Consider the following 55,904-nt stretch of genomic DNA (forward strand, 5'->3'; position numbering starts at 1 on the left):
ATCCAAACGCGAGCAACAGCCCGTTCCCGCCCTGCGTATTCCGTGCCGTGACCGGTTGCTACTGCCCCGGTTGCGGCATGACCCGCGCGCTGTATGCGCTGGTGCACTTCGATCTGCCCGGCGCCTTCGCCATGAACCCGGCCGCCGTGCTCGGCCTGTTCACCTTGCCCGGCCTGATCGCCTGGAAAGCCGGCTGGCGCGCACGCTGGTTTGCACCGGTGGTGGCGGTGATGTCCGAACCCAAGTTCTGGTTGTGGGCGTTGCCTACGTATTGGATCGCCAGGAACTTGCCGTGGTACCCATTTACCTTGCTGGCGCCGGGTTAGCCGCGAACAGCCGCTTGCCGCGGTGCTATTCCTACGCGCGGCGACGCACCACGCATCGTGGTGTTACCGCACCCACCCGGCAATCACCAGCAACGCCAGCACCACCATCCACAGCAGCAGCACGCGCCAGACCAGACTCATCGCATCGCGCACCTCCGGCAGGCGGCGCCACACCGGCACCAGCCCCGAATCGGTGTAGTCGTGGGCTTCCTCGCGCAGCTCGGCGCTGACGCTGGCACGCGCCACCGCACCGAGAAAATGCGGCTCCAGCGACCAGCGGTTGCCATGCGCCTGCCGCCAGGCGCGGAACACCGTGTCGAAATTGCCCACCAGCGCCATCGACACCGTGATCAACTGCGCCACCGGCCATTCCAGCGCGGCCAGCAACCAGCGCGCGCCGGCCAGGTTGCGCGGCGGCTGCAGTACCGACAGCGGGCTCTCCACCGCCAATGCCGTGAGCCGATACAGCACCGCGCCGAACGGCCCCAGCAGCAAAAACCACCACAGCACCGCGAACCAGCGCCGCAGGCCGTTGACCACCACCGCTTCCACCAGCGACGGCGCATCCTCGTGCACGCTGCCGCCGGCCGCCTGCAATTGCGCGATCGCATCGCGGCGCGCGCCCGGTTCGTCGGCGTCGATCACCGCTTCCACATCGCGGTCCAGATCGCGCGGCCCCCAGGTCCAGGCCAGCACCGCCACGCCGAACAGCAAGGCCAAGAAGCCGCGCCAGACATCGTCCAGCAGCCATTGCAGCAGCAATACCACCAGCAAGGCCGGCAACAGCGCCAGCGCGACGCCATAGCGCCCCTGCCACGCACCGCGCCCGGCGGCATGGCCGTCCAGCCGGCGCAGCCACTGGCCGAACCATTCGAAACGCCGCAGCCGCGCCACCTGGGCGGGCGCCAGGTGGCCCAGCGCAAGTGCGACGACGACAGCAACCAGGGTGGTGAACATGGGTGGGCCTCCTCAGCCGAGTCTAGCCGAGCCGATGCATGCGCACCTGGTCTGCCCGCGCTGCAGCGCTCGCCCCGGCTCAGCCATGGACGCGATGCCAATGCTCGATCAGCGCCCGCGCGATGGAAATGCGCGGCGGCAGCCCGATCTCGCCTTCGCCGGCCAGTGCTGCAGTGACTTCGGCATGGCTGAACCAGCGTGCGTCTTCCAGCTCACCGGTGACCTGCGGCACTTCGCTTGCCGCAGCGCGCGCGGTGAAGCCCAGCATCAACGCGCCCGGAAACGGCCACGGTTGCGCGCCCAGATAGCGGCAGTCCCGTACCCGCACGCGGGTTTCCTCGAACACCTCGCGCGCCACGGTCTGCTCCAGCGACTCGCCGGGTTCGACGAAGCCGGCAATCACCGAGTAACGCCCCGGCGCCCAGCTTGCCTGCCGCCCCAGCAGCAAGCGCGCGCCATCGCTGACCGCCACGATGATCGCCGGGTCCACGCGTGGGTAATGCTCGGTCTGGCAGTGCGTGCAATGGGCGATGAAGCCGGCCCGGCCGAACGCGATCGCCCCGCCGCAGACGCCGCAGAAACGCGTGCGCGACTGCCAGTGCAGCATCGCGCGCGCGTAGGCGAACGCGGTGGATATGTCTGCCGGCCAGTCGGCGGCGGCCTGACGCAGGTCGATGCGCTGTGGCGCTTCCACACCCAGCACATCGGCTGGCAGGCAGAACCAGCCCACGTCATCGCGCAGCCCAAGAAAGATCGCCCCGTCCGGCCCGTCGCCAAGCGCGGCACCGTCCATCAGCAGCGGTTGGCCATCCGCGTCGGCCAGCGCAGTGCCCTTGGCATCGAGCAGCAGCACGCGGCCTTGCGACCACAGGCGCGCCAGCGCATCGGGATCGTCACGCAACAGATCGCCACGATCCAGCGGCGCATGGGTGAAGGCAAAACCGGAGGTTGAAAAAGAAGACTCTGACATCGGCGCAAGCCTGCCGATAATCGGCATTGCCCGCAAGCAGCGCACCGCGGATGCGGGCGTGGCTGGCGGCACGCGTTCAGACGTCGGCACAGCCCTGCCCTCGCCGGCACGCAGGGGCCGGCTCGCCATCGACGCCGATGATTGCAAAGGTGACTCCGCTACGCGCGCTGCATCTGGCTGCCCGGCCTGCAGCTCGGAGATGAGCAATGCGGCCATCGCATCCCGGCGGCTACTGGTCAGAAAATGGCTGCCGAGCAAACTGCCGCGTGCAGGCGAGGCCTGTGCGCTGGCGCAAGCACTGCGCTGGCGATGCCAAGCAAGGCTGGCAGACCCGACACCGGTCCGGATCTGGTCTGCGACATGATGAGACGTTCTCTCGTGGATGACTGCAGTGGGCGCGGCGACTCGCGTGAGGACGGGGCGAGATCTTTTGCGCGGCAGAAGGCAGCAGTTCGCCCGCGACTCAACTGCACCATCAGACACGAACACCCAGGCGCCAGCAAACGCACCGATTCAGACGCTGAAGCTGCTACCGCACCCACAGGTGGTCTTGGCGTTCGGATTGCGGATCACGAACTGCGCGCCGGTCAGGCTTTCGGTGTAGTCCACTTCTGCGCCCATCAGGTACTGCAGGCTCAGCGGGTCGACCAGCAGCGTCACCCCGTCGGTGGCCACGGCCAGGTCGTCCTCGGCACGGTTCTCGTCGAACTCGAAGCCGTACTGGAAGCCGGAACAGCCTCCCCCCTGGATGTACACACGCAAGGCCAGCTCGGCATTGCCTTCTTCCTGGATCAGCTCGCGCACCTTGCTGGCGGCAGCCACGGAAAAGTTCAGCGGCCGGTCGATGGACTGATAGTCCGGAGCCGGGGCGGCGGTAGGGAGCGAAACGAGCGTACTCATGGCCTCAGCATGGGGGCCAGGCGACCCCACTTCAAGCGCTGCTTGCCAAATCCGGCGCCCCGCTTTAGCCGGGGCCACGCCCTAGGCGTCGGCAGTTTCGGCCCGCAAGGCCTTGACCGGCTCGGCACAGCCGGCCTCCGGCGCCGGCAATGCGGCGGTCGCGCCAGCGGTGGCGGCATGGATCAGGCGGCCGGTGAGCTGCGCGCCGGCGCTCATCTCCACCACCTGGTAATGCACATTGCCCTGCACCCGCGCGTTGGCGGCCAGTTCGACCCGCTCGGCAGCATGCACATCGCCGGTCAGCTGACCGTTGATGATCACCACCGGCGCGCGCACCTCGCCCTCGATGCTGCCCTGCTCGGCCACCGTCAAGGTGGCGCTGGCGCCGTCTTCGGCAATCACCTTGCCCATCACGCGGCCTTCCACATACAGCCCGCCGCTGAACATCAGGTCGCCGCGGATGACCACCTGCGGCCCGATCAAGGTGTCGACCACGGTCTGCGCACCACGGTTGGATTTGTTTCCGAACATGAGCTACTCCCCCGCGCCATTCCCGGCGACTTTCCAGTCGAATGTCTGAGTGACCGGCGCCCCATCGCCGCTCAGGAGGATTTTGACACGTTGCGGAGTGAATTCCTTCGGCAGGATCACACTGCCGTCCAATTGCTGGAAATAGCGGAACGAGTACGGCTGCCCGGCCGCGTCAGGCCTCTGGTGCAGCTCGTTCCAGCTCACCGTGACCAGTTTGCCGGCACGCACGCCCTCCACCACAAAGCGCAGCTGGCCCTGGCTGATCGCACCGCGGTTGAGGTTCTGGGTCAGCACCACGCTGTAATTCCAGGTGCCGCCGGCCTCGGCGGTGAATTGCACCGAGTGCGCGTTGAGTCCCTTGCGTTGCGCGGTGGAGCCCACTAGGCGCTCGTAAAACGCCACATCCGCGCGCAGCGCGGCGATCTGCTCGTCGCGCTCGGCCAGCGAAGCCTGCACCTCGGTATTGGCGGCGCGGCTGATCTTGTCGGACATCGCCAGGTTGACCTGGCGCTGCTGCAACTGCGCGATCTGCCGACGCTGCTGGGCCTGGCTGCGCTGCGCCCGCTGCAGCGCAGCCTCGGCCTCGACCAGACGCGGCGCCGCAGTGCGGCTGGCCATCCACCACGCCCCGCCCAACGATGCCAGCCACGCCAGCGCGATCACCAGCCACAGCCAGCGGCCGCTGAAACGGCCCCCCCCGGCGTCACGTTGGACGATCTGAACGCGTGCTGCTGGTCGCATGGGCATCGGGTCCGGACGGGCCGGCGCAGTCATGGGCGGCGTAGTGTGCCAGAGCGTCGGCAACCGTCGCGCTGGCGCTGGACCGGCGGTTATCCGATAGTTCCGTATTGTTCGCAGGAAGCAACGCCATGAGCGAAGCACATCTGTTCGTGATCGGCATCCTGCTGGCTTGGCTGGCCGGCATCCGTGTCTATCTGACCGTGTTCGGTGTCGGCCTGGCCGGCCTGCTCGGCTGGATCGAGCTGCCCCCCGCCTTGCACCCGGCACAGTCGTGGTGGGTGCTGGGCACGTCCGGTGCACTGGCGGTGGCCGAATTCTTCGCCGACAAGATCCCCGGCGTGGATTCGGGCTGGGATCTGCTGCAGACCCTGGCACGCGTCCCGGCCGGCGCCTTCCTGGCCGCGGCCACGCTGTCGCCGGACGGTGACCTAAGCACGGGCGTGCTGGCCGCCGGCGCCGGTGTGGCGCTGACCAGCCATACCCTCAAAGCCGGCACCCGCGCCTTGCTCAACACCTCGCCGGAACCGGCCAGCAACTGGGTCGCCTCGTTGGCAGAAGACACCATCGCCACCGCCGCGCTGGCGCTGGCATTGGCGCACCCGTGGCTGGCACTCGGTGTTGCGGTGGGTTCCAGCGTGCTGGCCACGCTGGTGGTGTGGTGGGTGTGGCGATGGCTATGGCGGGGCATGCGCCGGCTGGTCGCACCGATGCGCTCTACCACCACGCCGGCTGCACGTCGCTCCCCGCTATCGTGAAGTTCATCGCATAATCATCGCGACTGCAGGGAGTATCGATGGCCGCCCGAGATCCGGTTCCTTTCACCCGTGACGACACTGCCACGCGTAATCGTCCATTGCGCGCCGAGACGCCGCCGGCGGACTACTGGCGCCGCTGGGCCGACGAGGCCGCGGTGACGTCCAACGATGCCGAGCCGGTGAGCGCGGCCATCATTCCGGCACCTGCGTTGGCTGTCGCCCACGCATCGATCGTTCCGCTGGCAGCGCAGGCCGTCGCAACAGGCAGCACCGCCCACTCGACTGGCGCGGCGGCGCGCGACGGCGGTGACAACGTCGCCGCCGATGCGCCGTACCGCGTGCTGATCGTCGAGGACGATCGCTCGCAGGCGCTGTTTGCGCAGAGCGTGCTGCACGGCGCCGGCATGCATGCGCAGGTGGAAATGACCGCCGCCAGCGTGCCGCAGGCGATCCAGGACTACCACCCGGATCTGATCCTGATGGACCTGCATATGCCCGAGCTGGACGGCATCCGCCTGACCACCCTGATCCGCCAGCAACCGGGCCAGCAGTTGCTGCCGATCGTGTTCTTGACCGGCGACCCGGATCCGGAACGTCAATTCGAAGTGCTCGACAGCGGCGCCGACGATTTCCTGACCAAGCCGATCCGCCCACGTCACCTGATCGCCGCGGTGTCCAACCGCATCCGTCGCGCACGCCAACAGGCGCTGCAGCAGGCCGGCGAACAGGTCAGCGTGCGCAGCAATCCGGAGACCGGCTTGCCGACGCGCGGTCATGTGATGGAACTGCTGGCCGATGCGCTGGCGCGCAAGCAGGCCGGTGGCCTGTTCTTCATCGAAATCGCCAGCGCGCTCGGCCTGCGGGAGCGCTACGGCTATGCCGCCTACGAGCGCCTGATGACCCAGGCCGGGCATCGCCTGGCCAGTGCCGGGCACCCGTATCCGCTGGCGCGCCTGAACGACAACAGCTTCCTGCTGCTGGGCGCGGACATGCCCGAATCCAGCCTGGAACAGCACGCGCTGGAAATCCGCCAGCGGCTGTCAGCCAACGCCTTCCCGGTGCGCGAAGAAGAATCGGTCCACGTGCGCTGCGCCATCGGCGTGGCACCGTTGAGCCTCGGCTTCGACGACACCGGCAGCGCGCTGGAAGCGGTCGAGCGCACCGCGCTGCAGGCCCGCCTGCGCAGCGACGGTGTGCAGGCCTATCTGGCCCCCAGCCAGGCCGAACAACAGGAGCAACTGCGCCTGGTCGAAGGCCAGCTGGAACTGGCGTATCAACCGATCGTGGCGGTGGCCGGCGGCGACACTGCGCAGTACCAGGTGCTGCTGCGGTTGCGCCAGGCCGACGGCACGCTGCTGTCGGCCGGCCAGGTGATTCCTGCCGCCGAAGCGGCCGGACGCATCGCCGATCTCGACCAGCAGGTCATGGACCACGCGCTCGGCCTGCTGCATCTGTACCAGCATGCCCATCCGCCGCTGCGCCTGTTCGTGTCGCAGTCGCCGCGCACGCTGGCGCGCGATGCCTTCGCCGACTGGTTGCTCAAGGCGCTGGTCGAACGCGGCGTGGCCGGACAATCGCTGATCGTCGACCTGCGCCTGGACGATGCCCTGATCCACGCAGTCACCGTGCAGCAGTTCTGCGCCAAATTGATGCCGGCCGGCGTGCAGTTCTGCCTGAGCCAGTTCGAGCCCGGCGACGAGGCCAATGCGCTGCTGAGCCAGTTGCCGCTGAGCTTCGTGCGCATGGCCAACCGTTTCGCCGATGCCCATGGCAACGCTGCAGTCCGCGATGAACTGCGCGGCGTGATCGATATCGCCCATCAGCGCGGCCTGTTGATCATTGGCCAACGCATCGAAGATCCGCAGGCGGCCGCGGCGATGTGGATGAGCGGCGTGGACTTCATCCAGGGCAACCTGGTGCAGACGGTGGGCAAGGAGCTGGACTTCGACTTCACAAACGCGGTGCTCTGAGTGACAGCGCAGGCAGGAGGCCTTCGCGCCTGCAGCAGTCTGGCCACGCTGACCGCGCTGGTTGCAGCGCTGGGAGCGGGCCTGCAGTGGTGGGCCATCGACGGACCGTGGCGCGCAGTGACGGCGGTCTCTGCAGCGCTGGCAGTGGTGTTCGGTCTATGCACCGCGGCTGGGGCCTACCGCAGTGCGCGCGCGCAGCACGCCCTGTCGCGACGTCTGGAGGACGCCGACGTCGCCTGTGAGCGCCTGCAGCAGGAACTGCAGCGCCACGGCGAGCTCGAGCAGGAACTGGTGCGCGCCAAGCAGGCCGCGGAGGCCGCCACGCTGGCCAAGGGTGAATTCCTGGCTACCATGAGCCACGAGATCCGCACCCCGCTCAACGGCATCATTCCGATGCTGGACCTGATCTCGCGCGGTCAGCTCAGCCTGGACCAGCGCGACATGCTGCAGACCGCCACCGGTAGCTCACTGCAGCTGCTGCGTATCGTCGACGACATCCTCGACTACTCCAAACTCGAAGCCAACAAGCTCGAACTGGAGATCACCACCTTCAATCTGCGCGAGTTGCTCGGCGGCGTCGTGCAGCTGTTGCAGCGCACCGCCGAAGGCAAGCAACTGCGCCTGGGGCTGGATATCGAGCCGTCGGTGCGCCTGCTGGTGCGCGGCGACCCGATCCGCCTGCGCCAGGTGCTGGGCAACCTGATCGGCAATGCGATCAAGTTCACCGAACGCGGCAGCGTCGACATCCAGCTGCGTCGCCTGGGCGAGACCCGCGCCCAGCATCTGCTGCGCTTCCAGGTGCGCGACACCGGCATCGGCATCGCCCCGGATCAGCAGGCGCGCCTGTTCCGCTCCTTCGCACAGGCCGACGCCTCCACCACGCGCCTGTACGGCGGCACCGGGCTGGGACTGGCGATCTGCAAACGCATCATCGATCTGATGGGCGGCCGCATCGGCGTGGAGTCCGAGCCCGGGCGCGGCGCCACGTTCTGGTTCGAGATTCCGCTGCTCAAGGTCATCGGCGACCTGCAGCACAACACCGGCGCAGATACCGCCCGGGTGCTGGTGATCAGTTCCGACATACGCCTGTCGCAACGCCTCAAGCGCCTGCTCGACAGCTGGGGCGTGTCGCACGTGCTGATGGAAACCACCCAGGAAGCGCTGGAGCGGGTGCGTCGCCACAGCGACAGCGAAGGCTTCCGCTGCGTCATCGCCGACCACGACACGCTGCGCTACAGCGCGCGCGCCGTGCATCGCGCGCTTGCCCGCCCGGACGACCTCAGCGGCTCGCACCTGATCTGGCTGTATGGCGACGAGCCGGTGCCTGCCGAGCTGCAGGACAACGCCACCCTGGTATCACGCCAGAGCCCGGATGAAACCCTGCGCTCGCTGGTGCTGCCACCCGATCCCAAGCCGGCCCACGCGGCCACGCTGGCTGCGGCGATGATTCCCGAGCCGATGGCGCCGGCGCAGGCCAATCCGCGCGAAGTGCGCATCCTGCTGGTGGAAGACAACCCGGTGAACCTGCTGGTCGCGCAGAAGCTGTTGGCCGTGCTCGGCTTCGACGCCGACACTGCCACCGATGGCGAATTCGCGCTGAGCAGCATGGAGTCCACCCGCTACGACATGGTCTTCATGGATTGCCAGATGCCGGTGCTGGACGGCTATGCCGCCACCCGCCGCTGGCGCGCGATGGAAACCGAAAGCGGCGGCCGCCCGATCCCGATCGTTGCGATGACCGCCAACGCCATGGCCGGCGATCGCGAACGCTGCCTGGCCGCCGGCATGGACGACTACCTGTCCAAACCGGTCGCCCGCGAGCAGCTCGACGCCTGCTTGCAACGCTGGCTGCCGCGCCAGCCGCTGCTGCCTGGTCCGACCACTGGCAGCCCAGCCGCAGTCGACCCCGAAAGCACCAGCAGCACCGCGCATGCGCGCGCCCTGCCGATCCTGGACAACAGCGTGCTCGATGAGCTGTACGAGGTGGCGGGCACGGACACCATCACCATCCTGCAGCTGTTCCTGGAAGATGCGCCAGGCATCATCGAACAACTGGAAACCGCTGCCGCCAACCGCGACAGCATGCAGCTGCGCGATCTGGCGCATACGCTCAAATCCTCTAGCGCCAACGTCGGCGCCCAGGCGCTGGCCAATGCCGCGCGCCGGATCGAACTGGCCGCGCGTACCGGCACCATCGAACGCCCCTCGGTGATGGTGGCGTTGGTCATCGCCGAATACGCACGCGCCCGCCTGGCACTGCTCGGCCAGGTCGCGCGCCTGCAGACCAAGACCCGCGCCGCCCGCTAGGAGCAGCTGACAAGACGTAGCGAGCGGCCGTCAGGCGGGTGCGGACGACACGCAAGCGCCGAAGCGTGCGAGTGGTACATGCCGATTCCAGCACCGAACGCGCCCGCCTGACGGCTGCGCAGCAGTTCGATCGGCGGCCCTCAATCGTCCAGCTTGGTCAACAGGTAATTCGGCTCGCCGATGCGCGCTACCAGATCCAGCTGCGTTTCCAGCCAGTCGATGTGCTCTTCTTCCGACTCCAGGATGTCCACCAGCAGCTGACGGCTCACGTAGTCGTTGACGGTCTCCGCATAGGCCACGGCCTCGCGCAGCACGGCAACCGCCTCGCGCTCCAGCGCCAGATCGCAGCGGAACATCTCGGTGGGGTTCTCGCCGATACGCAGCTTGCCCAGCGCCTGAAAATTCGGCAGTCCTTCGAGAAACAGGATGCGGTCGGACAGCTTGTCCGCATGCTTCATCTCGTCGATGGATTCCTTGTACTCATGCTCGGCCAGTTCTTTCAGGCCCCAGTTCTTCAGCATCTTGGCGTGCAGAAAGTACTGGTTGATCGCAGTGAGTTCGTTGTAGAGCACCTTGTTGAGGTACTCGATGACCTTGGTATCGCCCTTCATGCGATGTCTCCGAGACAGTGAGCCGGCCGCACTGTAACGCGTTGCCGCGGCGCATGAAGGAACGCGAATCGTGATCAGTTGCGCGACGCCTGCCCGATCCCCGACCGCCGTCATGCGGCCTGCCGCAAGAGCGGAGCGTGCCTCGATCGTTCGCCGAGCACCCGCTGCAGACTGCCGATCGCACTGCATTCGGTCCCGAACCGACTGCGTGGCCGGCAGCCACGAAGACGACCTGTCGACAGCGCTTCGGTAGCGCGAGGAAGGGAAAGCTTCAGCAGGAGCCAGCAGCCCTGGCAATCCGCCATGACAGCGCGCCGGAGGACGCTCAGGCAGCGCTGGCAAGTCCCAGCATGGGCAGCGGCAGGGCGCGGCTTGCATGGGCCTGGCTCAGCACGTCGCCCGCCATTTCCAGGCACGAGCCACAGTTCGAACCACAGCCGGTGCGCATGGTCAGCTCGGCCAGGCTGGCGCAGCCATTCTCGGCCGCTTCGCGGATCTGGTGGTCGGTGACCCCATTGCAGATGCAGACGTACACGGTATCGGTCGGGTGCTGACGATCCGGAAAGGACCGGCACTGATTGCACCGCAAACGAGAATAGGTGTCAATTCCAAACGTTAATCATTATTAATCCGCACCACACGAGCCCCGCCCCGCTTGCGTGGACGCTTGCGTGGGCTGTCGTGCCCGGCCGCACTGCTGCCCGGCAACCAGGCCTCCAGCGCACGCTCGGGCATCACCCCGACCGCCGCCGAGCCAGCGATGGTCTGTGCCAGTGGAGCCAGATGACGCAGCGCGCGCGCATAGACCCCGCGCTTGAACATCACCACATGCTCGACCGGATACCAGAAATCCACCCAGCGCCAATGATCGAACTCCGGCGTGTCGGTGTGGTCGAGCTTGAGATGGGATTCGTGGCCGGTGAACTGCAGCAGGAACCACACTTGCTTCTGGCCAATGCAGACCTGACGCTCGTTGCGCCGTACAGCCCGGCTGGGCAGGCGATAGCGCAGCCATCCGGGAGTGGCACCGAGCAATTCGACATGCTCGGGCAACAACCCGGTTTCTTCGCGCAACTCGCGGTACATGGCTTCTACGGGTGTCTCATCGGTATTCATGCCACCTTGCGGGAACTGCCAGCCGTCCCTGCGCACACGTCGTGCCCAGAACACCTGACCATCCTCTCGCATCAGCACGATGCCGACGTTTGGCCGGAAACCGTCCGGATCGATCACGATGCGGACTCCTGAAAATCTACTGTCACCGACTCTGCCACGGCGAGGGCCGGCTCACAAGCTGAAAACGAAATGCTTGACAACACGCGGGCGCTTGGTAAGAATTACCGGCTCCCTAGGCTATGTAGCTCAGCCGGTTAGAGCACAGCACTCATAATGCTGGGGTCGGTGGTTCGAGTCCACCCATAGCCACCAAGGTGTTCATGCGCGTGCAGGCATGCAATAATCTTGGCCCAATACGTTTTATTGCCCCGTCGCCAAGCGGTAAGGCACCTGACTCTGACTCAGGCATCGGTGGTTCGAATCCATCCGGGGCAGCCATACACAAAAGGTCCGATCTGACGATCGGGCCTTTTTTGTTGCCCGATCACGCCCATTGGGATTCGCGTAGCCCTCGCCACACAGCACGTCGCAGACCGCCGCTTGCAGGCTCCCGATGCACCGACCCTAAAAACGACAAAAGCCCGGCATGGCCGGGCTTTTGAAGCAGGCGCCCCGGCGAACCGGAACGCAGCAAACGCGATGGATCAGCGCTTGGAGAACTGGGTCGCGCGACGGGCCTTGTGCAGACCGACCTTCTTACGCTCGACTTCGCGGGCGTCACGGGTCATGAAGCCAGCCTTGCGCAGCTCGGACTTCAGGGTTTCGTCGTACTCGACCAGCGCACGGGCGATGCCCAGACGGATCGCACCGGCCTGACCGGTGGTGCCGCCGCCGGAGGCGGTGACCAGGATGTCGAAGCTTTCGGTGTTCTTGGTGAGTTCCAGCGGCTGACGCACGATCATGCGCGCAGTCTCACGGCCAAAGAACTCGTCCAGCGGACGGTCGTTGACGGTGATGTTGCCGGTACCCTTGCGCAGGAACACGCGAGCGGTGGAGGACTTGCGGCGGCCAGTGCCGTAGTTTTGCGTGATAGCCATGATTAGATATCCAGAACTTGCGGCTGCTGGGCGGCGTGCGGATGCTCGGCACCCGAATAGACCTTGAGCTTGCGGTACATGGTGCGGCCCAGGGGGCCCTTCGGCAGCATGCCCTTGACGGCGATTTCGATCACGCGCTCCGGATGGCGCTGCAGCGCCTGCTCCAGGCTCTCGGTCTTCAGGTTACCGATGTAGCCGGTGAAGCGGTGATACTTCTTGTCTTTCAGCTTGTTGCCCGTGACCACGATCTTTTCGGCATTGATCACCACGAGGTAATCGCCGGTATCGACGTGCGGGGTATAAACCGGCTTGTGCTTGCCGCGCAGACGGCGAGCCAGTTCGGTGGACAGACGGCCGAGCGTCTTGCCGGCGGCGTCAACGAGATACCAGTCGCGCTGGACGGTCTCGGACTTGGCGGTGAACGTAGTCATGAGAAAACTCTTGAGTGGTCGGGCGGATTGCAGCGGCAATGACCGCTGGAACTTTGCCACGCGTTGTGAAGGCGAAACAGAAGAGGCGGGATTGTACGGGACGGCACAAGGCCACGCAAGTCGCCGGCCGGCCGGCGCTCTGGCGGTTGGCAGCGGCTCGGTCCGGGGCCAGAATCGGCACATGACCCAGATCTCCTCTTTCCGACTGCATAGCCCGCTCGACCGGCTGCTGGTCGAAGCCCAGCGCGCGCTGGACACGGTATTCGGCAATCCGCCCGCCGAGCGGCCCAATCCGGCCGCCGACACTCCCGACGTCGCGCTGGAACCGGACCAACGTCGCCACGCTGCCGGGTTGATGCGGATCAACCACGTCGGCGAGGTCTGCGCACAAGGCCTGTACTTCGGCCAGGCCGCCGTCGCCCGCGACGCCCACACCCAGCACCATCTGCTGGAGGCCGCGCAGGAGGAAACCGACCATCTGGCCTGGTGCGCGGACCGCCTGCACGAGCTGGATAGCCGCCCCAGCCTGTTCAACCTGCTCTGGTACGCCGGCAGCTACGCCCTCGGCGCCCTGGCCGGGTTGCGCGGCGACGACTGGAGCCTGGGCTTCGTGGTCGAGACCGAGCGCCAGGTAGAAGCCCATCTGGACGAACACCTGGAAACCCTGCCGGAGGTCGACCAGCGCAGCCGCGCGATCCTGCGCGTGATGAAGATCGACGAGGCGCGCCACGCCGATCAGGCCGAACAGGCCGGCGCGCGCATCCTCCCGCCCCCGATACCCGGCGCCATGGCCCTGGCCTCCAGGCTGATGAAAGCGGTGGCGTACCGGCTGTAGCCGGTGGGATTGGGGATTGGGGATTGGGGATTGGGGATTGGGGATTGGGGATTGGGGATTGGCTGGCGGCTGGCGGCTGGCGGCTGGCGGCGCCTTAGCAAACCAAGCCCCACACCTCGCAACACTCAACTGGAGCAGAGCCCCCTTTGTTAAGGGGGCGCGCCAAGCGCGCGGGGATAGGATGCTACGAAGTGGGGCCCAAGATTTGCGTAGCAAATCTTGGGGTCAGGCCCACGTAGTGGGACTGACTACGAGGGGCAGGCCCACGCAATGGGACTGACCACACGCGGGCCTGACAACCACTACCCAACCAACTTCAATCCGATCACCCCGGCCACGATCAGGCCGATGCAGGCCAGACGCGACCACGACGCGCTGTCGCCGAACAGGGCGATGCCGGCGATTGTCACGCCCAGCGCACCGATCCCGGTCCAGATCGCATAACCGGTGCCTACCGGAATCGTCTTCAGCGCCTGCGTCAGAAACCACAGGCTGATACCCGCCAGACCGATCGTCAGCACGGTCGGCCACAGGCGGGTGAAGCCGTCGCTGTACTTCAGGCCCATGGCAAAGCCGATTTCGAACAGGCCGGCCAGCAGCAGATAGATCCAGGGCATCGCATCACTCCTCAACTTGAAAAACGCACAAAAAAAAAGCGGCCCAGTGTCTGCACACTGGGCCGCCGTCGGCTGTGGAACGCGAGGTCATCGCGTGGCGGGCCGTCCCGCCTTGATTCTTCGCGCGCCTGCAGGCAGGTCGCACAACAGCTCGCTCGCTGCGCTTATTCGCTCAGGTTACGCCCGTGGAACAGTTCTTCGATCTCGCGCTTGAGCAGCGTTTCGATCTTCATGCGCTCCTTGAACGAGAGGTTCTTGGCGCGCTCCTCGAACAGGTACTGGTCCAGGTCGAAGTCCTTCAGGTGCATCTTGGTGTGGAAGATGTTTTCCTGGTAGACGTTCACATCGAACATCTCGTAGCGCGACTTCACGTTCTTGGCGAGGAAGTGCTGGATCGAGTTGATCTTGTGGTCGATGTAATGCTTCTTGCCCTTCACATCGCGGGTGAAGCCACGGACGCGGTAATCCATGATCACGATGTCCGACTCCAGACTCTCGATCAGGTAGTTCAGCGCCTTCAACGGCGAGATCACACCGCAGGTGGCGACGTCGATGTCGGCGCGGAACGTGGCGATGCCTTCCTGCGGATGCGTCTCGGGATATGTATGGACAGTGATGTGGCTCTTGTCCATATGAGCGACCACGGCATCGGAGATCAGCTCCTTGCCGGCCTGCTTCTTGTCGATGACGGGCTCTTCCGAGATCAGGATCGTGACCGACGCGCCCTGCGGATCGTAGTCCTGACGTGCGATATTGAGGATGTTGGCGCCAATGATCTCGGCAACATCGGTCAGGATCTGCGTCAGACGATCGGCGTCGTACTGCTCATCGATGTATTCGATGTAGCGCTGACGCTCCTCTTCGGTACGCGCGTAACAGACGTCGTAGATGTTGAAGCTCAACGCCTTGGTGAGGTTGTTGAACCCCTGTAGCCTCAGGCGAGGCAACGGCTTGACCACGTCGGTCTGTCCTTATGGAAGGCGGGAAAGGAAACAATTATGAGCCAAAGATCCCAGCAACGAAATGCCGATGTTAAGAATGGTTTACCTTGCATGACTCATGCCGTTAAGCTTCAAGAACTACACGCGGAACTGCCATGAGCCCAGGAAACACGACGGTTGTCACTACGACGGTACGTAACGCTACCCCTTCTCTGGCGCTGGACGCGGGCACGATCGAGCGTTTTCTGGCGCACAGCCATCGCAGGCGCTATCCGACCCGGACCGATGTGTTCCGGCCAGGAGACCCGGCTGGCACCCTCTACTACGTGATCAGCGGCTCGGTGAGCATCATTGCCGAGGAAGATGACGATCGTGAGTTGGTGCTGGGCTACTTCGGTAGCGGCGAGTTCGTCGGCGAGATGGGGTTGTTCATCGAATCCGATACCCGCGAGGTGATCTTGCGCACCCGCACCCAATGCGAGCTGGCCGAGATCAGCTACGAGCGGCTGCAGCAGCTGTTCCAGACCAGTCTGTCGCCGGATGCGCCCCGCATCCTGTACGCGATTGGCGTTCAGCTGTCCAAGCGGTTGCTCGACACCACAAGGAAAGCCAGCCGCCTGGCGTTCCTGGACGTGACCGACCGCATCGTGCGCACCCTGCACGATCTGTCCAAGGAGCCGGAAGCGATGAGTCACCCGCAGGGCACCCAGCTGCGCGTGTCGCGGCAGGAATTGGCACGGCTGGTGGGCTGCTCGCGCGAAATGGCCGGGCGCGTACTCAAGAAGCTGCAGGCCGACGGCCTGCTGCATGCACGCGGCAAAACCGTCGTGCTCTACGGGACCCGCTAAGCGGTGGCGGTCGCGGCTGGTGCAGCACTGCACCAGCCGCAGGTTGAACCGCATGTCGCACGGCATGCGGGCTGATGCAGTCCGGCACGCTCGGCCACCGACTGCCGGGCATGTCGACGGCCCGGCATCCATTGCTGCCGCCAGGCATCGGAGCTAACGGGAATCACGCAGCTTGTTGCAGCCGTGCCTGGCTGGAGCTGCGCACGAAGCGCGCCGCTACCGGCGCCAAGCGCTACAGCGCCTTGCCACCGCGATCGCGACATCCCCAGTTGAGGATCGGCGTGCCCGCAGGCAACACTTGCCGGAACAGCGCTTCGCGATTGACCTTCGGATTGACCACCACCGGCGCACGCGCCGCCTTCAGCAACGGCAGATCCGCAGTGCTGTCCGAATAGGCAATGGCGATGTCGGCATAGCCGCGCTCGCGCAGCATGCGCATCTTCTCTTCGTTGTGGCAGTGCCGTCGCGCAGTGACAGCACCCAGGCGAGGGCCGACCAGGCTGCCGATCACCGGCACGTCCTGATGCGCGACAAAGCCGAGAATCGCGCGTGCCAGTTCCGGCGGCGCGCCGGTGGCCACCACCACACGGTCGCCGGCAGCGCGGTGATCGGTGAACACCTTCAAGGCGTGCGGCAACAAGCGCTGCCGGATCTGCGCTTCATGCTTGAGCACGTATGCATCGATGAAGCGGTTGAACTCGCGCGTGCGGTGCAGACCGAAGGTCGCGATCCACACATAACCGGACACGCCGCGGCGGCGGGTCGGCAGCATCGCCACCATCGGGCCGAGGATCGGTGACGCCAACAGCGCCACCAGCAGACGCAACGGGTTGCGCTTGATCAACCAGGCGAACAGATGGCTGCCGGAGTCGCCGTCATACAGCGTGTGGTCGAAATCGAAGACCACCAGCGGTGCGTCGTCGCGCGGAATGGGATACGCCTCAGTCATGCGCGAAGAATAGCTGACGCAGCGCCTCGCCGGGTTCGGGCGCGCGCATGAAGGTCTCGCCGACCAGAAACGCGTTCACACCGTGGCCGCGCATCAATTGCACATCGGCCGGAGTGACGATGCCGCTTTCGGTGACCAGGATGCGGTCGCGCGGCACGGCGGCGCGCATGTCCAGGGTGGTCTGCAGCGACACCTCGAAGGTGCGCAGGTTGCGGTTGTTGATGCCCACAAGCGGCACCGGTACCTGCACCGCGCGCTCGAGCTCGTCGATGTCGTGCACTTCCACCAGGACGTCCAGGCCCAGTTCCATGGCCAGGCCGGAGAGCTCGGCCAGCTGCGCATCGTCCAGTGCCGAGACGATCAGCAGGATGCAATCGGCGCCGAGCACGCGCGCTTCGTAGACCTGGTAGGGGTCGACGGTGAAGTCCTTGCGCAGCACCGGCAGCGTGCAGGCCTCGCGCGCCTGGCGCAGATAGGCATCGGCGCCATGGAAGAAGTCCACATCGGTCAGCACCGACAGGCAACTGGCGCCGCCGAACTCATAGCTGACCGCGATGTCGGCCGGGTGGAAGTCGGGGCGGATCACGCCCTTGGACGGGCTGGCCTTCTTTACTTCGGCGATCACTGCCGGCTCGCCGGCGGCGATGCTGGCCTGCATGGCGGCGGCAAAACCGCGCGTGAGCGGCAGGTCGGCGCTGCGCGCAATCAGCTCGGCCAGCGGCACGCGCGCACTGCGCTCGGCGATTTCTTCGGCCTTGCGGGCGAGGATGGTGTTGAGGATGTCGCTCATCGTATCGGGTCCTGGCGGGCGGGCATTATCGGTCAAGACGGCCGCAACTGACCGCCACGCGCCAGCGATCAGCATGCCAGCGGTATTGTGGGATGCCGACGCGTGCTTGCCGGCGCATGGCGGTGGACAGCGATCAGGACTGCAGGGCGGCCTGTCGGGTGAAGGCGACGTAGGCGTCCAATCTTGCACGCGCCGACCCATCGGCCAGGACCGCACGCGCACGCACGACGCCGTCGGCGATGCTGTCGGACACCCCTGCCACGTAAAGGGCCGCACCGGCATTGAGGGCGACGATGTCCAGCGCCGGGCCGGGTACATTGTCCAGCACCTGCAGCAGCATCGTGCGCGACTGCGCGGCATCGGCCACCTTGAGGTTGCGGCTGGCCGACATGGCGATGCCGAAATCCTCCGGATGCACTTCGTACTCGCGCACCTGGCCATCGCGCAGCTCGCCGACCAGGGTGCCGGCGCCCAGCGAGAGTTCGTCCATGCCATCGCGCCCCCACACCACCAGCGCGCGCTCGGCGCCGAGTTCCTGCAGCACGCGCGCCTGGATGCCGACCAGATCCGGATGGAACACGCCCATCAGGATGTTCGGCGAGCCGGCCGGGTTGGTCAGCGGGCCGAGGATGTTGAAGATGGTGCGCACGCCCATTTCGCGACGCACCGGCGCCACCACCTTCATGGCCGGGTGATGCACCGGCGCATACATGAAGCCGATACCGGTCTGCGCCAGCGCGGCGGCGACCTGCTCGGGCTGCAACTCGATCGCCGCGCCCAGCGCCTCCAGCGCATCGGCACTGCCGGACTTGGAAGACACGCTGCGGTTGCCGTGCTTGGCGACCTTGGCACCGCCGGCGGCGGCCACGAACATCGCGCAGGTGGAGATGTTGAAGGTATGCGAGCCGTCGCCGCCGGTGCCGACGATATCGACCATGTGCCGGCGATCCCCCACTTCCACGCGCCGCGAGAACTCGCGCATCACCGTGGCTGCGCCGGCGATCTCGCCGATGGTTTCCTTCTTGACCCGCAACCCGGTGAGGATGGCGGCGACCATCATGTCGGAGACCTCGCCACGCATGATCTGACGCATCAACTCGACCATTTCGTCGTGGAAGATTTCGCGGTGTTCGATGGTGCGTTGCAGGGCTTCTTGCGGGGTGATGGGCATGGACGAGGACCGTGACAAAACGTGAGAAGGATGTGCGGGAGCGAGGTTGATCGATCAATCCTGGCGATGCAGGCGCAAACGGCGGCAATGCCATGCAGCGATGCGGCGCGCGGCGCTCACTGGCCCGGACGCCGCATGCGGAAGCGCGCCTGCGCCTGCACCTCGAAATAATCGGCGGCACCGCCCGCGCGCAGAATCGTCTGCACGGCTGCGGGATCGTAGATACCGTCCTGCAGCGCCGCGTGCGCCAGATGCACGCCGACCACTTCGCCCAGGACCAGCCAGGTTTCGATGGCCTGCCCGCCTGCGCTCTGCAGCGGCAACAGCTGGCTGAGCCGGCATTCGAAACTGACCGGGCTGGCCGCCACACGCGGGGCACCGATCAGCCGCGACGGCGCCATCTGCAAGGCGGCCAATGCGAACTCGTCGACCTCCGCCGGCACCATCGCCGCACTGGCATTCATCGCCTCGGCCAATGGGCGCGTGGCCAGGTTCCAGGTGAACTCGCCGGTGGCTTCGATATTGCGCAAGCTGTCCTTGCGGCCGATGCTGGCGAAGCCGACGATCGGCGGCACGTAGTTGAACGCATTGAAGAAGCTGTAAGGCGCCAGATTGGCGACGCCCTCGGCGCTGCGCGAGCCGATCCAGCCGATCGGCCGCGGACCGACGATGGCGTTGAACGGATCGTGCGGCAGACCGTGGCCCTGGCCTGGTTCGTAGAAGTGGAAGCTGTCGCTGGCGGTGCTCATCGTGATCCGGGTGCAGGCATGAACGAAGCGAGGTGGGAAACCCGCCGCACGGCGACGCGCGGGTGACTGCGGGTACTGCGCGCGTGGGCCGCCGGTGCAGCGATGGTGCTGACGACTGCATCGAGACTGACGAAGGTTGCAGCGACACTGGCGACGTGCGCGGTGCGCATTTCGATCAACGCTGCAGGAAGTTTTTCAGCAAGGCTTGACCGTGCTGGGTCAGGATCGATTCGGGATGGAACTGCACGCCTTCGACCGGAAACTGGCGATGGCGCAGGCCCATGATCTCTTCGATCGAGCCATCCGGATTCTCGGTCCAGGCAGTGACTTCCAGCGCCTCGGGCAAGGTGGTCTTGTCCACTACCAACGAGTGGTAGCGGGTGGCCTCGTAGCTGTCCGGCAGGCCGGCGAACACGCCCTTGCCCTGGTGGCGGATCGGCGAGGTCTTGCCATGCATGATGTTGCCGGCGCGAATCACATCGCCGCCGTAGACCTGCCCGATGCTTTGATGCCCCAGACACACGCCCAGGATCGGCGTGGTCGGGCCCAGCTGCTCGATCAGCTGCAGCGAGATACCGGCCTCGTTCGGGGTGCACGGGCCAGGCGAGATCACGATGCGCTCGGGCCTGAGTGCGGCGACCTGATCGACGCTCATCGCGTCGTTGCGCACCACCGTGACCTCGGCACCCAGGGCCTGCAGGTACTGCACGAGGTTGTAGGTGAAGCTGTCGTAGTTGTCGAGCATCAGCAGCATGGCAGGGGACTCATTGCGCGATCAGGAAGACCGCATAGATGTTTTCGGTATAGGTGATGGTGCCGGTCAGCAGGCTTTCGCCGAGGCCTTGCACCTTGCCATCTGCACCAGGTGGCGGCGGCGGTGGGGGTGCCGGTGGCGAGGGCGGCGAAACCACGGAGCTGGGCGTTGGCGCTGCAGGCGCAGACCAGGTGCCGGCCTCGACGCCATAGGCAAAACTGGGCGCCACATCGGAGATGCTGTAGATCCCGCCAAGCCGCACACCATACGCCGCGGCGAGTCCCTGAGCCGATTCGCGCGACTGCGTGGCGGCTTCGCGCTTGAGGTCTGCACGCAACGCAGCGGCATCGGCGTAGGCGCTCTGCATGGACAACACCTGGACATTCTCGTTGGCGTCCAGCCCACCCAGAAAGGCACGCACGTCCTTCAGGGACGAGAAGGTACCGCGGATCTTGCGCTCCACGCGGGTTCCCTGGAATACCGACTTGCCATTTTCGTAGCGCGACTGCGGAGAGATCGATAGCGACGAGGCATAGAGCGAATCCATCAGCACGTGGTTGCGTCGCAGGCCATCCAACACCGATCGGGCGCGTTCCTCGACGAATTTGCGCGCCAGGTCAGGCTGCAGGTCGGTGTTGCTGACCTTGAGATCGATGATGAAGCGGTCCGGGTCGACAGTGCGGAATGCCTGGCCTTTCACCAGCAAATGCGGCTGCGACGGCAGGCTGTTGATCTGCGCTGTCGCGGCGGGCGGCAGCATCAACAGGCTTGCGAGAATCCAACCGGCAATTCGCTTCATTGGGTCCTTCCTTGATGGGAGACGTGGTTATGCACGTGCATCGGCGTGAGCGCGCATTGCGACGTCCGCACAGAGCCGGTCGACCGACGCGGCCGTGGTCGCCCACGAGGTCACGAAGCGGATCACATGACTGCCATCGGCGCGCACTTCCCAGCGCTCGAAGTCGTAGCAATACGCCAGTTGCGCGGCCTGCTGCGCACTGACGGCGATGAACTGCTGGTTGGTCGGCGAGTCGCTGGTGAACTGCGCGCCAGCGGCCAGCAATCCTGCGCGCAGTCGCTGCGCCATCGCGTTGGCATGCGCAGCCAGCTCGAAGAACAGGCCATCTTCGAACAAGGTGGCAAACTGCACCCCCAACAGCATGCCCTTGGCCAGCAGCGCACCGCGTTGCTTGATCAGATAGCGGAAGTCGGCCTGCAAGTCGGGATTAACGATGACCAGCGCTTCGCCGAGCAAGGCGCCATTCTTGGTGCCGCCGATATAGAACGCATCGGTCAGCGCGGCAATGGCGGGCAGATCCAGATCGTTGCCATCGGCGGTCAGCGCGGCGCCCAGGCGTGCGCCATCCAGATACAGCAGCAGGTCGCGCGCGTGGCAGAAACGCGACAGCGCATCAAGTTCGGCACGGCTGTAGATGGTGCCGCTCTCGGTGCTGTTGGAGATGTAGACCAGGCGCGGTTGCACCATGTGCTCGTTGGCGTGCACATCCAGCACTGGCTGGATCAGCGCCGGCGTCAGCTTGTCGTGCGGCGCGGGCACTGTCAGCACCTTGTGGCCGGTCGCTTCGATGGCGCCGGTTTCGTGCGTGGCGATGTGCCCTGCCTCCACCGCGATCACCGCCTGATGCGGGCGCAGGAACGCCGCGATCGCGGTCAGGTTGACCTGGGTGCCGCCGACCAGCAGATGCACATCGGCCTGCGCCTGCGCGACCGCGCTGCGGATCAACGCAACCGCACGCGCGGTGTGGCGATCGGTGCCGTAGCCGGCGTTCTGCTCGGCGCTGGCCTGCGCCAGCGCCTGCAGCAGGCGCGGATGCGCGCCCTCGCTGTAGTCGTTGCGGAAGCTGATGCGCGCAGCGCTGCCCTGCCCGACCATCACAGCCCCTTGGCCGCCTGCGCAACCGCACGGAACAGCGCGCGGCCCTTGTTCATGGTCTCCTGCCATTCCAGATCCGGGTCGGAGTCATAGACCACGCCGCCGCCGGCTTGCACGTACAGATAACCGTCCTGGATCACGGCAGTGCGGATCGCGATGGCGGTATCGGCATCGCCGTGCCAGCCGATGTAGCCGACCGCGCCGGAATAGACGTTGCGCTTGACCGGCTCCAGCTCGCGGATGATCTCCAACGCGCGGATCTTCGGCGCGCCGCTGACGGTGCCGGCCGGAAACGTCGCACGCAGCACGTCGCTGTAGTTCAGGCCGGCCTTGAGCGTGCCGGTGACCTCGCTGACGATGTGCATCACGTGGCTATAGCGTTCGATCACGAACTGCTCGCCGACCTTGACCGTGCCCGGTTCGGCAACGCGGCCGACATCGTTACGACCGAGATCGATCAGCATCACGTGCTCGGCGCGCTCTTTCGGATCGGCCAGCAGCTCGGCTTCCAGCGCCTTGTCCTGTTCGGGCGTGGCACCGCGCGGACGGGTGCCGGCGATCGGCCGCACGGTGACCACGCCATCGCGCAGGCGCGCCAGGATTTCCGGCGAGGAGCCGACCACCTGGGTGCCACCGACGTCGAGAAAATACATGTACGGCGAGGGATTGAGCGCGCGCAGGGCGCGATACACATCCACCGGACGCGCACGGAACGGCACGCGCAACCGCTGCGACGGCACCACCTGGAAGATGTCGCCGGCGCGCACGTATTCCTGCGCCTTGCGCACCACCGCGTGATATTCCTCGCGGGTGAACGAAGAGTGGAAGTCCGACTCGTCGATCGCATCGGAAATCTGCGCCTGCGGATACCCGGCACCGCCCTGACGCAGGCGGTGCGCCAGTTCGTCCAGACGCCGGTTGGCGCGCACATAGGCCTGCGGCTGGCGCGGGTCGGCGTGCACGATCAGGTACAGGCGGTCCTTGAGGTTGTCGAACACCGCCAGCTCTTCGGACAGCATCAGCAGGATGTCCGGGGTGCCCAGCTCGTCGGGTTTGTCGCCACTACCCAGGCGCGGTTCGATGTACTGGATGCACTCGAAACCGAACCAGCCGACCAGCCCGCCGGTGAAACCGGGCAGGCCGTCGAGCTGCGGCACCGAATGTTCGGCGCGCAAGGCGTCCACTTCGGCCAGCGGGTCGGCGACCTCGCGGGTTTCCAGCACGTCACCATGCTCGCTGATTTCCAGCGTCTGCCCGCGGAAGCTGTACACGCGCCGCGCCGGCAGGCCGATGATGGAATAGCGCCCGAAGCGTTCCCCACCTTCGACCGATTCGAACAGATAGGTGTAGGCGCCGTCGGCGAGCTTCAGATAGACCGACAGCGGCGTGTCCAGGTCGGACAGCACTTCGCGGACGACGGGGATACGGGTGTGACCTTCAGCGGCCTGGCGCTGGAACTGCTCTGCAGTGATCAAGACGACTTTCCTTCCGGGACTCTGTGGCGGGGCGGACGACGGCAACGGGCCACCATCGCCACCAGCGGCGAGCGGAAGAGAAGGAGCGTGGAGTCGTCAGGCGGGACACACGGCTACTGTAGCGCAACTGCCGCGCCAGGGCAGCAGGCGCAAGGCGAAAGCCGCGCAAATTGCGAAGCCGATCCGGCCAGCCTGGCTGCCGTACACCCAGCCCCCGCTCTACCGATTCCCCAATCCCGATTCCCGATTCCCCGCCCTCAAGCGCTCCGCAACGGGCACTCCAGCGGCAAATGCATCCGCAACCGCGCCGGCACGCATTCGGTACGGAAATGCAGCGAGGTTTCCGGCTCGCCATCCAGGTTCAAGGTCAGCGGCTGATGCGAGACGATTTCCAGCCACGGCAGCCGCGCGCGCACGGCCACACGTTCCAGCGCGGCTTGTTTGCCCCCGGTGACCAGTGTGCCGAGAGTGGCGGCCACCTCGCCATTGAGCGCGGGCACGATGGTGACGTCGAGCAGCCCATCATCAATCAAGGCCTCCGGACACAGCGCCTGGCCGCCGCCGGCCTGCCGTCCGTTGCCAAGGCCAAGTGCGATGAACTCGCCTTCCCAACTGAAATCCGGGCCGCTGAAGCGGGCGCTGATCGGGTCGATCCGGCCCAGGCGCGACATGCCGGTGATCAGATACGCCAGGCCGCCCAGCATCTTCTTCAGGCCCTCGTCGGTTTCGACGGTGACCTGGGTACCGAACCCGCCGCTGGCGACGTTGGCGCACCAGTGCGGGCCGTGCTCGGCGTCGATGCGCAGCAGGTCGATCGGTTCGGCGGCGCGCTCGGCGATCAGGGTCAACGCGCCGAGCGGCTCGATCGGCAGATTGGCAGCGGTGGCGAAGTCGTTGGCGGTGCCCAACGGCACCAGGCCCAGCGATGGCAGCGTGGCGGCATCGGCCGTGTGATGCGCCAGCGCGGCGGCCACTTCGCTCAAGGTGCCGTCGCCCCCGGCCGCGATCACGGTGTGCACGCCGTCGGCAACCGCTTCGCCGACATAGCGCTCGGCATCGCCGTCTTCCCAAGTGACCCGAACGTCGAGCCGTATGCCACGCGTGCGCAGCGTTCCCACCGCCTCACGCAGGTCCGGATTGTCGGTGGACTTGCCGTTGAGGATCAGACGCCAGTGGGACGCGGCCATGCACGCTGCCAATGCTGTGAGGGTGGTGGACGCAGGCTAGCAGCGGCCCGCTGCGTGCATCGTGAATACGCGACGTCGCAGGGCTGTCATCGGCATGTCATCGATGACCCGGAGAGTGGAAGGCCATAGCAGGGACGACGGGCGGAGGCAGGATCAGCCTCCAATTTTCTCGAAGGCCGCTCCAAGGGGAGCGGCCTTCTCTTTGCGTGCACGGCTGCGCGGCAGGCCGCGCTCACGCGCCAGCGGCGAAGGCGGCCAGGCGCTCGCCGTCGAGCCGGTAGACCGTCCAGCCGTCCATCGGCTGCGCACCGGCTGCCTGATAGAACGCGATGGCCGGCTGGTTCCAGTCCAATACCGACCATTCGAAACGCCCGCAGCCACGCTGCACGGCCAACCGGGCCAGATGCCGCAACAACGCCAGGCCGGCCCCCTGCCCGCGCGCCTGCGAACGCACGAACAGGTCTTCCAGATACAGGCCATTGCGGCCGAGCCAGGTCGAGTAATTGAAGAAATACACCGCAAATCCCAGCGCCTGGCCGTTTTGCTCGCAGATCAGCGCATGCGCGGTGGCGCCGTCGCCGAACAGGCTGACGCGCAAGTCCGCCAGGCTGGCCTTGACCGCATCGGGCTCGCGCTCGTACACCGCCAGTGCGGTAATCAGCTCGTGCAGCAGCGCCACATCGTCGGGCGTGGCGGCGCGGATCTGCAGCGCGGGCTCGCTCATCGCACCGCATCCACCGCCGCATGCATCTGCGCGATCACCTGCGCATAGTCGGGCGCATTGAAGATGGCCGAGCCGGCGACGAAGGTGTCGGCACCGGCGGCAGCGATCGCGCCGATGTTGTCGGCCTTGACCCCGCCATCGATCTCCAGCCGGATCGGCTTGCCCAGGGCATCGATCCTGTTGCGGATGGCACGCACTTTCTCCAGCGCCGAGGGAATGAAGGCCTGCCCGCCGAAGCCGGGATTGACCGACATCACCAGCACCAGGTCCAGCTCGGGCAGCACCCAATCCAGGATATCCACCGGGGTGGCCGGGTTGAGCACCAGGCCGGCCTGGCAGCCGTGCGACTTGATCAGCTGGATCGTGCGGTGCACATGGCGGCTGGCTTCGGGATGGAAGCTGATGATGGTGGCGCCGGCCTCGGCGAAGTCCGGCACGATGCGGTCCACCGGCTCGACCATCAGGTGCACGTCGATCGGCGCAGTGATGCCGTGCTTGCGCAGCGCCTGGCACACCATCGGGCCGATGGTGAGGTTGGGCACGTAATGGTTGTCCATCACGTCGAAGTGCACCCAGTCGGCGCCGGCCTTCAGAACGTTGTTCACTTCCTCGCCCAGACGGGCGAAATCGGCGGACAGGATGGACGGGGCAATCGCCGTCGGTTGCATGGGCAGCTCGTCAAAGAACGGGGAACGCATTGTCGCAGGCGCGCACAGCCAGTGCATCCGCAACGGGCCAGCCTGCGTATGCACCTGACCGGCGCACCGCGCCCTTTCGCCAAGGACACCGCATGAAGACCACCGCGCTCGCCTCCGCTGCGCTTGTTTTGATGGCCCTCGCCCCGTCCGCCTGGGCACAGACCGGCCCGGCCGACTGGTCGGGTTTCTCGATCGGCGCCACTGTCGGCGGTGCCGACGTCAGCGGCGTGTCCGGCGGCCGCTTCGGCTTCGACACCAACCTGGACGGCCGCGACGGCGACCAGGTCAGCACCCCGACCGGTGCCGATGCCTTCTCGCCCGGGTTCTGCGGCGGCGCGGCGGCCGGGCGCACCCCGGCCAGCGGCTGCAGCAAGGACAAGGGCGGCGCCGAATACGGTGCGCGGCTGGGCTACGACTGGCAGGCCGGCAACTGGGTCTACGGCGTGGTCGCCGAGTACACCCGCAACGATCTGCGCGACAGCGTCAGCGCCTTCAGCACCACCCCGGCGTTCTACACCTTCACCCGCCAGCTCAACCGCACCGCCGCACTGCGCGGCCGTATCGGTTATGCCTTCGGCGCGCAGGGCGACGTTCTGGCCTATTTCACCGCCGGCGTGGCACGCGGCGAGTTCGACCACAGTTTCTCCAGCAGCAACACCGCCAACAGCTTCACCAGCAGCGGCGGCGATAGCGCCGACGGTTACCAAGCCGGCCTGGGCCTGCAGCGCCGCTTGAGCGACAACGTCTCGGTCGGTGTGGAGTACCTGTTCACCCGCCTGCAGGACGAAGACACCCGCGTGCGGGTCGGGCCGGGCACCGCGCCGGCGACCAGTCCGTTCCTGCGCGTCAATCCGGCCGGCACCGACCTGCGCCGCAGCGATACCGACTTGTCGTCGAATGCGGTGCGCCTGACGGCGACCTATCGCTTCTGAGTCCTGGCGCCTGCGTGACCACGCCTGACCTGCAACGGGTCGGGCGTCTTTTATTGGTGGCGCCAATGCAGATCCTGGTGCAGGCCGCCATATCGCCTGGCGCCGAGATCTGGGCGCAGGGCTGGATCAGCGTTTGCGCAGGCGCTGGATCCGATCGTAGGCCGCATTGATCTGGCTGGCCTTCCTCTCCGCCTGGCGGCGTGCTTCCGGCTCGGCGTTGGCCACCTTGTCGGGGTGGTAGCGCGACATCAGCCGGCGGTAGGCCAGATCGATCTCGGCAGTGGTGGCGTCCGGCTCCAGTCCCAGCGCTTCGTACGGGTTCTCGGCGCGGCGCTTGAACCAGCCGGCATCCACCGCATGCCCGATCGCCAGGCCGATCATCAATCCGACCACCGGCGCGCCGCGGAACAGCAGGGCGCCGGCCAGGGCGCCGAGCAATTTTCCGTACCAGGACATGGGCGATCGGGGGCAGGAGGCGGGGCTGGCGATCTTACCCGAACGCCCGCCCGGCCTGGCTGACGCGGCCTGCACGCGGCCGCCCAGGCCGGGCCCAATAAATACAGCGGCGCACGCCGAAGCGCCGTACACTACGCGGCCCGCTGCCCACCCGCGGGCCCGCCGGGTCCCGGGGACAGCGTCATTGCGACGTCCTTAGGAGTGCCTGTGTCGACCACGCTGTTGCAATCCGATCTGCCCGGCCTGCCGTTGCGTCACCGTGGCAAGGTCCGCGATGTCTTCGACATTCCCCGCGAGCGCCTGCCCGCCGATGCGCCCCCGGGCGATTATCTGTTGATGGTGGCGACAGACCGCCTGTCCGCGTTCGACGTCGTGCTGCCCGACCCGATCCCCGGCAAGGGCGAGATGCTGTGCCAGGTCTCCAACTTCTGGTTCCACAAGACCGAACACCTGATGCCCAACCACCTGGTCGACATCACCGTGGAGCAGGTGTTGCCCGAAGGCGTGGACCCGGCGCTGTATGCAAAGCGCGCCGTGGTCACGCGCAAGCTCAAGCCGGTGCCGGTGGAAGCGATCGCACGCGGCTACCTGATCGGCAGCGGCTGGAAGGATTATCAGCGCACCGGCAAGATCAGCGGCATCGAACTCCCCGACGGCCTGCGCCAGGCCGAGAAACTGCCCGAGCCGATCTTTACACCGTCGACCAAGGCCGCGGTCGGCGACCATGACGAGAACATCGACTTCGATGCGATGGTCATGACCGTCGGCGCCGAGCTTGCCGAACGCGTCCGCGATGCCACCTTGCGCATCTACCGTTTTGCCGCCGACTTTGCCGCCGAGCGCGGCATTCTGCTGGCCGACACCAAGTTCGAATTCGGCACCGATGCCGATGGCCGGCTGTACATCATGGACGAGATGCTGACCCCGGACTCGTCGCGTTACTGGCCGGCCGACCAGTACGAACTCGGCACCAGCCCGCCCAGCTACGACAAGCAATTCGTCCGCGACTATCTGGAAACCCTGGACTGGGGCAAGACCGCACCCGGCCCCAGCCTGCCGGCAGAAGTGATCGAACGCACTCGCGCAAAATATGCCGAAGCATTGCAGCGGTTGGCGGGTATTTCGGTCGATTGATCTCCAAGGCCCCGCTCCCGGGGCTTTGAGGCTGTATTAAAGCAACGATGGCGGGCAGCGCTCTTTATCGAGCGCTGAAAGACGCACCCGACGCGGTCTGTTGCCCAAGGAAGTCGCAATGGCTCTCCCGTTATTTGGCGTTCCGCAGATTGCCCGCGTTCGGCAACGCATTGCTGCACGGGTTGCTTTTGCGGCAAGGGCGTCCACCTGCCACATGCCGGCCAGTTTGGGCGATCCTGGACTCCGCAAGCCTTCACATAGCTGCAAGCGGCGCGCGTATAGCATCCCGCCCGCGCTCCAGTTGCCCGCCATGATCAGGAGGATCCCTTGGCCCTTTTCCGAACGTCCCTGCACGCCCTCGCACTGAGCTTTGCGCTAGTTGCCTGCAAACCGCCAGCAGAGCCAGCCGTCACTGCGATGCCTGCTGCAACGGCCGCACCCCCGGCCTCGGCACCCGCCACTGCTCCGGCAACGCCTGCACAGGCGACAACCTGCCCCAGCGCCGACTTCTCTGCGTTTCTGAAAAGCTTCAGTGCAGACATTGCGGTACAGGAAAAGGCCACGGCCGATCCACTGACGATGATCCAGCTCGACCCGGACGCACAGCCCGAGCCCGCCCCGGTAACCCGCACGGTGCCGCTGGCCAAGGTCGAATGGCCCGTCATCCCCAACCTGGAGGCAGCCCGCAACGGCGGCCGCGAGGTGACGATTTCCGAAGAAGCCGATGGCCGCCAAGTACTGGTCCGCACACCGGACACCAGCGATCAGCAGGTGTACCACTTCGCCCAGCGCCCTTGCTGGATGCTGGTCAAGGTGGACGATCAGTCTTTGTAAAAACGTCTGTGAGCGCTGGAAGCAGTTTCTGCCGGCCTGATACCCTCACCTACACCTTAAAACCGTCAAAGAGGCGACCTGATGCGACGCTTCATCTCCGTCCTACCTGCGCTCGGCCTGAGCCTGGTGCTTGCCGCATGCGGTGACAAGCCAGGGCCCGCAGCTGCCACCACCAGCGCGCCCGGTACGCCACCTGCCACTACCCCATCCCCGGCTTCGACAGAAGCAGATACACAAGGACGGAACGACATGATCAAGGAATGCTCCGGCGTGCGCCTGCACCTGAGCGCGTTGCCATCCGGGAGCGGCGGCTCCACCAAAACCCACCTGAAAATGGAGCGTGATGGCCAGCGCCAGGAAGTGGCAGCGCCTCCAGAGATGGCGGACTACACCGCAGTGGGCCTGGGTTGCGCGGAAGACGCAAAAGGAAGCGCGTATTTTGTCGTTCAGTACGGCGAGCTTCCTTACGGCTGCGAATTTTGCGAATGGTTCTTCCTGTATGACATCAAGGGTCAGTTGCTGAATCACGCAACACCACCGCTGCATACGCAGGACGGCCAGCAGAGCCCGAACAACGATGAGTACGAACACAAACTCGAAGAGTTGGGACTGAAGCACCCGGAACTGGTGCCTTTCCAACCCTGAGCAAAGGATGCCCGTGCACCGATGGCGGTGCATGGCCAACGCAGTACGCAGTACATGGAGCAGCACCCGTTACAAGGAAGAATCTGTCTCATAGAAAGGAACGCACGACATGACCGACACCACGATCTATACCGAAATGCTTCAGCCACGCGGCGCTGCATACAGCAGTGACCGAATCAAGCCCTGGAGCCATTACCGCGAGCCCATCGACAGCGGAGATGGCCGATTGCATGGCGAATCGCGTCGCTGGGGCGATGCCAGTCCACAAACCCAATCACGGGTAATCGACAGTCTTATCGACGCCTCGCGGGATGCCGGGCTTTCATCGCGCGAGACCGCTTACGTCCTTGCCATCGCCCGAGTTGAATCAGGCTTCAATCCTGATGCTGCTGCGGGCACGACGTCTGCCTCGGGCCTGGGTCAGTTCATCGACCGCACCGGCACGCATTACGGCGTCAACGCATCCAACCGCTTCGACGTGCAAACGCAGTCGCAGGCATTGGTGCAACATTTCATCGATAACCGTGATCTTGCGCGCAGCCGCGGCCAGGACGAGGACTACATCTACAAGTATCACCACGATGGCCCCAGCAAGGATTATGGCGGCCTTGCGCTATCGCGGCGCGAGATTGCCCCTCATCTGGACAACTACACCCAGTTTGTCGAACAGCGTCTTTCCCAGACGCAGGGCAATGCCGTGGACCGGCCGGCACCAGCGATGCACCCGGCCGAACCCAGCCATGGCGCTCGCAGCAATTTCCAGCAAACGATGGAACGCATGCTGCCCGGTCAAGGCAGTACCGATCCGCATATCACCGGTCATTACGGCGAGCACCGCGGCAGCCACGGACAGCACGGCGGTACCGACTTCAACTACCAGGGTGGCCAGACAGGCCGCAACATGCAGCACCCGACGGTGCATTCGCCGGTCGCCGGAACCGTCACCTTCGCCGGCGGCAACTACGGCACTGTCAAGATTCGCGATGCACAGGGCAACTCGCACGAGATCCTGCATCTAGACGCACTCAAGGTGAAAGAGGGTCAGACACTGTCCGCCGGCGATGCCATCGGCACGATGGGCGGACGCGGCCCGAACGGTAACAGCCAGTACGCGCAGCATGTGCATTACCAGCTGCGCGATGCCAACGGCAAGCTGACCAGTCCGGAGACGTTCTGGAATCAGGGCCATCAGCAGGAGTCCGGCGCGCGCCACTCCCAGCCGGCGACAGCGGCCGGCAACGACACGCTGCGGCATGGCGAGCAAGGCGGCGATGTCGGCAAGCTGCAGCAGGACCTCAACCGTCTCGGCGTGCGCGATGCGCAGGGCAACCGGCTTGCCGAGGATGGCCGCTTTGGCGACAACACGCGTGAGGCGGTGATTGCGTTCCAGAAGCAGCACGGGTTGCAGCCCGATGGCGTGGTGGGGCGAAACACGCAGGCCGCGTTGTCCGCACAACCGGCTCAGGCACAGGCAGGACAGGCGCCGGCCGCTGCGCCCAAGGGCCCGTCGCTCGACGATGCCGCGCATCCGGACCATGCCTTGCACAACGCGATCCGCAGCAAGCTGCCCAGCATGATCTCCAACGAGACCGCGGCCCATGTCACCCTGCAGGCCAAGCAGAACGGTATCGATTCCGCGGACAAGCTGCAGAACGTCACCGTGCAGGATGGCAAGGCATTCGTCATGGGCACCACGCCGGGCTTCCGTGCGGCGGTGGATCTGAACCAGCCGGCTCCCACGCTGGAGCAGACCAGTGCGCAATTGCTGGCTGGCCAGGCTTCGCAGCAGCGCGCGCAGGATGAGCAGCAGCGGGTCGCGATCGGCGGCCGCTGACGGTTCGACGCCGCAGCACGAAAAACCGGCCAGTGGCCGGTTTTTTTGTGCCTGTCTGCTCTCGACAGTAGCGCCGAGAGCGGCGCTGCGGCCGCGCCCGACTGCACACGCCTGCGCGGATTGCCTGTCGTTGCCAGCGGATTGTGCGTCGCTGGAGGTTGGTGCACCCTGCAGACCGCGACAGGACGACATGCATGAAGCGCTGGCGATGTCGCACACGCAGCGATACTCCTGCTGCTCTGCGATGCCCTCCACACCGCAAAGTGGCGCGGCGCACAGAACGCAACACAGCTGTAACTTTTACTACTGTGCTGTCAGGGACTGTGCAAGTTTATCTGCCGGCACCTGTTGCCAGTCGCGATCGGCCGTGATGCGTATCGCCGCCGATCTTTGCATTGCACGTTTTCTGGGAGAGAGTCGTCATGCAAGTTCATGTCCTGGGCGCGGCGATCTGCTGCGCGCTATCGTTTTCTAACATCGCCACTGCTGCGGATCTTTCCGCGGATGCCGCGGTGACGCGCGCGCAATCCTTGTTGGGCAATCGCGCTGCGGCGCTGGCCAACCGTGCAACGGCCGATGCGTTCGTGCCGCGCGACAGCATTGTCGATGCCGATGGCAGCGAGCATGTGCGCTTCGATCGCACGTATCGGGGCCTGCCGGTGATCGGCGGCGATGTGGTGGTGCATTCGCGACGCGGGGTGATGGATCAGCTGAGCCAGAGCATGGACACCAGCGTGCGCCCGAGCATCGTGCCGGGCATCGATGCGGACACGGCAGTGCGCGCGGCCGGTGCGCAGTTCGATCTGGCACCCGATGCCGCGCCGCACGCAAGCCTGGCCTTGTATGCGCGCCAGGGCGCACCGCGGCTGGTCTATGAAGTGATCTACAGCGGCATCAAGCCCGATCAGACGCCGACCGAAATGCATTACATCGTCGACGCAGTCAATCAACGCATTCTCGAATCCTGGGACACGGTGCACACCGCCTGCGCGGGTGGCACCAGTGCGGCCGGCACCGGGCGTTCGCTGTATGCCGGCAGCGTGGCATTGGCAACCACGCGTTGCAGCAGCGGTTACGAGTTGACCGATCTGGGCCGCGGCAGCGGCGCCACCTACAACATGCGCAACAGCACCTCCGGCAACGGCACGCTGGTCACCGATGCCGACAATGCCTGGGGCAGCGGCGCCAACAGCGACACGGTGACCGCAGCGGTGGATGCACACTACGGCGTGGCGTTGACCTGGGACTATTTCCGCACCACCCATGCGCGCAACGGCATTGCCAACGACGGTGTCGGTGCGCGCAGCCGCGTGCATTACGGTAGCCGCTACAACAACGCGTTCTGGCAGGACAGCTGCTTCTGCATGACCTTCGGCGATGGCGACGGCAGCACATTCACGCCGTTGGTGTCGGTGGACGTAGCCGGCCACGAAATGACCCATGGCGTGACCAGCCGCACCGCGCGCCTGGTGTATTCGGGCGAGTCGGGCGGCTTGAACGAAGCCACGTCCGACATCATGGGCGCGATGGTGGAGTACTCCGCCAACAACAGCGCGCAGCCGGGCAATTACCTGATCGGCGAGAAGATCGTCCCGGGCAACAGCAGCGGGACGCTGGCCCTGCGCTACATGTTCAAGCCCAGCCTGGATGGCGATTCGCCCGATTGCTACAGCAGCAGCCTGGGCTCGCTCAACGTGCATTACAGCTCGGGCGTGGCCAACCATTTCTACTATCTGCTGGCCGAAGGCGCGGTGGTGCCAAGCGGCTTCGGATCGGGCACCAGCTGGAACGTGACACCGGCCGGGCTGGTCTGCAACGGCAACACGGCATTGACGGCGATCGGCCGGTCGGCGGCGAGCCGCATCTGGTACCGCGCGTTGACGGTCTACATGACCTCCTCGACCAACTATGCGGCCGCACGCCGGGCGACGCTGAGCGCGGCCACCGATCTGTACGGCAGCACCTCCACGCAGTACCGCGCGGTTGCCGCAGCGTGGAGCGCCGTATCGGTCAACTGATGCATGCCGGCCCCTGCCACGCGCACGGTGCGTGGCAGGGAGCGCGGCTGCCACAGTGCCATTCGCGCGCGTATGCTTGGGTCATTCCTGGGAGGGAACATGACCGAACGCACCAAGACCGCGCGACCGATCGACCGCTATTTCGCCAGCTACGCCGACGATCACCGCAACACGACCAATCAGCAGATCCACGTGCTGGCGGTGCCGGCGATCCTGTGGTCGGTGGTGGCCCTGCTGTGGTGCATCCCGGTCGGCGGCACCTGGTTCAGCAGCGGCGTGTGGGCGGCGTTGGCGATGTTCGCGGCCTGGTCGTACTACAACCGCCTATCGCGTCCGCTCGGGCTGGGCATGCTGGGGATCTTCTTTTTCTTCGGCTGCCTGTGCCGGTTGATCGAAGGCAGAGTCGGACTCACCGGTCTGTTCGCCACGGCGCTGACGGTGTTCGTGCTGGCCTGGATCGCGCAGTTCGTCGGTCACCGGATCGAAGGCCGCAAACCGAGCTTCCTGACCGATCTGACCTATCTGCTGATCGGGCCGATCTGGGTACTGGCCAAGCTCTATCGTCAATTGGGCTGGCGGTACTGAGCGCGAGCGACTGCAGAATGCCGCCATCGTCGGCTTGATCATGATTTGAAAGCGGCGTCGCGCTGCCGTGGCTGACACTCAGGGCGCATCGCCCTGCGGCGGACCGTGCGCCATGCGGGTCTTCCAAGCACACAGGCCCGGACGGGCCTCACTCGCCGATACCGAGCTCTTCGGGCAGGGGACGGAAGGCGCGCGGCGCATAACCGAAGTCGCGACGCGCCGGTTCCAGGTCGAACACCAGGTCATCGCGCATGCGCTGCAATGCCGCCGTATTCATGCCACGCAGGCGCCCCAGCCGCTGCGCAGCGGTCAGCGCAAGGCCGAACAGGCCGGGCGGCACCTGATACAGCCGCGCCGGTCGCGGCAGCGCCGCCAGCACGCGCTCCACCATCTGCGTATAGGCCAGCACTTCGCCGCCGCCCACGGCATAGCTGCGCTGCTGTGTCGCCGGCTGGGCGACCACCGCCAGCGCGGCGCTGGCCAGATCGTCCACATGCACCGGCTGGCGCAACCCGGTCGCGTTGGCCGGCAGCACGAAGGCGCCGGTGCGCTGCGCCAGCCCGGCGATCTGGGTGAGGGTGCGGTCGCGCCCGGCACCATAGACCAGCGTCGGGCGCAGCACCGTGGCCGCGGCGCCACGCGCCTGGGCTGCGGAAAACAGCGCCTGCTCGGCATTTGCCAGGCGCTGCGCGACATCGCGCTCGGCCGCGTCGATCGAGTGTTCCTTGACCTGCAGACTGGTGGAACCGAACGCCACAATGCGCGGAGCCCGCACCGGATTTTCGGCGTACCAGCGTGCGAAATGATCGAGCGGACCGCAGCTGAAGATCACCTCGAATGCCTCGCCCGCGGCAGCCGGCACGGCCAGATCGCCTTGCCGCCAGATCAGCCCGGAACGCGCGGCGCGCGGCTGGCGCGACCATGCCGTCACCTGCCAGCCGCGGCCGAGCAGCCGCGTCAGCAGGCGTTCGCCGATCTGGCCGCTGCCGCCGAACACCAGGGCGCGCGGCGCAGAAACGGCAGTGGACGGAGCGGGATCGGCAGCGGTCACGGGGCTCGGATGCAGTCTGGGTGATCCCAGCATAGCGAGTGACACGCAGTGGCGCGACGCCAAGCCGGCGGCGATTTGCGCATGCGTGCAGCCACGGCGTTGACGCGGACGTCAGTCAACGGTTTGTTAAGCTCTCTGGCCTGCTCGCGAATCTTGTGTTCCCTGCATGCCTTTCTCGCTGGAAATCCTGCTTGCGCTGCCATTTGTGATGGCGGCCGCCACTGCGCTGCTCTGGCGCACCGCCCGTTCGATCACTGCGTGGTTGGCTGCGGCCGCGCCGTTGGGCGGGCTGGTCATCCTGGCAACACTCACACCGGCCGTGCTGCGCGGCGAGGTGATCGGCAGCCAGTACGCGTGGTTGCCGCAGATCGGCTTGATCTTTTCGTTGCGGCTTGATGGCCTGGCGTGGATGTTCGCGTTACTGGTGCTGGGCATCGGTGCGCTGGTGGTGCTGTATGCGCATTACTACCTGAGTGCACGCGACAGCGCATCGCGCTTCTTCGCGTATCTCATGCTGTTCATGGGTGCGATGCTCGGCATGGTGCTGTCGGGCAACCTGCTGTTGCTGATGGTGTTCTGGGAACTCACCAGCATCAGCTCGTTCCTGTTGATCGGCTTCTGGTCGCACCGCAAGGATGCGCGCGAAGGCGCGCGCATGGCCTTCGTGCTGACTGCCGGTGGCGGCCTGGCCCTGCTCGGCGGCATCCTGATGATCGGCCGCATCGTCGGCAGTTTCCAGCTGGATGCGGTGCTGGCGGGCGGCGATCTGATTCGCGCCAGTGCGCTGTATCCGTATGCACTGGGGCTGGTACTGCTGGGCATCTTCACCAAGAGCGCGCAGTTCCCGTTCCACTTCTGGCTGCCGCACGCGATGGCGGCGCCGACGCCGGTATCGGCATATCTGCATTCGGCCACGATGGTGAAGGCCGGCGTGTTCCTGCTGGCGCGCCTGCATCCTGCCCTGGCCGGCACCGATCTGTTCTTCTACACGGTCACCAGCATCGGTGCGATCACGCTGTTGCTCGGCGCATGGCATGCAATCTTCCAGCACGATCTCAAGGGCGTGCTGGCGTATTCGACCATCTCGCATCTGGGCCTGATCACCATGCTGTTCGGCCTGTCCACGCCGATGGCGGTGGTGGCCGGCGTGTTCCACATCCTCAACCATGCGGTGTTCAAGGCCTCGTTGTTCATGGCCGCCGGCATCATCGACCACGAGACCGGCACGCGCGACATGCGCAAGCTGGGCAATCTGCGCCGCCTGATGCCGGTCACCAGCCTACTGGCGATCACCGCCTCGCTGGCGATGGCCGGCGTTCCGTTGCTCAACGGCTTCCTGTCCAAGGAAATGTTCTTTGCCGTGGCGCTGGAAACCGATGCGCCACAGACGATGCGGGTGTTGGCCGGCATCGCCGCACTGCTGGCCGGCCTGCTCGGGGTGGCCTACAGCCTGCGCTTCGTGCACGACACCTTCTTCGGCCAGGGCCCGCGCGACCTGGACACAACCCCGCACGAGCCGCCACGCTGGATGCGGATTCCGGTGGAGGTGCTGGTGCTGATCTGCGTGGCCGTGGGCATCGTGCCGGCCTGGACCATCGCGCCGGTGCTGCGCGCCGGTGCCGCCGCCATCCTTGGCGAGCGCCTGCCCGACTACAGCCTGGCGCTGTGGCATGGCTGGAACTGGCCGCTGGCGATGAGCATCGCCGGCATGGTGGGCGGCACCCTGTTGTACATGGCGCTGCGCCGCACGCTGGACATGTACGCGATCCAGAACCGCTCGCCCGGCAAGGCGCTGTTCAACTGGAACCTGCGCGCGTTGTTCGCCGGCACCGTGCGCATGACCGATGCGGTCACCAACGGCAACCTGCAGCGCATGCTGATGCTGCTGGTGCTGAGCGCTGTCGTGGTGGCGCTGGTGCCGTTCCTGCAGGGCGGCGCATTGCCGGCCTGGCCGGCGCCCACCCCGCTGCCGCTGCTGGGCTGGACGATCTGGCTGCTGATGATCGCCTGCGCCCTGGGCAGCCTGTTCCTGTACAAGCAGCGCCTGCTCGCAGTGCTGGTGCTGGGTGGTACCGGCCTGGCCGTCAGCATGACCTTCGTGTTCCTGTCGGCGCCGGATCTTGCGTTGACCCAGCTGCTGGTGGAGATGGTGACGCTGGTGCTGATGCTGCTGGCGATGAATTACCTGCCCGAGCGCTCGTTGCCCGAGCCCGCGCGCCTGCGCAAGCTGCGCGATGCCGGCATCGCCGTCGTTGGTGGTGCCGGGCTCGCCGCATTGGCCTACACCTTGATGACCCAGCCCAGCCACACGGTCGCCGGCGAGCTGCTGCAGCGTGCGCTGCCGGAAGCCTACGGGCGCAACGTGGTCAACGTGATCCTGGTGGATTTCCGCGGCTTCGATACCTTCGGCGAGATCACCGTCTTCGCGATCGCCGGGCTGGTGGTGCATGCGCTGCTGCGGCGCTCGCGGATGGCGCCGGAGCGCAGCATGCCCGGCCCGCCGATCAAGTTGCCGGTGCCGGCCGATCTGGCGCAGATCATGTTCCCGCTGACGCTGACGGTGTCCCTGTTCCTGTTCCTGCGCGGCCATAACGCACCCGGTGGCGGCTTCATCGCCGGGCTGGTGCTGGCGGTACCGTTGCTGATGCAGTACGTGATCCAGGGCACCGCGTCGGTGGAATCGCGCTTCGGCTTCGACTACATCCGCCTGATCGGCATCGGCCTGCTGTGCGCGCTGGTCAGTGGCGCCGGTGCGCTGGTGTTCGGCATGCCGTTCCTGAGCAGCGGGCATCTGGAGATTCCGTTGCCGCTGCTGGGCGATCTGGAGCTGGCCAGCGCGCTGGGCTTCGACATCGGTGTGTATCTGGTGGTGTTCGGTGCGGCGATGTTGATGCTGTCGATGATGGGCACGATCAAACCCTCGCGCACGCGCAGCTCGCAGCGCGGCGAGATCGACCCCACCCAGCGTTCGACACGCACCGCGGAGCAGCATTGATGGAATTGGCAGTGGCAAGCGCGATCGGCGTCCTCACCGCATTGGCGATCTACCTGTTGCTGCGCGCGCGCAGCTTCGACGTGATCCTGGGGATGACCTTCCTGTCGTACGCGACCAACCTGCTGATCTTCGCCGGTGGGCGGTTGCGCAGCGGCCAGGCGCCGGTGCTGCGCGAGGGCGTGCCAGCCGACCTGCTGCACTACACCGACCCGTTGCCGCAGGCGCTGGTGCTGACCGCGATCGTGATCGCCTTCGCGATGACCGCGGTGAGCCTGGTGCTGGCGATCCGCAGCCGCAGCGACAACGGCAGCGATCATGTGGATGCGCATGAAGACGCCACCACCGGCGTGGACACGCGCGAGGCCCGGCGATGAGCCATCTGCTGATCCTGCCGATCCTGATCCCGATGCTGGGCGCGTCGGCGTCGCTGTTCGTCGAACATCGGCGCTATGGGCCGCGGGTGCAGCGCACGGTGGCATGGGCCAGCATGGCCCTGCTGGCCGTGTCGGTCATCGCCTTGTTGGCGCGCGCCGCCGAAGGCCAGGTGCTGGTGTACCTGCTCGGCGACTGGCCGGCGCGCATCGGCATCGTGCTGATGGGCGACCGCCTGTCGGCATGGATGCTGTTGACCACATTGATCCTGGGCGCGGCCTGCCTGCTGCATGCCTGCGCCGGCTGGGACCGGCGCGCGCCGCATTTCCATGCCCTGTTCCAGTTCCAGCTGATGGGCTTGAACGGCGCATTCCTGACCGGCGACATCTTCAACCTGTTCGTGTTCTTCGAAGTGATGCTGATCGCCTCCTATGGCCTGCTGCTCAGCGGCGGGCGCGGGCTGCAGATGCGTGTGGGCCTGCATTACGTGGTGTTCAACGTATGCGCGTCGACCCTGTTCCTGATCGCGCTGGGCCTGCTGTTCGGCGTGTTCGGCACCTTGAACATGGCCGAGCTGTCGCAACGTATCGCCGCGCTGCCGGCGCAGGACCTGCCGCTGGCCAAGGCCAGCCTGGGCCTGTTGCTGCTGGTGTTCTGCAGCAAGGCCGCGTTGCTGCCGCTGTACCTGTGGTTGCCGGAGACCTATTCGCGCGCACCGGCGGCGGTGGCGGCGTTGTTTGCGATCATGACCAAGGTCGGGCTGTACGCGACGCTGCGGGTGTCGGCGCTGTGGTTCGGCGCCGGTGCCGGCGCGCTGCAGGGCTTCGGCCGCCACGCATTGCTGTGGCTGGGCATCGCCACGCTGCTGATGGCCGCCTTCGGGGTGATGGCCGCATCGCGGCTGCGGGTGATGGTGTCGTATCTGGTGGTGTTCTCGGCGGCGACGTTGTTCATCGCCTTTTCGCTGGACGATGCCGGCGCATTGGGTGCGGGGCTGTACTACCTGCCGCACAGCAGCTTCGTGGCCGCGGCGTTGTTCATGGTGTCGGACCTGATCCGGCGTCGCCGCGGCAGCGCCAGCGACCGCAAGGAAGTGGTCGCGCCGCTGCCGCGGCGTGGGATCCCCGGCGCGATGTTCATGGTCGCCGCGGTGGCGGTCGCCGGACTGCCGCCGTTGTCCGGCTTCCTGGCCAAGGCCGCGTTGCTGCAGCACGTGCCCGAGGGCCTGGTCGGGCCGGTGTGGTTCGCCATCCTGGGCAGCAGCCTGCTGGTGGTGATCGGCCTGACCCGTGCCGGCGTGCGCCTGTTCTGGCGCGTGCCCGAAGCAGTGCAGGACGTCCCCGAGCTGCAGCCGCAACGGCGTGCGCGCATGCGCCCGGTGGAGACTGCCGCCACGCTGCTGTTGCTGGGCGGGCTGGTGGCGATGACGGCCGGTGCCGGCCCGTTGATGCGCTACACCGACGCGGCCGGCGTGCAGCTGCGCGATCCCGGCGCCTACGTCGAGCAGGTACGCGCCACCACGCCGCAACGGAGGCAGCCATGAGCACGCGCTTGCCGCTGCGCAGCCGGCTGCTGCCCTCGCCGTCGCTGAGCGTGACGGTCTTCATTTTCTGGCTGTTGCTCAGCGACAGCTTCGGGCCGCAACAATGGGTACTGGGCTTGTTGCTGGGCTGGGTGGTGCCGATCTTTGCGGCGCGCCTGGACCGCGAGTTCGCCCGCATCGGTTCGCTGCGTTCGGTGCCGCGCATGTTGCTGGTGGCGGCCGGCGACATCGTGCGCTCCAACATCAAGGTGGCTGGCCAGGTGCTCGGCCCGGAGTCGCGCATCCACCCCGGCTTCATCTGGGTGCCGCTGGACATCGCCAACATCCACGGCATTGCCGCGCTGACCAGCATGATCACGCTCACCCCCGGCACGGTGTCGGCGGCGCTCTCGGACGACCGCAAATATCTGCTGGTGCACGTGCTGCACCTGGACGATCCGGACGCCTTGATCGCCGAGATCAAGACCCGCTACGAGAAGCCCCTGATGGAGATCTTTCCATGACCGGCCACATGTTCATCGAATCGACCATCGTCCTCTGCATGCACGCGGTGGGCCTGGCCATGCTGATGGCGCTGTGGCGCCTGCTGCGCGGCCCGAGCGTGCCCGATCGCATCCTGGCGCTGGACACCCTGTCCATCACCGCCATCGCCGAGCTGATGCTGCTGGGCATGTACCTGGATTCGCCGATCTACTTCGAGGCCGCGCTGGTGATCGCGATGCTGGGCTTCGGCAGCACCGTGGTGCTGAGCAAGTTCGTATTGCGTCGGGACATCGTCGAATGATCGCGCTGACCGAATATCTGCTCAGCGCGCTGTTGCTGGTCGGCACCTTCTTCATCCTGATCGGTGCGTTCGGCCTGGTGAAGCTGTCGGACTTTTTCAAGCGCCTGCATGCGCCGACCAAGGCCAGCACGCTGGGCGTGGGCTGCGTGCTGCTGGCATCGGTCGGCTATCACCTGTTCCTGGGTGTGGATCCGCAACCGCGCGAGTTGCTGATCACCGTGTTCCTGTTCATCACCGCACCGATCAGCGCCCATCTGATGGCCAAGGCCGCGCTGTCGCTGATGATGGAAAACCGCCCGGAAGTACCCAATCATGGCGAGACGAAGAAGGAAGGCCTGCCCACGCCGCAGACGCAAGGCGATGTGGGCGAAAACGCCGAAACCGCCAGGCAACACGCCGAGCCCGATGGGGGTCCGCACTGAGGTGTTGCAGCTGCTTCGACACCGCTGCCGGGAGATCTCGACACCTTGCGCTACGCGACACACGCTGCCAGCCGGATCTGATTGCGCGAGCTATGCAGTCGGATGCCGGTGTCGCCGATTCGGCGCCGCGGCAGCCATGACGGGTCAGCCGCAGCCTTCCGCATAATCCACCTGCGGCGGCTGCCCGACCCGCCAGCTGGCGACCTTGCCGTCGGCATCGGTTTCGAACACCAACGCGGACCCGGTGGCCGCATCGGCCATGCGCAGGGTGAACGCGCCGGGGACGTACTTGTGCGGCTGTTCGGTCAGACCTGCCGGATACAGCGCGCGCAGCTGCGCCAGCGTCATGCCGACCGTGCCGCCGCCCGGTGCGAGTTCCTTGGGTTCGGTGGTCTGATAACGCACGAGGCGATCGCCTTCGAACATGAAACCGAAGCGGCGCGCATCGTCGGCCCACTGCGGCCGTAACAGATAGCAGCCGCCATCGCTCGCCGGTTCGCCGCGCAGGTCGCCGCCCCAGGCAGCCCGCGCCTGCGCTGCATCCATGCCCAGGCGCAGATCGCCGTATCCATCCAGGCGCGCAAGCGCAGCCGGCTGCTGGCGCAGGTGCGGCGGAAACGTGCCGGCCGGCGCAGTGGCTGGCGGAACCTCGCCGGCTGGCTGATCGTTGGCGGCTGCCACCGGCGCAGGTGCCGCGTCGGGCGCGGCCGTGGTGGCGTCCTCGGCACGGTTGCAGCCGGTCAGCAACAGCAATGCGCCCATCAAACCGAGCCATCTGGTGGTCATGCATGCATTCCTTACGGGTCCGCCACAGCCTACACAGCCCACATCGCGACGGTGTGCAGAACGCGATGCGTTGCCTCATGCCGATGTCATCGGCGCTTCATTGGCGGCGGGCAAGCTGGGCGCCTCGCAGGACCGCCGCCATGACCCCACGCAAGACCGAGCTCGCCCTCACCGCGCTGCAATCGCACCGCAGTCCACTCACCCTGCTGCAGCGACGCGCGCTGATCCTGGCCGACGGCCAGCGCGATCTGGCAACGTTGGCCGTGCTGCTGGGCGGCGACGGCGCCGCATTGGTGCATGCGCTCTGCGCGATGGGCTATCTGGAGTCCGGCACGCAGGCAGGGAGTGCGACACGCACTGCCCCGGCGTCTGATTCCTCACCGGCAGGCGTGCCCGGTACCCACGTGACGCAGCCAGCGGCACCACCGAGCGAAGAAGACCTGCAGCGCCAGCGTCGTCGCGCGGCCACCAACGCACGGCTGTACCTGCTCGACATCCTGCAACTGCAACGTGGCCCGGTGGCCGCCGCGCTGCACCGGCAACTACAGGCCGCACGCGCCGAAGACGCCATCGGCGCCGCCATTGCCGAAACGCTGCGCGCGTTACCGCAGATCACCTCGGCAACCTACGCCGAGCGCGTACGTGCCCGGATCGGCGAATTGCTGCCGGATGCGCTGCAGGCGGCTTGAGCGGACAACCGGAACCCCCAATCCGACACCTGCGACCTCTGACCGCCGTATTGCCTGATCAGCACATTCGGCTAGCTGCCTGAGCTACTGCGCACCATCGGAGCTGGGCGCCTGAAACGCCGCGCACAACCCGGTCCAGCACTGCTGGTAGTCACCCTGCCGGTGCGCGGCCTGCAAGGCCTGTTGGGTGGGGCGCAACACCGCACGCGTTTCGAACATGAAGGCCATGGTGTCGGCGATCACATCCGGGCGCGTCAGGTCCGCGTGCGAGGCCTTGTCGAAGGTCGCCGCATCCGGGCCATGCCCGCTCATGCAGTTGTGCAGCGAGGCACCGCCCGGCGCGAAGCCGTCGGCCTTGGCATCGTAGACTCCGTGCACCAGCCCCATGAACTCGCTGGCCACATTGCGATGGAACCACGGCGGGCGGAAGGTGTGCTGCGCCACCAGCCAGCGCGGCGGGAAGATCGCAAAATCCATGTTCGCCGTGCCATGCGTGTCGCTGGGCGAGGTCAGCACGGTGAAGATGCTCGGATCCGGATGATCGAAGCTGATCGAGCCGATGGTGTTGAAGCGGCGCAGATCGTAGCGATACGGTGCGTAGTTGCCATGCCAGGCCACCACGTCCAGCGGCGAATGGCCGATGTCCGCACGCCACAGGTGGCCCTGGAATTTGGCCACCAGCTCGAAAGCGCCCTCGCGCTGTTCGAAGGCCGCCTGCGGCGTTTCGAAATCGCGTGCATTGGCCAGCCCGTTGGAACCGATCGGCCCCAGGTCGGGCAGCCGCAGCAATGCGCCGAAGTTTTCGCAGACATAGCCGCGCGCATCGCCATCGGGCAGCTCGACACGAAAGCGTACACCGCGCGGTATCACCCCGATCTGCTGCGGCTCCAGCTCCAGCACGCCGAGCTCGCTATGGATGCGCAGGCGGCCCAGTTGCGGCACCAGCAGCAGCTCGCCGTCGGCATCGTAGAAGAAGCGATCGTGCATCGATGCGTTGGCCGCATACAGATGCACGGCAACACCGGCCATCGCCTCCGGCCCGCCGTTGCCGGCCATGGTGTAGAGACCATCGACGAAATCGGTTGGTGTGGGCGGCAGCGGCAACGGGCTCCAGCGCAATTGATCCGGCGGCACCGGGCCGCGACCGAAGTCGTTGTGGAAGGCCGATTGCGCGATCAACGAGAACGCGCCATGCACCGCCGCCGGGCGGATGCGATAGAGCCAGCTGCGCCGGTTCTCGCTGCGCGGCGCGGTGAACGCGGTGCCAGACAACTGCTCGGCATACAACCCGTGCGCCACACGCTGCGGCGAGTTCTGCCCGAGCGGCAAGGTATCGACCACTGCCTCGGTCGCGAACGCGTTGCCGAAACCGGTCATGTAGTGCTGGTTGTTATGCATGGCATGCGTCCGGATCTTGGCCCTCCCTCCCCGGATGCAGAAGGTTGGGATTGAGTTGAATCAGGCCGCTTTCTTATCGAAGAAGAGCTAAGGCCTGGCGGATTAAGCCCCTCTCCCCGCGGGAGAGGGGTTGGGGTGAGGGTACGGCGTAGCGACCACCTTGAAGATCATCTCGACCACCGCATCCAGCGAAAGCAACACATCGTTGTTCCAGAACCGCAGCATTCTCCAGCCCTTCGATTGCAGCCACCGCGTTCTTGCCTGATCGCTGGATGTCTGATGCTGCGATCCATCCAGTTCAACAAGCAACGCCGCATCAATACAACAAAAATCTGCGATGTACGGCGGAATCGGATGCTGACGCCTGAATTTGAAACCTTGTAGCTGATTGCTGCGGAGACAGCGCCAAAGTGCGCGCTCTGCTTCTGTCATCCCTGTCCGTAGCGCACGCGCGTTGGTGAGCGCAACGGTGGGTAATGGCGGTTTGATTTTCATCGCTCCACCGTACTCTCACCCCAACCCCCGCTCCGCGCCCCGGTCCGCGCCAGCAGCGCGGGCGCTCCAAGGCACGCGCGCCAGTGGCGCGCAAGGTGTGCCTTCTCGCCCCGTGGGGAGAGGGGCTTTAACAACGTGCGTCTTGGTTGCCCCGAATCCCGAATCCCGAATCCCCGCCCTCAAAGCACCCCACGCTTCATCTGGTCGCGCTCGATGCTCTCGAACAGCGCCTGGAAATTGCCTTCGCCGAAACCCTCATTCCCCTTGCGCTGGATGATCTCGAAGAAGATCGGGCCGATGCAGTTCTGGGTGAAGATCTGCAGCAACTTGCGCTGCTTGGTGTCCACGTCGGCATCGATCAGGATCTTGTTGCGGCGCAGGCGTTCGACATCCTCGCCGTGGTCGGGGATGCGCAGGTCCACCACGTCGAAATAGGTGTCCGGCGTGTCCAGGAATGTCACGCCGGCCTCGCGCATCTTTTCCACCGAGCTGTAGATGTCGTCGGTGAAGCAGGCGATGTGCTGGATGCCTTCGCCGTGGTAGGCGTCCAGATACTCGTTGATCTGGCTCTTGGGGTCGGAGGATTCGTTGAGCGGAATGCGCACGATGCCGTCCGGGGCGGTCATCGCCTTGGACACCAGGCCGGTCTTGGCGCCCTTGATGTCGAAGTAGCGGATCTCGCGGAAGTTGAACAGGCGCTCGTAATAGTCCGACCAGCGCTGCATGTTGCCGAAGTACAGGTTGTGGGTCAGGTGGTCGATGAAGGTCAGCCCGAAGCCGGCCGGATGCTGGTCGGCGCCTTCGATCGGCTCGAAGTCGGCGTCGTAGATGCTGCCCGCATCGCCATAGCGGTCCACCAGATACAGCATGCAGTCGCCGATGCCCTTGACCACCGGGGCCGGCACGGCGCGGGTGTCGGCCTTGTCCTGCACCGCTTCGCCACCGTTGCCCAGCACGGTCTCCAGCACGGTCTGCGCCGGGGTGCGGAAGCGGATCGCAAAGCCGCAGGCACTCGGGCCGTGCGCGGCGGCGAAATCGGCGGCAAACGAATCCGGGTCTTCGTTGAGCAGGAAGTTGACCCCACCCTGGCGATAGACGGTAATGGCACGGCTGCGGTGGCGCAGCACCGCGCTGAAGCCCATCTTGCGAAAGTAGTCGTGCAGCTGCGCCGCCTGGTCGGCGGGCGCGGCGAATTCGACGAATTCGAACCCGTCGATCCCCATCGGATTGTCGAAGGTGGTGACCTGCATGCCCAGGTTCGGGCGGGTCGCGGTACTGCTCGGTTGTGCGCTCATCGTCGTTTCTCCACGCTAGGCCGTCCGCAGGGCTATGCGGGGTGGCAGAAGACCCGCGAGAATGCGCAGGCCACCCAAGGTTTGTAGTTGCAAATGAAACCAAAATCAAGACACAGTGCAGCATGAGCGATCTCGACGCCCCTACCCCGCCGCAACATCCTGTGCTGCTCAACCTCGAGCAGTTTCTGCCGTATCGCCTGAGCGTGCTGTCCAACCGCATCAGCAGCAACATCGCCAAGGTCTACGGCGATCGTTACGGCATGGCCATCCCCGAGTGGCGGGTGATCACCATCCTGGCGCTGTATCCGGGTTCCTCGGCCAGCGAGGTCTCCGACCGCACCGCGATGGACAAGGTTGCCGTCAGCCGCGCCGTGGCGCGTCTGCTGGAGCGCGGCTTCATCCGGCGCGAAACCCATGGCGACGACCGCCGCCGCTCGATGCTGGCACTGTCGCCGGCCGGCCGCCAGGTCTACGAGACCGTCGCCCCGCTGGTCAACGAGATGGAACAGCGGCTGATGTCGGTGTTCAGTGCCGACGAGCAGCAGATCCTGGAAAAGCTGATCGACCGGCTGGCCAAGGACGGGCTGCCGCGCATGGCCGGCAAGGACTGATAAAAAAACCCCCGCAGTGCGGGGGTTTTTGCATGACGCGGCAACGACGGGTTACGCCTGCGGCGGCGCCCACTGCTTGAGGAAATCGAACAGCTTCCGGCGGTCGAAGCCCTCGCCCTTGCGCAGGTCCGGGCCAGCCTGGGTGGTCAGCAGCTTGCCGTCGTTGTCCAGCACCAGCAGCGACGGATAGTCGTTGAGCTGGGCGAACTGCGACAGGAACGCGGCGTTTTCGTTGGCCGCATCGCGATTGACCTTGACCACCACGAAGTGCGCATCGCGGAAGCTGCGCAGCTCCGCATCGCCGCCCATCAGCTCGTCCAGCGCCTTGCACGGCTCGCAGGCCGCATTGCCGACATTGAGCACGATGCGCTTGCCGCCGCGCTTGGCCTCGACCTTGGCGGTCTCCAGATCGGCGGCCGGATCGCGCGAAGGGTCGTACTGCGCATTGAGCGCCGCCGCCGCGGCGATGTCCGCCGCAGTGGGCGTATTGCCCGAGGACACCGGCTGGCTGGGATCGGCGCTGGGCGGCTTCTGCATCGAGGTATCCAGCGGCCGTGGCGCCTCCTGTTGCTCGGTGGGCTGCCCGCAGGCGCTCAACAGACCTGCCAGCAGCAGGCCACAGACAGTGGGTTTGATCGGCATTGCTGTTCTCCTCACTTCACACCATGCATCAGTTTGTTGATCAACGGCGCGATCAGGAACAACACCGCGCCAGCGCCCAACAGCGCCCAAAATCCGAAGGTATACCCGCTCAGGGCCGAGGACACGCTCATCCCTTCGTTTCCGCTGACATGCCCGGCAAAAATGCCCGACAGGTTGTTGCCGATGCCGGTGGACAGGAACCAGCCGCCCATTCCGAAACCGACCAGGCGCACCGGTGCCAGCTTGGTCACCATCGACAGGCCGATCGGCGACAGGCACAGCTCGCCCACCGACTGGATCACGTACACCATGAACAAGGTCCAGAACGGCACCTTGCCAGCATCGTTGACCAGGCTCGACAGTGCAAACATCAGCAGCAGGAACGCCAGGCCGTTGAACAGCAGGCCCAGGCCGAACTTGCGCGGAATCGACGGGTTCAAGCGGCCGGCCTTGACCCAGATCCAGGCGATGATCGGCGCCAGCGTGATGATGGCAATCGAGTTCACCGACTGGAACCAGGCGGTCGGGAAGGTCCAGTCGCCGAAACCACGGTCGACGATGTTGTCGGCCAGGAAGGTGAACGAGCTGCCGGCCTGTTCGAAGAACATCCAGAACAGCACGTTGAAGGCGAAGATGATCAGCATCGCGATCACCTTGTCGCGCTGCACCTTGCCTTCGCGGATGCCTTCGACCAGCAGCATCACCGACAGGCCGACGAACAACACGGTCAGCACGATCTGCAGCACGTCCGCACCGACGGCGAGCAGGAAGTACACCACCGGGATCGCCAGCACACAGCCGACCAGCACCATCAGCACGCGGCCGATGCCTTGCGCGTTCGGTGCCGGTACGCCGATGCCCTTGAGCTGCGCGCGGCCAATCCAAAACCACACCAGGCTGATCAGCATGCCCACGCCGGAGGCCATGAACACCATCTTGTAGGACGGCATGGCGTCGGTGCCGAACACCTTTTCAGCCAGCAGCTGGGTCAGCACCGGCGAGATCATCGCGCCGAGGTTGATGCCCATGTAGAAGATGGTGAAGCCGCTGTCGCGGCGCGGATCGGCTACCGAGTACAGCTTGCCGACCATGGTGGAGATGTTGGGCTTGAACAGTCCGTTGCCCACCACCACGGTGGCCAGGCCGATCTCGAACATGGTGTGGTCGGGAATGGCGATCAGGAACAGGCCGGTGGCCATGACGGCCGCACCGACCAGGATCGAGCGTTGGTAGCCGAGCACGCGGTCGGCCACGTAGCCACCGAAGATCGCTGCCGCATACACCAGCGCCAGATAGGCGCCATAGGTGCGTCCGGCCGGCGCCTGGCCGGTGGCATCGCCGTTGAAGAACTGCGCCACGATGTACAGCACCAGCGCCCAACGAATGCCGTAAAACGCAAAGCGTTCCCAGAATTCGGTCATGAACAGCATCCACAGCGGCCGGGGATGACCGAGCAGCGTGGGGAACTCTGGCGGTGCCGGCGGCGGCGGAGTGGCGGCGGAAGTCGGCGCGGTCGCGTCAACGCTCATGGAATGTCCCTTGCGTATTCAGTAATGGCTGGGTGCCCGGAGCGTACCCCGGGAGACGCGCGAGGATCACTTAGACGTCATGTACGCGTCAAATTCGCAGGATTCGCCGGCCTGATGGCGGCCGGTCTGCGGGGATCAAGCCCGCACCGATCCGCTCAGCCCTTTTCAGGCTCACCGCGACCACCAACCGTCGGCTCACGACCCTCCACGCCCACCGAGGTGCGCACGTCGAACAGCTCCGGGAAGAACGTCAGCGCCAACGCCTGCTGCAGAAAGCCCACGCCGCTGGACCCGCCGGTGCCGCGCTTGAAGCCGATCACCCGCATCACCGTGCGCATATGGCGGAAGCGCCAGAGCTGCAACTGGGTTTCCACATCGACCAGGTCCTCGCATAGCGCGTACTCGCGCCAGTAGCGGTCGGTATTTTCGTAGATGCGCTCGAACACCGGGTGCAGGCTGTCGTCGGCCACGTGCGCACAGGTCCAGTCGCGCGCCTGGTATTGCGGCGGAATCGCATGCCCGAAGCGCGCCAGGTAGCGCAGGAACTCCTCGTACAGGCTGGGCGCTTCCAGCACCTCGCGCAGCCGCGCCTGCCCCTGCGGGTCGTACGCGAACACCTGCAGCATCTGCGGGTTCTTGTTGCCGAGCAGGAACTCGATATAGCGGTACTGCAGCGACTGGAAGCCGGACGAGGGGCCCAGCACATCGCGAAACCCCATGTACTCGCTCGGCGTCAGCGTTTCCAGCACCGACCACTGCTCGGTGAGCTGGCGCAGCACCTGCTTGCTGCGCGCCAGCACCTTGCGGCACTGCCAGACCTGGTCGTTCTGCAGGTGCCCCATCGCCGCGCGCAGTTCGTGCGCCAGCAGCTTGAGCCACAGCTCGGCGGTCTGGTGCTGGATGATGAACAGCATCTCGTCATGGTGCGCCGGCTCGGACAAAGGCTGCTGCGCCGACAGCAACTGGTCCAGCCGCAGATAGCCGCCGTAGGTCAGCCGCCCCTCCAGATCGGTGTGGATGCCGGGTTCCAGGTCACGCAGGTTCTTGTCGACGGGCATGGCAGTGCAGATGGATCGGGCCTGTCAGGGTAGCTCAGCGGCGGAGATTGGGGATTGGGGATTGGGGATTGGGGAATCGGGATTCGGGATTCGGGAGGCAGGAGTTGCAGCGCGCGGCCTTGATGCATGTCGCTGCGTTGCGCTGTGTCGCGCTGCCGTAGCAGCGTCCGGTTTGCCTGGGTGGCCTGCCTACTTGGCAGCCTGGCAGTGCCGTGGCGTACGCGACCGGTACTTCACATCTGAAAAATCCGGCCGCTTTCGACCGTGCGGTCGCAGCCGCTGCGCCGGTGTCACCGTATCGTCAACCAAGGTCTGCAAATTCATGCAGAATCGAACGGCGCTGCCGGCCAGGGACGTGGCCGGACCAGGGGAGCGCTTCACGTCTCATGGATCAGGGGACTCTCATCTCATGCATGTGTTGCAGCGTCGTGCAGCCTTACTTTTCTGTGCGCTGGCGATTGCCGGCCACGCCGATGCCCAGGTCGTCATCAGCCAGGTCTACGGCGGTGGCGGCAACAGCGGTGCCACCTTCCGCAGCGATTTCATCGAGCTGCACAACATCGGCAGCACCCCGGTCAGCCTAGACGGCTGGTCGGTGCAATACGCCTCGGCCGCCGGCAGCAGCTGGCAGGTCACCCCGTTGGCAGGCACTGTGCCGGCCGGCGGCTATTACCTGGTCAAGCAGGCCGATGGCAGCGGCGGCAGCGTTGCGCTGCCCACGCCCGACGCCACCGGCACCATCGCCATGGGCGGCGGCGCCGGCAAGGTGGCACTGAGCAACAGCGCCTCCGCGTTGAGCGGCGCCTGCCCCACCGGCAATGCCGATCTGGTCGGCTATGGCAGTACCGCCAGCTGCGCCGAAGGCAATGCGCCCACACCGGCGCCCAGCAATACGCTGGCAGTGCTGCGCGGCGGCGATGGCTGCACCGACACCGACAACAACTCGGCCGATTTTTCCACCGGCGCGCCGGCCCCGCGCAACGCCGCCAGCCCCGCACGCCTGTGCAGCGGCGGCGGCCAGCCGATCGCCACGCTGGCCGATGTCAGCCAGGCCGAAGGCAACAGCGGCAGCCGCAGTGTCGTTTTCACGCTGAGCCTGAGCCAGCCGGCCGGCGCAGGCGGGGTGAGCTTCACCGCGGCCACCGCCGATGGCAGCGCCACGGCCGGCAGCGACTATGTCGCCCTGCCCGCCTCCAGTTTCCGGATCGCCGCTGGCGAGCGCAGCGCCAGCATCGCCGTGGAGGTGCTGGGCGACACCACGCCCGAGCCCGACGAGACCTTCGCGCTGCAGATCAGCGGCCTCACCGGCGCGTTGCCGGCCACGCTGAGTGCCACCGGCACCATCCTCAACCACGACTTCAGCCTGCTGCCGATTCACGCCATCCAGGGCAAGGGCGCACGCTCGCCGCTGGAAGGCCAGATGGCCGCCACCTCGGGCATCGTCACTGCCCGTCGCAGCGCCGGCTTCTTCCTGCAGGCGCCGGATGCCGAAACCGATGGCGATCCGGCCACCTCCGAAGGCGTCTACGTCTACACCGGCAGCGCACCGCCGGAGGCCGCCGCCATCGGCAACCGGGTGCGCGTGCAGGGCACGGTGCTCGAGTACGTGCCCACCGCCGACCCGACCCAGCCGCCGCTGACCGAGATCGGCGGCAGCCTGACCGTGCTGCTGGATTCCACCGGCAACCCGTTGCCGATGCCGGTGGCGTTGAGCGCGAACTTCCCCAACCCGAACGGCGCCTTTGATCAGCTCGAGGCGCTGGAAGGCATGCGCGTCACCGCCGCCAGCCTCACCGTCAACGCGCCCACCGGCGGCAGCGTCAACGAGGTCAATGCCACCGCCACCAGCAATGGCGTGTTCCATGCGGTGGTCACCGGCCTGCCGCGCGCCTTTCGCGAGCCCGGCGTGCAGTTGCCCGACCCGCTGCCGGCCGGCTCGCCTGCCGGCGTGCCGCGCTGGAACACCAACCCGGAAGTGATCGCCGTCGGCAGTGCCGGCGTGGGCGCCGAACGGCTGGATCTGGCCTCCGGCTGCCTCGTGCTGGATGTCACCGGCCCGCTGGACTACAGCTTCCGCCGCTACACGCTGTATCCGGAACGCACCCCGCAGGTGAACTGCAACGGTGCCGACCAACCGCGCCCGGCACCGTTGCCGCAGGCCGACGACGTGGCGGTGGCGACCTACAACATGGAGCGCTTCTTCGACGACCAGAACGACCCGGCGATCGGCGAGCCGGTGCTCACCCCGGCCGCGTTTCAGGCCCGCCTCAACAAGGCCTCGCTGGCGATCCGCAACGACCTGCACACGCCCGACATCCTGGGCACGGTGGAGGTGGAAAACATCAGCGTGCTGCAGACGTTGGCTGCGCGCGTCAACGCCGATGCCATCGCCTCCGGCCAGCCCAATCCGCAGTACGTGGCCTACCTGCAGGAAGGCAATGACGTCGGCGGCATCGACGTCGGTTTCCTGGTCAAGACCGGTACGGTGTCGGCCGGCGTGTCGCGCGTGGAAGTGGTGTCCATCGCCCAGGAAGGCAAGACCACCACCTGGACCGAACCGGCGGGTGGCGTGAGCCTGCTCAACGACCGCCCGCCGCTGGTGCTCAGCGCCAGGGTGCACCAGGCCGATGGCCGCGTGTTGCCGCTGACCGCCATCGTGGTGCATCAGCGCTCGCTCAACGGCGCCGAGACCGACGATGCGGCCGGCACCCGCATCCGCGCCAAACGCCAGGCCCAGGCCGAGTACCTGGCGCGTCTGCTGCAGACGCGCCAGCAGCGCGACCCGGCCGAGCAGGTGCTGGTGATGGGCGACTTCAATGCCTTCGAATTCAACGACGGCTATGTGGACGCGATGGGTACCGTCACCGGCAGGCCGGCGCCGGATGCGCAGACCGTGGTGAGCGGCGATGGCGTGGACCTGGTCACCCCGGACTACACCGATCTGACCTGGTTCAACACGCCCGACCAGAGCTACTCGTACGCCTTCGACGGCAACGTGCAGTCGCTCGATCACATCCTGGCCAACGAGGCGCTGATGCGCGCACCCGGCATCGCCTCGCTGTCGGTGGGCCACGCGCGCATCAATGCCGACTTCCCCGGCACCGCGCGCAATGATGCCGATACGCCCACGCGCTTGTCCGACCACGACCCCACCGTGGTGCTGTTGCGCATGGCGCCCGCGTTGCGTGCCGACCTGGGCGCAACGGTCACTGCAGCACGCGCACAGGTCACCGAAGGCGAGCGCATCGACTTCACTGTGGATGTGGAGAACCGTGGGCCCGACAGCGCGGCATTTGCAGCGGTGGCACTGGCCTTCGACGCCGCGGTGAGCCCACGGGTCACCGCGGCACCGGGCTGGAGCTGCCAACCGCCGGAAACAGCGACCCAGACGGTGGTCACCTGCACCATCGCCTCGCTGGCATCGGGCAACGCACAGCGCTTTGCCGTGCAGGTCGACGCTGGCGCGGAACTGGCAGGACGCACCCTGACCCTGGCCGCCTCGGTCGCCTCGCAAACGCCCGACCCGCAGCCGGACAACAACACCGACACCGCCGCAGTGAGCGTGCAGCCAGCGCTGCGCAGCGATCTGGCAGTGCGCCTGGAAGGCCCCGCCACGCTGCCCACCACCGCCTTCAATGCCACCTACCGGGTGTTGCTGGACAACCGCGGCAACGCAGCGGCCACCGGTGCCAGCGTGCGGATCGAAGGCAACACGGTGTCGGCGCTGTCACTGCTGGTGCCGCCCAGCGGCTGGCGTTGCGCCAAGCAGCTGCAATCGTTGCGCAGCGCGATCTTCGTGTGCAGCACCGCCGCCGCAGTGCAGCCGGGCGCGCAGGCCACGTTCCAGCTGACTGTCGCGGCAAAGCCGATCCCGGCCGAGCGCGCGGTGCGGGTGCAGGCCAGTGCCAGTTCGACCTCCCCCGATGCCAACCCGGCCGACAACGCGGCGCTGATCGTCACGCCGATCACCGCAGGCGCCGGCCGCCGCTGATCGCAGTGCAACATGTCGCAGTTCTGTACTGCGATAAAGGGCGCGGCCTGGTCCGCGCCCTTTTTTTTGTGCAAGCCAGCATCATTGTGTGCTGCGGTGCAGGACAGCTTTTTGCTGCGTGGTCCTTAACATCGCAACTCATATCATTTGAAACTTCTTGGTGAAGGTGTCGCCGCAATGAGCGTAGCCGCGCAGTTCGAGATCGAATATCTGCAATACATGGACGCGGACGGCCAGTTCGTCCGCGACGACCTGCCGGCCGACGCCGCCAACCCGCAACAGTTGCTCGCGCTGTTCAAGCGCATGCTGTTCGTGCGCACCTTCGACAGCAAGTCGGTCGCGCTGCAGCGCACCGGCAAGCTGGGCACTTATGCGGCCTGCCTCGGCCACGAAGCCACCCACGTGGGCATCGGCGCATCGATGCGCAGCGGGGATGTGTTCGCGCCCAGCTATCGCGAGTACGGCACCATGTTCGAACGCGGCGTGCGCCCGCGCGATGTGCTGCTGTACTGGGGCGGCGACGAACGCGGCAGCGACTATCCGCGCGATGCCGATGCGGCAATCGACTTCCCGATCTGCGTGCCGATCTCCACCCAGTGCCTGCATGCGGCCGGTTCGGCGCTGTCGTTCAAGCTGCAGGGCAAGCCGCAGGTCGCAGTGGCCTGCTGCGGCGATGGCGGCAGCTCCAAGACCGACTTCTACGCCGCGCTCAATTCCGCCGGCGCCTACAAGCTGCCGCTGATCCTGTGCGTGATCAACAACGGCTGGGCGATCTCGGTGCCGCGCTCGGCCCAGACCGGCGCGCAGACGCTGGCGCAGAAGGGCCTGGCCGGCGGCCTGCATTGCCTGCAGGTGGACGGCAACGACCTGATCGCCGTGCTCGAAGCGATGCGCCAGGCGCGTGCGCGTGCACTGGCCGGCGACGGCGGCACGGTGATCGAGTTTTTGACCTATCGCCTGTCCGATCACACCACCGCCGACGATGCGCGGCGCTACCGCGGCGAAGAAGAGGTCAAGCAGGGCTGGGCGCGCGAGCCGCTGCTGCGTCTGCGCCGCTATCTCACCGCGCAGGGCCTGTGGGACGAGGCGCAGGAAACCGCCTGGAAAGCCGAATGCGGCGCGCGCGTGGACGCAGAGGTCAACGCCTATCTCAACACGCCGGTGCAGCCGGTCGAAGCGATGTTCGATTACCTCTACGGCGACCCGCCGGCCGAGTTGCTGGCCCAGCGCGCCGAGGTGATGGCGCAGGAGGCCCGTCATGGATGAGCTCAACCAGTCACACCTGGCTGCGACACAGCAGGCCAGTGCCCCTTACCACGCCGCAGCCACGCGCGGAGAGATCGCCATGAGTTCGCCCATCACCCTGATCGAAGCCATCACCCAGGCGCTGGCCTGGGAGCTGGAACACGACCCCGCGGTGCTGGTGCTGGGCGAGGATGTCGGCGTCAACGGCGGCGTGTTCCGCGCCACCGCTGGCCTGCAGCAGCGTTTCGGCAGCAAGCGGGTGCTGGACACGCCGCT

At 66.2% G+C, this 55,904-nt stretch carries 56 protein-coding genes, 2 tRNA genes, 1 other RNA gene and 1 pseudogene (2 of these 60 only partly in view); 26 read left to right on the forward strand and 34 right to left on the reverse strand.

Going from position 1 to position 55,904, the window contains the following annotated elements; all coding sequences use genetic code 11:
* Window positions 1-326, forward strand: partial view of a DUF2752 domain-containing protein gene (locus tag FHT08_RS11355; RefSeq protein WP_005990725.1) — the 3' portion only. The gene continues 85 nt to the left of window position 1, outside the view; the window shows 326 of its 411 coding nt (coding positions 86-411); its start codon lies beyond the left edge, outside the window; it ends in the stop codon at window positions 324-326.
* Between the two features lie 63 nt (window positions 327-389).
* Here the strand turns inward: FHT08_RS11355 and FHT08_RS11360 are convergent, their stop codons facing one another.
* From FHT08_RS11360 to FHT08_RS11380, 6 genes and pseudogenes are all read right to left on the reverse strand, one after another.
* Window positions 390-1,283: a hypothetical protein gene (locus FHT08_RS11360; protein WP_166775137.1), complete on the reverse strand. Its 894-nt coding sequence runs from the start codon at window positions 1,281-1,283 to the stop codon at window positions 390-392.
* Between the two features lie 79 nt (window positions 1,284-1,362).
* The gene (gene nudC / locus FHT08_RS11365) at window positions 1,363-2,253 is read right to left on the reverse strand and encodes an NAD(+) diphosphatase (protein WP_104538876.1); all 891 of its coding nucleotides are present in this window, start codon (window positions 2,251-2,253) and stop codon (window positions 1,363-1,365) included.
* A gap of 153 nt (window positions 2,254-2,406) precedes the next feature.
* A pseudogene (locus FHT08_RS20010) lies at window positions 2,407-2,615 on the reverse strand (alpha/beta hydrolase); the annotation flags it as partial.
* Between the two features lie 151 nt (window positions 2,616-2,766).
* Window positions 2,767-3,153, reverse strand: coding sequence for an iron-sulfur cluster insertion protein ErpA (erpA, locus tag FHT08_RS11370; RefSeq protein WP_024938186.1), 387 nt, complete (start codon window positions 3,151-3,153; stop codon window positions 2,767-2,769).
* 81 nt (window positions 3,154-3,234) lie between these two features.
* Window positions 3,235-3,684: a polymer-forming cytoskeletal protein gene (locus FHT08_RS11375; protein WP_104538708.1), complete on the reverse strand. Its 450-nt coding sequence runs from the start codon at window positions 3,682-3,684 to the stop codon at window positions 3,235-3,237.
* 3 nt (window positions 3,685-3,687) lie between these two features.
* Window positions 3,688-4,425 (reverse strand): DUF6776 family protein, encoded by a 738-nt coding sequence (locus tag FHT08_RS11380; protein ID WP_104538709.1) that lies wholly within the window; start codon window positions 4,423-4,425, stop codon window positions 3,688-3,690.
* 128 nt (window positions 4,426-4,553) lie between these two features.
* On the opposite strand from FHT08_RS11380, the gene FHT08_RS11385 reads away from it, so the two are divergent.
* From FHT08_RS11385 to FHT08_RS11395, 3 genes are read left to right on the forward strand one after another with little or no spacing between them, the layout of a single operon-like run.
* Complete coding sequence (locus tag FHT08_RS11385) at window positions 4,554-5,180, forward strand: DUF4126 domain-containing protein (protein WP_047126184.1); 627 nt, start codon at window positions 4,554-4,556, stop codon at window positions 5,178-5,180.
* Between the two features lie 38 nt (window positions 5,181-5,218).
* Window positions 5,219-7,150, forward strand: coding sequence for an EAL domain-containing response regulator (locus FHT08_RS11390; protein WP_166775138.1), 1,932 nt, complete (start codon window positions 5,219-5,221; stop codon window positions 7,148-7,150).
* Between the two features lie 39 nt (window positions 7,151-7,189).
* Window positions 7,190-9,457 (forward strand): ATP-binding protein, encoded by a 2,268-nt coding sequence (locus FHT08_RS11395; RefSeq protein ID WP_166775465.1) that lies wholly within the window; start codon window positions 7,190-7,192, stop codon window positions 9,455-9,457.
* 4 nt (window positions 9,458-9,461) lie between these two features.
* Here the strand turns inward: FHT08_RS11395 and FHT08_RS11400 are convergent.
* The 4 genes from FHT08_RS11400 to FHT08_RS11415 form a co-directional block, all read right to left on the reverse strand.
* A non-coding RNA gene (locus FHT08_RS11400) (sX9 sRNA) lies at window positions 9,462-9,537 on the reverse strand.
* Between the two features lie 60 nt (window positions 9,538-9,597).
* Complete coding sequence (bfr, locus tag FHT08_RS11405) at window positions 9,598-10,068, reverse strand: bacterioferritin (RefSeq protein WP_005990707.1); 471 nt, start codon at window positions 10,066-10,068, stop codon at window positions 9,598-9,600.
* A 325-nt stretch (window positions 10,069-10,393) separates the two neighbouring features.
* The gene (locus FHT08_RS11410; protein WP_024938191.1) at window positions 10,394-10,603 is read right to left on the reverse strand and encodes a (2Fe-2S)-binding protein; all 210 of its coding nucleotides are present in this window, start codon (window positions 10,601-10,603) and stop codon (window positions 10,394-10,396) included.
* A gap of 80 nt (window positions 10,604-10,683) precedes the next feature.
* On the reverse strand, window positions 10,684-11,301 hold the full coding sequence (locus FHT08_RS11415; RefSeq protein ID WP_104538710.1) for an RNA pyrophosphohydrolase: 618 nt from the start codon (window positions 11,299-11,301) through the stop codon (window positions 10,684-10,686).
* Between the two features lie 118 nt (window positions 11,302-11,419).
* On the opposite strand from FHT08_RS11415, the gene FHT08_RS11420 reads away from it, so the two are divergent.
* Window positions 11,420-11,496 (forward strand) — tRNA-Met (locus FHT08_RS11420).
* A gap of 52 nt (window positions 11,497-11,548) precedes the next feature.
* Window positions 11,549-11,622 (forward strand) — tRNA-Gln (locus FHT08_RS11425).
* Window positions 11,623-11,828: 206 nt separating this feature from the next.
* Here the strand turns inward: FHT08_RS11425 and rpsI are convergent.
* Together rpsI and rplM are read right to left on the reverse strand one after the other, a co-directional pair.
* A complete protein-coding gene (gene rpsI / locus FHT08_RS11430; protein ID WP_016902423.1) occupies window positions 11,829-12,221 on the reverse strand; it encodes a 30S ribosomal protein S9 in 393 nt (130 codons plus the stop codon).
* Between the two features lie 2 nt (window positions 12,222-12,223).
* Complete coding sequence (gene rplM, locus FHT08_RS11435; RefSeq protein ID WP_003483082.1) at window positions 12,224-12,652, reverse strand: 50S ribosomal protein L13; 429 nt, start codon at window positions 12,650-12,652, stop codon at window positions 12,224-12,226.
* Between the two features lie 181 nt (window positions 12,653-12,833).
* Here rplM and coq7 point away from each other — a divergent pair, with 181 nt between their 5' ends.
* Window positions 12,834-13,487, forward strand: coding sequence for a 2-polyprenyl-3-methyl-6-methoxy-1,4-benzoquinone monooxygenase (gene coq7 / locus FHT08_RS11440; protein WP_104538711.1), 654 nt, complete (start codon window positions 12,834-12,836; stop codon window positions 13,485-13,487).
* Between the two features lie 302 nt (window positions 13,488-13,789).
* Here the strand turns inward: coq7 and FHT08_RS11445 are convergent, their stop codons facing one another.
* Entirely contained in the window at window positions 13,790-14,104 is a 315-nt protein-coding gene (locus FHT08_RS11445) for a multidrug efflux SMR transporter (RefSeq protein ID WP_003483069.1), read from the reverse strand.
* Window positions 14,105-14,268: 164 nt separating this feature from the next.
* The gene (speD, locus tag FHT08_RS11450) at window positions 14,269-15,063 is read right to left on the reverse strand and encodes an adenosylmethionine decarboxylase (protein WP_005990692.1); all 795 of its coding nucleotides are present in this window, start codon (window positions 15,061-15,063) and stop codon (window positions 14,269-14,271) included.
* 137 nt (window positions 15,064-15,200) lie between these two features.
* Between speD and crp the strand changes: the two genes are divergently transcribed.
* Window positions 15,201-15,893 carry a cAMP-activated global transcriptional regulator CRP gene (crp, locus tag FHT08_RS11455; protein ID WP_024938194.1) on the forward strand — a complete coding sequence of 231 codons (693 nt, stop codon included), beginning with the start codon at window positions 15,201-15,203 and terminating at the stop codon, window positions 15,891-15,893.
* A 232-nt stretch (window positions 15,894-16,125) separates the two neighbouring features.
* On the opposite strand, the gene FHT08_RS11460 is transcribed toward crp, so the two are convergent.
* The 11 genes from FHT08_RS11460 to rpe form a co-directional block, all read right to left on the reverse strand.
* A complete protein-coding gene (locus FHT08_RS11460; RefSeq protein ID WP_047126188.1) occupies window positions 16,126-16,842 on the reverse strand; it encodes a haloacid dehalogenase-like hydrolase in 717 nt (238 codons plus the stop codon).
* Window positions 16,835-17,632, reverse strand: coding sequence for an indole-3-glycerol phosphate synthase TrpC (gene trpC, locus FHT08_RS11465; protein ID WP_047126189.1), 798 nt, complete (start codon window positions 17,630-17,632; stop codon window positions 16,835-16,837). Before trpC ends, FHT08_RS11460 begins: the two co-directional genes overlap by 8 nt.
* Window positions 17,633-17,765: 133 nt before the next feature.
* Complete coding sequence (gene trpD / locus FHT08_RS11470; RefSeq protein WP_047126190.1) at window positions 17,766-18,803, reverse strand: anthranilate phosphoribosyltransferase; 1,038 nt, start codon at window positions 18,801-18,803, stop codon at window positions 17,766-17,768.
* A gap of 116 nt (window positions 18,804-18,919) precedes the next feature.
* Window positions 18,920-19,552 carry a flavin reductase family protein gene (locus FHT08_RS11475; RefSeq protein ID WP_166775139.1) on the reverse strand — a complete coding sequence of 211 codons (633 nt, stop codon included), beginning with the start codon at window positions 19,550-19,552 and terminating at the stop codon, window positions 18,920-18,922.
* 175 nt (window positions 19,553-19,727) lie between these two features.
* Window positions 19,728-20,306, reverse strand: a complete 579-nt coding sequence (locus tag FHT08_RS11480; RefSeq protein ID WP_104538713.1) for an aminodeoxychorismate/anthranilate synthase component II — start codon at window positions 20,304-20,306, stop codon at window positions 19,728-19,730.
* A 10-nt stretch (window positions 20,307-20,316) separates the two neighbouring features.
* Window positions 20,317-21,105, reverse strand: coding sequence for an SIMPL domain-containing protein (locus FHT08_RS11485; RefSeq protein ID WP_166775140.1), 789 nt, complete (start codon window positions 21,103-21,105; stop codon window positions 20,317-20,319).
* A gap of 27 nt (window positions 21,106-21,132) precedes the next feature.
* The gene (locus FHT08_RS11490; RefSeq protein ID WP_104606286.1) at window positions 21,133-22,200 is read right to left on the reverse strand and encodes an aminotransferase class I/II-fold pyridoxal phosphate-dependent enzyme; all 1,068 of its coding nucleotides are present in this window, start codon (window positions 22,198-22,200) and stop codon (window positions 21,133-21,135) included.
* Window positions 22,200-23,675, reverse strand: coding sequence for an anthranilate synthase component I (gene trpE / locus FHT08_RS11495; protein ID WP_166775141.1), 1,476 nt, complete (start codon window positions 23,673-23,675; stop codon window positions 22,200-22,202). Before trpE ends, FHT08_RS11490 begins: the two co-directional genes overlap by 1 nt.
* Window positions 23,676-23,932: 257 nt before the next feature.
* Entirely contained in the window at window positions 23,933-24,862 is a 930-nt protein-coding gene (gene yegS / locus FHT08_RS11500) for a lipid kinase YegS (RefSeq protein WP_047126200.1), read from the reverse strand.
* Window positions 24,863-25,094: 232 nt separating this feature from the next.
* On the reverse strand, window positions 25,095-25,586 hold the full coding sequence (locus tag FHT08_RS11505) for a GNAT family N-acetyltransferase (protein WP_166775142.1): 492 nt from the start codon (window positions 25,584-25,586) through the stop codon (window positions 25,095-25,097).
* Entirely contained in the window at window positions 25,583-26,254 is a 672-nt protein-coding gene (gene rpe / locus FHT08_RS11510; protein WP_047126702.1) for a ribulose-phosphate 3-epimerase, read from the reverse strand. The genes FHT08_RS11505 and rpe overlap by 4 nt, the downstream gene beginning before the upstream one ends.
* 122 nt (window positions 26,255-26,376) lie before the next feature.
* Between rpe and FHT08_RS11515 the strand changes: the two genes are divergently transcribed.
* Complete coding sequence (locus tag FHT08_RS11515) at window positions 26,377-27,216, forward strand: outer membrane beta-barrel protein (RefSeq protein WP_047126202.1); 840 nt, start codon at window positions 26,377-26,379, stop codon at window positions 27,214-27,216.
* A gap of 126 nt (window positions 27,217-27,342) precedes the next feature.
* Here FHT08_RS11515 and FHT08_RS11520 read toward each other — a convergent pair whose 3' ends face one another.
* Window positions 27,343-27,672 carry a DnaJ domain-containing protein gene (locus FHT08_RS11520; RefSeq protein WP_047126203.1) on the reverse strand — a complete coding sequence of 110 codons (330 nt, stop codon included), beginning with the start codon at window positions 27,670-27,672 and terminating at the stop codon, window positions 27,343-27,345.
* A gap of 207 nt (window positions 27,673-27,879) precedes the next feature.
* On the opposite strand from FHT08_RS11520, the gene FHT08_RS11525 reads away from it, so the two are divergent.
* The 6 genes from FHT08_RS11525 (at window position 27,880) to FHT08_RS11550 (ending at window position 34,722) form a co-directional block, all read left to right on the forward strand.
* Entirely contained in the window at window positions 27,880-28,806 is a 927-nt protein-coding gene (locus FHT08_RS11525; protein WP_046345459.1) for a phosphoribosylaminoimidazolesuccinocarboxamide synthase, read from the forward strand.
* A 579-nt stretch (window positions 28,807-29,385) separates the two neighbouring features.
* A complete protein-coding gene (locus FHT08_RS20015) occupies window positions 29,386-29,640 on the forward strand; it encodes a hypothetical protein (protein WP_243849016.1) in 255 nt (84 codons plus the stop codon).
* Between the two features lie 249 nt (window positions 29,641-29,889).
* Entirely contained in the window at window positions 29,890-30,285 is a 396-nt protein-coding gene (locus FHT08_RS11535; RefSeq protein ID WP_166775144.1) for a hypothetical protein, read from the forward strand.
* Window positions 30,286-30,394: 109 nt separating this feature from the next.
* Complete coding sequence (locus tag FHT08_RS11540; protein WP_166775145.1) at window positions 30,395-32,119, forward strand: peptidoglycan-binding protein; 1,725 nt, start codon at window positions 30,395-30,397, stop codon at window positions 32,117-32,119.
* Window positions 32,120-32,541: 422 nt separating this feature from the next.
* Window positions 32,542-34,137, forward strand: coding sequence for a M4 family metallopeptidase (locus tag FHT08_RS11545; protein WP_047126205.1), 1,596 nt, complete (start codon window positions 32,542-32,544; stop codon window positions 34,135-34,137).
* A gap of 99 nt (window positions 34,138-34,236) precedes the next feature.
* A complete protein-coding gene (locus tag FHT08_RS11550; protein WP_047126206.1) occupies window positions 34,237-34,722 on the forward strand; it encodes an Mpo1-like protein in 486 nt (161 codons plus the stop codon).
* 148 nt (window positions 34,723-34,870) lie between these two features.
* Here FHT08_RS11550 and FHT08_RS11555 read toward each other — a convergent pair whose 3' ends face one another.
* Window positions 34,871-35,773 (reverse strand): NAD-dependent epimerase/dehydratase family protein, encoded by a 903-nt coding sequence (locus FHT08_RS11555; RefSeq protein WP_166775146.1) that lies wholly within the window; start codon window positions 35,771-35,773, stop codon window positions 34,871-34,873.
* A gap of 166 nt (window positions 35,774-35,939) precedes the next feature.
* Between FHT08_RS11555 and FHT08_RS11560 the strand changes: the two genes are divergently transcribed.
* Genes FHT08_RS11560 through FHT08_RS11585 form a run of 6 tightly spaced genes read left to right on the forward strand, consistent with a single transcriptional unit; the run spans window position 35,940 to window position 41,889 of the window.
* Window positions 35,940-38,768, forward strand: a complete 2,829-nt coding sequence (locus FHT08_RS11560) for a monovalent cation/H+ antiporter subunit A (RefSeq protein ID WP_104538720.1) — start codon at window positions 35,940-35,942, stop codon at window positions 38,766-38,768.
* Window positions 38,768-39,142 (forward strand): Na+/H+ antiporter subunit C, encoded by a 375-nt coding sequence (locus FHT08_RS11565; RefSeq protein ID WP_104538721.1) that lies wholly within the window; start codon window positions 38,768-38,770, stop codon window positions 39,140-39,142. The genes FHT08_RS11560 and FHT08_RS11565 overlap by 1 nt, the downstream gene beginning before the upstream one ends.
* A complete protein-coding gene (locus FHT08_RS11570; protein ID WP_104538722.1) occupies window positions 39,139-40,683 on the forward strand; it encodes a monovalent cation/H+ antiporter subunit D in 1,545 nt (514 codons plus the stop codon). The genes FHT08_RS11565 and FHT08_RS11570 overlap by 4 nt, the downstream gene beginning before the upstream one ends.
* Window positions 40,680-41,186, forward strand: coding sequence for a Na+/H+ antiporter subunit E (locus FHT08_RS11575; RefSeq protein WP_047127937.1), 507 nt, complete (start codon window positions 40,680-40,682; stop codon window positions 41,184-41,186). The genes FHT08_RS11570 and FHT08_RS11575 overlap by 4 nt, the downstream gene beginning before the upstream one ends.
* Window positions 41,183-41,467 (forward strand): K+/H+ antiporter subunit F, encoded by a 285-nt coding sequence (locus FHT08_RS11580; RefSeq protein WP_104538723.1) that lies wholly within the window; start codon window positions 41,183-41,185, stop codon window positions 41,465-41,467. Before FHT08_RS11575 ends, FHT08_RS11580 begins: the two co-directional genes overlap by 4 nt.
* Window positions 41,464-41,889: a Na+/H+ antiporter subunit G gene (locus FHT08_RS11585; protein ID WP_104538724.1), complete on the forward strand. Its 426-nt coding sequence runs from the start codon at window positions 41,464-41,466 to the stop codon at window positions 41,887-41,889. The genes FHT08_RS11580 and FHT08_RS11585 overlap by 4 nt, the downstream gene beginning before the upstream one ends.
* Window positions 41,890-42,033: 144 nt before the next feature.
* On the opposite strand, the gene FHT08_RS11590 is transcribed toward FHT08_RS11585, so the two are convergent.
* Window positions 42,034-42,651, reverse strand: coding sequence for a lectin (locus tag FHT08_RS11590; protein ID WP_104538725.1), 618 nt, complete (start codon window positions 42,649-42,651; stop codon window positions 42,034-42,036).
* A gap of 164 nt (window positions 42,652-42,815) precedes the next feature.
* On the opposite strand from FHT08_RS11590, the gene FHT08_RS11595 reads away from it, so the two are divergent.
* On the forward strand, window positions 42,816-43,364 hold the full coding sequence (locus tag FHT08_RS11595) for a hypothetical protein (protein WP_104538726.1): 549 nt from the start codon (window positions 42,816-42,818) through the stop codon (window positions 43,362-43,364).
* A gap of 84 nt (window positions 43,365-43,448) precedes the next feature.
* Here the strand turns inward: FHT08_RS11595 and hmgA are convergent, their stop codons facing one another.
* The 3 genes from hmgA to hppD all read right to left on the reverse strand — a co-directional run bounded on the left by hmgA (window position 43,449) and on the right by hppD (window position 46,552).
* A complete protein-coding gene (gene hmgA, locus FHT08_RS11600) occupies window positions 43,449-44,762 on the reverse strand; it encodes a homogentisate 1,2-dioxygenase (RefSeq protein ID WP_166775147.1) in 1,314 nt (437 codons plus the stop codon).
* Window positions 44,763-44,864: 102 nt separating this feature from the next.
* Window positions 44,865-45,257 (reverse strand): endonuclease domain-containing protein, encoded by a 393-nt coding sequence (locus tag FHT08_RS11605; protein WP_104538728.1) that lies wholly within the window; start codon window positions 45,255-45,257, stop codon window positions 44,865-44,867.
* A 179-nt stretch (window positions 45,258-45,436) separates the two neighbouring features.
* Window positions 45,437-46,552, reverse strand: a complete 1,116-nt coding sequence (hppD, locus tag FHT08_RS11610; RefSeq protein ID WP_166775148.1) for a 4-hydroxyphenylpyruvate dioxygenase — start codon at window positions 46,550-46,552, stop codon at window positions 45,437-45,439.
* A 122-nt stretch (window positions 46,553-46,674) separates the two neighbouring features.
* Between hppD and FHT08_RS11615 the strand changes: the two genes are divergently transcribed.
* Window positions 46,675-47,163, forward strand: a complete 489-nt coding sequence (locus FHT08_RS11615) for a MarR family winged helix-turn-helix transcriptional regulator (protein WP_104538729.1) — start codon at window positions 46,675-46,677, stop codon at window positions 47,161-47,163.
* Window positions 47,164-47,214: 51 nt separating this feature from the next.
* Here the strand turns inward: FHT08_RS11615 and FHT08_RS11620 are convergent, their stop codons facing one another.
* The 3 genes from FHT08_RS11620 to FHT08_RS11630 form a co-directional block, all read right to left on the reverse strand.
* Window positions 47,215-47,805, reverse strand: coding sequence for a thioredoxin family protein (locus tag FHT08_RS11620; protein ID WP_104538730.1), 591 nt, complete (start codon window positions 47,803-47,805; stop codon window positions 47,215-47,217).
* Window positions 47,806-47,816: 11 nt separating this feature from the next.
* Window positions 47,817-49,334, reverse strand: a complete 1,518-nt coding sequence (locus FHT08_RS11625) for an oligopeptide:H+ symporter (RefSeq protein ID WP_166775149.1) — start codon at window positions 49,332-49,334, stop codon at window positions 47,817-47,819.
* Between the two features lie 155 nt (window positions 49,335-49,489).
* Window positions 49,490-50,392: a tryptophan 2,3-dioxygenase family protein gene (locus FHT08_RS11630; RefSeq protein ID WP_166775150.1), complete on the reverse strand. Its 903-nt coding sequence runs from the start codon at window positions 50,390-50,392 to the stop codon at window positions 49,490-49,492.
* A gap of 409 nt (window positions 50,393-50,801) precedes the next feature.
* Between FHT08_RS11630 and FHT08_RS11635 the strand changes: the two genes are divergently transcribed.
* From FHT08_RS11635 to FHT08_RS11645, 3 genes are all read left to right on the forward strand, one after another.
* Window positions 50,802-54,383, forward strand: a complete 3,582-nt coding sequence (locus FHT08_RS11635; RefSeq protein WP_166775151.1) for a lamin tail domain-containing protein — start codon at window positions 50,802-50,804, stop codon at window positions 54,381-54,383.
* A 177-nt stretch (window positions 54,384-54,560) separates the two neighbouring features.
* The gene (gene pdhA / locus FHT08_RS11640) at window positions 54,561-55,649 is read left to right on the forward strand and encodes a pyruvate dehydrogenase (acetyl-transferring) E1 component subunit alpha (protein ID WP_047126215.1); all 1,089 of its coding nucleotides are present in this window, start codon (window positions 54,561-54,563) and stop codon (window positions 55,647-55,649) included.
* Window positions 55,642-55,904 carry the beginning of an alpha-ketoacid dehydrogenase subunit beta gene (locus FHT08_RS11645; protein ID WP_047126216.1) on the forward strand. Its footprint extends 808 nt past the window's final position, so the window shows 263 of its 1,071 coding nt (coding positions 1-263); the start codon lies at window positions 55,642-55,644; the stop codon falls past the right edge of the window. Before pdhA ends, FHT08_RS11645 begins: the two co-directional genes overlap by 8 nt.

This window comes from Xanthomonas sp. CFBP 8151, from assembly GCF_011761885.1.
Classification (GTDB): domain Bacteria; phylum Pseudomonadota; class Gammaproteobacteria; order Xanthomonadales; family Xanthomonadaceae; genus Xanthomonas; species Xanthomonas arboricola_B.

Coding starts and splice junctions, on each gene's coding strand:
- FHT08_RS11360 (WP_166775137.1), bottom strand. CDS start 1,283: ATGTTCACCACCCTGGTTGCTGTCGTCGTCGCACTTGCGCTGGGCCAC.
- nudC (WP_104538876.1), bottom strand. CDS start 2,253: ATGTCAGAGTCTTCTTTTTCAACCTCCGGTTTTGCCTTCACCCATGCG.
- erpA (WP_024938186.1), bottom strand. CDS start 3,153: ATGAGTACGCTCGTTTCGCTCCCTACCGCCGCCCCGGCTCCGGACTAT.
- FHT08_RS11375 (WP_104538708.1), bottom strand. CDS start 3,684: ATGTTCGGAAACAAATCCAACCGTGGTGCGCAGACCGTGGTCGACACC.
- FHT08_RS11380 (WP_104538709.1), bottom strand. CDS start 4,425: ATGCGACCAGCAGCACGCGTTCAGATCGTCCAACGTGACGCCGGGGGG.
- FHT08_RS11385 (WP_047126184.1), top strand. CDS start 4,554: ATGAGCGAAGCACATCTGTTCGTGATCGGCATCCTGCTGGCTTGGCTG.
- FHT08_RS11390 (WP_166775138.1), top strand. CDS start 5,219: ATGGCCGCCCGAGATCCGGTTCCTTTCACCCGTGACGACACTGCCACG.
- bfr (WP_005990707.1), bottom strand. CDS start 10,068: ATGAAGGGCGATACCAAGGTCATCGAGTACCTCAACAAGGTGCTCTAC.
- rpsI (WP_016902423.1), bottom strand. CDS start 12,221: ATGGCTATCACGCAAAACTACGGCACTGGCCGCCGCAAGTCCTCCACC.
- rplM (WP_003483082.1), bottom strand. CDS start 12,652: ATGACTACGTTCACCGCCAAGTCCGAGACCGTCCAGCGCGACTGGTAT.
- coq7 (WP_104538711.1), top strand. CDS start 12,834: ATGACCCAGATCTCCTCTTTCCGACTGCATAGCCCGCTCGACCGGCTG.
- FHT08_RS11445 (WP_003483069.1), bottom strand. CDS start 14,104: ATGCCCTGGATCTATCTGCTGCTGGCCGGCCTGTTCGAAATCGGCTTT.
- crp (WP_024938194.1), top strand. CDS start 15,201: ATGAGCCCAGGAAACACGACGGTTGTCACTACGACGGTACGTAACGCT.
- FHT08_RS11460 (WP_047126188.1), bottom strand. CDS start 16,842: ATGACTGAGGCGTATCCCATTCCGCGCGACGACGCACCGCTGGTGGTC.
- trpC (WP_047126189.1), bottom strand. CDS start 17,632: ATGAGCGACATCCTCAACACCATCCTCGCCCGCAAGGCCGAAGAAATC.
- trpD (WP_047126190.1), bottom strand. CDS start 18,803: ATGCCCATCACCCCGCAAGAAGCCCTGCAACGCACCATCGAACACCGC.
- FHT08_RS11475 (WP_166775139.1), bottom strand. CDS start 19,552: ATGAGCACCGCCAGCGACAGCTTCCACTTCTACGAACCAGGCCAGGGC.
- FHT08_RS11480 (WP_104538713.1), bottom strand. CDS start 20,306: ATGCTGCTGATGCTCGACAACTACGACAGCTTCACCTACAACCTCGTG.
- FHT08_RS11485 (WP_166775140.1), bottom strand. CDS start 21,105: ATGAAGCGAATTGCCGGTTGGATTCTCGCAAGCCTGTTGATGCTGCCG.
- FHT08_RS11490 (WP_104606286.1), bottom strand. CDS start 22,200: ATGGTCGGGCAGGGCAGCGCTGCGCGCATCAGCTTCCGCAACGACTAC.
- yegS (WP_047126200.1), bottom strand. CDS start 24,862: ATGGCCGCGTCCCACTGGCGTCTGATCCTCAACGGCAAGTCCACCGAC.
- FHT08_RS11505 (WP_166775142.1), bottom strand. CDS start 25,586: ATGAGCGAGCCCGCGCTGCAGATCCGCGCCGCCACGCCCGACGATGTG.
- rpe (WP_047126702.1), bottom strand. CDS start 26,254: ATGCAACCGACGGCGATTGCCCCGTCCATCCTGTCCGCCGATTTCGCC.
- FHT08_RS11515 (WP_047126202.1), top strand. CDS start 26,377: ATGAAGACCACCGCGCTCGCCTCCGCTGCGCTTGTTTTGATGGCCCTC.
- FHT08_RS11520 (WP_047126203.1), bottom strand. CDS start 27,672: ATGTCCTGGTACGGAAAATTGCTCGGCGCCCTGGCCGGCGCCCTGCTG.
- FHT08_RS20015 (WP_243849016.1), top strand. CDS start 29,386: ATGATCCAGCTCGACCCGGACGCACAGCCCGAGCCCGCCCCGGTAACC.
- FHT08_RS11535 (WP_166775144.1), top strand. CDS start 29,890: ATGATCAAGGAATGCTCCGGCGTGCGCCTGCACCTGAGCGCGTTGCCA.
- FHT08_RS11540 (WP_166775145.1), top strand. CDS start 30,395: ATGACCGACACCACGATCTATACCGAAATGCTTCAGCCACGCGGCGCT.
- FHT08_RS11545 (WP_047126205.1), top strand. CDS start 32,542: ATGCAAGTTCATGTCCTGGGCGCGGCGATCTGCTGCGCGCTATCGTTT.
- FHT08_RS11550 (WP_047126206.1), top strand. CDS start 34,237: ATGACCGAACGCACCAAGACCGCGCGACCGATCGACCGCTATTTCGCC.
- FHT08_RS11560 (WP_104538720.1), top strand. CDS start 35,940: ATGCCTTTCTCGCTGGAAATCCTGCTTGCGCTGCCATTTGTGATGGCG.
- FHT08_RS11565 (WP_104538721.1), top strand. CDS start 38,768: ATGGAATTGGCAGTGGCAAGCGCGATCGGCGTCCTCACCGCATTGGCG.
- FHT08_RS11570 (WP_104538722.1), top strand. CDS start 39,139: ATGAGCCATCTGCTGATCCTGCCGATCCTGATCCCGATGCTGGGCGCG.
- FHT08_RS11575 (WP_047127937.1), top strand. CDS start 40,680: ATGAGCACGCGCTTGCCGCTGCGCAGCCGGCTGCTGCCCTCGCCGTCG.
- FHT08_RS11580 (WP_104538723.1), top strand. CDS start 41,183: ATGACCGGCCACATGTTCATCGAATCGACCATCGTCCTCTGCATGCAC.
- FHT08_RS11585 (WP_104538724.1), top strand. CDS start 41,464: ATGATCGCGCTGACCGAATATCTGCTCAGCGCGCTGTTGCTGGTCGGC.
- FHT08_RS11590 (WP_104538725.1), bottom strand. CDS start 42,651: ATGGGCGCATTGCTGTTGCTGACCGGCTGCAACCGTGCCGAGGACGCC.
- FHT08_RS11595 (WP_104538726.1), top strand. CDS start 42,816: ATGACCCCACGCAAGACCGAGCTCGCCCTCACCGCGCTGCAATCGCAC.
- hmgA (WP_166775147.1), bottom strand. CDS start 44,762: ATGCATAACAACCAGCACTACATGACCGGTTTCGGCAACGCGTTCGCG.
- FHT08_RS11605 (WP_104538728.1), bottom strand. CDS start 45,257: ATGAAAATCAAACCGCCATTACCCACCGTTGCGCTCACCAACGCGCGT.
- hppD (WP_166775148.1), bottom strand. CDS start 46,552: ATGAGCGCACAACCGAGCAGTACCGCGACCCGCCCGAACCTGGGCATG.
- FHT08_RS11615 (WP_104538729.1), top strand. CDS start 46,675: ATGAGCGATCTCGACGCCCCTACCCCGCCGCAACATCCTGTGCTGCTC.
- FHT08_RS11620 (WP_104538730.1), bottom strand. CDS start 47,805: ATGCCGATCAAACCCACTGTCTGTGGCCTGCTGCTGGCAGGTCTGTTG.
- FHT08_RS11625 (WP_166775149.1), bottom strand. CDS start 49,334: ATGAGCGTTGACGCGACCGCGCCGACTTCCGCCGCCACTCCGCCGCCG.
- FHT08_RS11630 (WP_166775150.1), bottom strand. CDS start 50,392: ATGCCCGTCGACAAGAACCTGCGTGACCTGGAACCCGGCATCCACACC.
- FHT08_RS11635 (WP_166775151.1), top strand. CDS start 50,802: ATGCATGTGTTGCAGCGTCGTGCAGCCTTACTTTTCTGTGCGCTGGCG.
- pdhA (WP_047126215.1), top strand. CDS start 54,561: ATGAGCGTAGCCGCGCAGTTCGAGATCGAATATCTGCAATACATGGAC.